Genomic DNA, 57671 nt, shown 5'->3' on the forward strand with positions numbered 1-57671 from the left:
AAGGCGACCATGGCCCAGCCCGTCATTGTCGACCTCCGCAATATCTACCGTCCCGAAGAAATGGCCGCCGCCGGCTTCGTCTATGAGAGCGTCGGGCGGCCGCGGGCGTAAGGCTGATAGCGGCACATTGTTATCGACGCTATTGACCGATCACCGTCATGGCCGGCTTGCCCCGGCCATCTTGTTCACTCTCAAGTGAAAGAACCTCGATGCCGGGCACAAGGCCGGGCCTGAAGAACGGACGGTCCGGCCTTGAGCAGTCTCTTTGAACCAGGGTCTCTCTGAGCCAACCAGCAGACGAATCGTCACCGATGCGGAGTAAAATCCGCTACGACGTCGGGGGTGGCCTGACCATTGAGGAGCACAGCATAAGGCGGCGCCACCGGACAGCCGGGCCGTCACCGGCTGGTACCTCGGCATCATCGCCGCGGCGACGCGATCGTACGGGGCGCCCTGACCGTTGCTGAATGGTTGATCGGTTAGGCGCGCCTAGAGCAGCGCTTGGCTGCACTTGATCGCAGCGCAGATAATCATGACCCAAAGCGCAACGGTAATCTGCAGTGTCGTGGCCAATGTCCCACCGGTGACTGTGCAGCCCGCGCTCATCCTTACGCGATTCTCTGCCGGGTTCCGAGCCCCGGAACTCTACGAACTGATTCCTTTACTTCGCTTTAATCTCGACGGTTCGCCTCGGTAGTGATGATGCGGTTCTGGAGGCGCTGCGGCGGTGCGACCCCAAAACAGGATGGACGGAAGCTCGGCCGAACTCCCGGCCTTGGCGCCTAGAGATAGGTGCGGTTCCGAGTGCGCGCTTTGAGGGGATAAACGTTAGCGCTGCTTGGTGCTGCATTGTCGTTGTCTGGCACGAGGCGGGCCTTCTCTTCGGCGGCCGCCACGGCTGATCGCAGAGCCTGAAGCTCGGCCATCGCGGTACGGATTTCTTGATCTGACAACCTGCTTAGTTTCGCACGAAATGGAAGTTTCATAGTGCACCGTTGGAAGTGTTGGGCAGGAATGACTTTCGCGCAAAGTCATCGGACGGCGCAACTGAACTTCGAAATTAAGCTTGAGTGGTATCGTTAAGGTGTCGGAAGCGATGCCGGCTCCAAATGGGCGGACATTTGGTGTTTTTTTCGCCGGCTGAGGGGCGCTCAGAAGTTCTAGTCGATCAATTCGTAGAGCAAACCGGCGATTGAACCCATCGTGCAGTGATCTGGCGTACTCTCTGCAACGGGGCCGAGAAGACCGCTTTCCCTTTTCTTCGCTGCACACATCAGCCTCTTGCGGAAGCTCTCATGCATAGTCACGGTGCGGCCTCGGAGAACCGCTCAATTCTATATCGAACCCACGGCTAAGATCGAATGCTCGGAGAAACCTCATCTCCGATTACCAAAACTTCATGGTTCCCTAGTGGAACACTTTGTTGGGTCTTCACAAAGTGTTGCTGAAACATAATAATGCATAAGTTCGACCTACTGATCGAGAGATAAATGCTCTCGTTGGCTCTCTCCGACCAACTTGTTCTTGCCCATTAGGAGGCTCGTGGCTGAATTGAGTGCACACGAAGTTTCAATGAATAAGCTCACTGCAGGGCGCAGGCGCAGCCTCATATACCTGTTGGCAGCGTCAATCGCTACCTTGGGTTGGGTATCTGCCATAGCTTATGGGTTTATCGAGCTCTTGCGCTTTTTCCTCGCACTAGAATAGCTGACTGAACAGATCGCTGAACTTGACAGCGGCACAGAATATCACGCCCCAAAGCGCCAAGCTTATTTGCACCACGGTTGCGATTGCATCGCTCGCTGGTTGTTCTGCTACATTTACTGTCAAATAACGACGCGCGATGACCCAGCCCGGGGGTACACCGCAATCTGGGCGCCCGGGTCTGAACCCATTAATTTCCAACCGCGTAGGTCGATCGACCTGGGCGCGCCCGCGACGCCCGGCGTCGACTTGTTTGCGCAGCGAGATCCGATCGCCGCCAATGCCGAGCACGCGCCAGCGAAAGTGGTTTCAGAGATCGCCCCGCGATCGCTCGAGATTGTGCGACTTGCGCTCAGTTGCTTCTATCCTGGCGCGGGCGATGCCAGTGACGACCATCGCCAACAAGCAGATGTAGGCGAGCGCAGTGAAAAGAATGGAGAATGATTTTCGCATTCAATGGGCCCTGTGCTTTCCGAAGCGGAAGCCGGCGGCCGAGTATGATGACGCGCCGACTTCGCCATGTGGTCCCGGACGGAGCAATGTCTGGTACGTGCAACCTAGCCTTCGCTAGGCTGTCGGCAACAAAGCTCGCGAATTAAGATTGATACCGCGGGCAAGCGTCACTCGCGAAGCCAGATCACGATTGGCATTCCAATTGCTCGCGTACTCGATAGACGGTCTCCAATGTGGGACTTTGTTTTGAATCGAGGCAAACGATGCAAGAAGTGTCCCGTTCCGGGATCTCCGGAGAGCTTCAGCTCAGTGCGCTCATCGCGGATCTATGGTGGCGCGTTGATCTCATGAACTCTGACATCCTCGAAGAAGAGGCCAAAGCTGAGGCATTCGACATTCGACAGCCGGCATACCCGATGCTCGCGCTGAATCTCCGAGCGCGGCGCGATAACCTCATTTCGACGATCAGCGTTCTGGAAGAGCGTGCGAGGTCGGCGCTAGAAACAGCTTGAGATGAACTCCGCTTCTTTTGTGAGCCTGCCGACTATTTTTTGCTGTCGTCAAGCAGACGCACGCACAATGCCCGTGGGGAAGTAATCCGCGAGAGATCTGGCCTTAGGCTCGTTCAGGTTAATGAACTGGCCCGCGGCCAAATTTCCGGGCTCGTTTCGCCTCGGCCTTCACGTCGAGATTGCCGTAGACCGGAGCGTGGTCGCAAGGCCGATAGGCGGCTCAGCGACAACCATGATGCGCCGGGTGTCCCGTTCATCGTCAAGGAGCGCTCATGGTAGCTGAGTGCAGTCTTGCCATGCTGGCTACGATAGCGGAGTTTTCCTTTGCCTTGCCTTCCATCGTATGAGTGCTGCTTCAGGGTATAAGGTGCCCGTTCAATCTTGAGGATCATTCCTCTTTGGGTGTTGTAAGAACTTCGGCATGTGAACACGCCGCTGGCGGTCGCGCGGTACGGGGCGTTCGGACGGGGCGCGCCCGAGCTTGGATTGCAGCTCGACGAGGTCGGTGAAGACGTCGGCCTGGCGGCGCAGCTCATCGGCGATCATCGGCGGCTGGCTGGCGATCGTGGAGATCACCGTGACGCGCACGCCGCGGCGCTGCACGGCCTCGACCAGGGAGCGGAAGTCGCCGTCGCCCGAGAACAGCACCATCTGGTCGATGTGCTCGGCAAGCTCCATGGCGTCGACCGCAAGTTCGATGTCCATGTTGCCCTTGACCTTGCGACGGCCGGAGGCATCGATGAACTCCTTGGGCGCCTTGGTGACGACGGTGTAGCCGTTGTAGTCCAGCCAGTCGATCAGCGGGCGGATCGAGGAGGATTCCTGATCCCCGACGATCGCGGTGTAGTAGAACGCCCGCAGCAGTGTCCCGCCGCTCTGAAACTCTTCCAAAAGGCGCTTGTAATCGATATCAAGGCCCAGAACTTTTGCACTCGCATAGAGATTGGCCCCATCGATGAAGAGCGCGATCTTGATGGTAGGAGAAGCGGACATCTAATTCGGGCCTTCGGAAGTCAGGCTTGGGGCGGGTCAAACGAATGGTTGCAAATTTGGCGGCTCCGAAACCCTGGTGCATTTTTGGGCTAACGGCCTGAGGTGATCGCCAAGTGCACTTTGCGTTCCAAAAATGTGGATCCTTTAGTGACCGCCGGCGATTTCGCCTTTTGATAGCGAAATGTCCGGGCGCGGCCGCCCGGCGGAGGTCTGTTTTCCGACGAACCAAGAATGCTTCTTCCGGTCGGTACAGAGCGCAGCAAGCGTGGCTGTATGCTTGAGGCGATGGCTTGCAAGATGCCTTGGCTGCCGATGATCAGGAGAGCCCAGTCATAAACCTCGACGGTCTCGGTGATCGATCGGATTCATGCCAGCTTCGATCTTTTGGGCCGCGGTGGCGGCCGCCATATTGCCGAGCTCGGACGGAATCGAGAGCAGTGCCCCGTTTTCGGGTTGATGAAGGGCGACTAGGAATGCCAGTCGATCGGTTTCCAAAACAGCCCACGACGGTCGAGCTCAACTCGCAGAGTCTCAGCGCGTTCTTTTGCAGCAGCACCAGGAAGACCGCTGTGGCTCTTTGCATCCACCCTAACCTCTTTGCGAATGCTCTCGTACATCGTCATTATGTAGTGATCAGAAAGCTGCTCTAGCTCCATATGAATGCCTCGAAATAGATCAACAATATCCAACCGCGAGCCGCCAGATCTGGGCACATCGCCGGCGGCCCTTACCCGACGATCGAAATCGTCATCTTGTCGTGTGGAGGTGGGATAAGACCAGCTCCGTTTGGGAGTAAATCGATATCGCCGCGCTTTAGGTGGCTCAATTCAATCTTCGGATTAACCTGACTTCTCAAGGTTAAGCGCTTCCGTAGGCCGGGAATTATGAGCATCGGAGGCATTGGTATCGCGAGCCGCCTCGGTACCGCCAGCCGCAGGCGCTGCATCAGCGTTGGCGCCGGCGGCCTACGCCGTTGGGCCGGTCGAATTGGCGAGTGGTCGCGACCAAACTTGCCTCGTTGATAATTCCAGAGACTATCTCAGCTAGGGTCATTCCCTGATGCCAGTCTTGGCGAGCGCATATGCGTCATTGATCTCGGTAACGAACGCCGTTGCGAGTGCCTTGAAGCACACGCCAACTGCCCTTGATTATGTGCTGTCGCTCGTCGAGGTGCCAGCCTGGTTCACTCAGGTCCTGTCGTCCTCGCATCATCTCGCCGCAACCCTCGCAAATCCGAAGTTTCATGGTGATGTTCCAGCTCGGAAAGACGGCTCAACTCACAGGGAGTCGGGGGACCGCCGGGCCGGCCCGTCAGCGGGGCCGGCAAGCCGGTGTTGCTTTAACTCTCTGGAAAATAATCGGTTCCTGTTCAGGCGCCCTGAAGACATAGTCCCCTCTGTTATGACGACATCTTTTCAATGGGAGCATTGCTATGTCGAAGGCCGTTGAAGATCTGCAGATGTTGCGGTTGATCAAGGCATTTCAGCGCGTCAGAGACGGCGACGCGCGTCGGAAGATTGTGCTCTATGTCGAGGAGGAGGCGCAGCGGGAAGCGCAGCTGAAAACGAGGGAGCCGGCACCGGCCCGCTCCTGAAAACAGTCAGAGCGCGAGCATCAGCGGAAATTTGCGAACTAGCTCAATGTCGACATAGCCGACGCTATTGATCCACTCGTGTGGGCAAAAGGCGAGTGAGGCGGTGTCGATCTCAAACCCGTCGCGTCTTATCGCCTCGCGCGTGCCCAAGCGACCGGTCCATTCCTGCCGCCCGTTGTTCGGATCAAGGCATACGGCGTCGAACACGGCTATGTCGTTTGTCATCGGAAAACCCTAGGTACTGCAATCAATCGGAGCAATGGACGAAGAGTAGCCGGCAAAACGATGCGCGCAAGCGGGATCGATGCTGCGGCTGCTCAGTCGGCTGACGAGGCTGCGCGACGTGAGAAGCCGCTCACGTCAGCGGCAACAGATGCTCCGGAATCGGCACCGGTGCAGCTGGAACGAGCGAGGCGACGGAGACGTGTGGCCAGGTCAGGCCGGCGAAATCCAGCATGACCTTCTGCGAATACTGGATCTGCGTCGTCGCCACCCTGACGCGACCGCCGGCAAATCCCTTGTTGGGCACGAACGGAAGCGCTGCGACGAAGCTCGGAACCAGCGGCACCGTGCCCCTCTGCAACGGCTGGAGGATGATCGGCGGCTCCCCGGACGGGATGTGTGGCACGTCGATGTCGTAGATCACCGTCTCGATCCAGAACACGGCATCCATCTGGAACGCGTTGGCGTTGGCGCCATTGCCGCCCGGCGGCGGAGCGGGCACGCCCTGGAGGAACGCGACGTTCGAGGTGCCGCCGGCGAAGTTCGGCGCCTGCGGATGCGGCCCCGCCGAAGGGACGGCCGGCAAAGGGCCGCCGGACAGCGGCGTGCCGGGCTTGGTCGACGTCTCGATGATGATGGTCTGGCTGATGGTCTGATGCGCGATCTGGTTGCGCAGCACGGTGTTGGGGTCGGTGATCATGGCCTGGCTCAGCCTGCCGGAGGCGATCAGCGCCGTCAGGTCCTGCGGCAGCCTGCGCGTCGTCTTGTTGGCGGCGGTCTGATTCTGGAATGTGTGCTTGTTGTTCGGATTGCCGCCGAAGAACGGGGTGATGTCGACGGCCGCGATGGTCGGCTTGCCGGCGACGGCCGGCAGCGCAGTGCCTTGCGCGGTGATCGTCGTGCCGTGTGGGATCGAGGCCATGCGCGCGACGGTGAACGGTTCGTGCGGATTGGTGCTGGCCGGCACCGCCAGCCAGATGCCGGGCTCGAAGTGAATGCCGACCGGCGTTCCTGTAGTCACGTCGTTGATGGTCTGGAGATACGGCACGCCGTTCAGGAAGGTATCCGCCTGCGGCCCTGAGCCGCGATTGGGGATCGAGCCGAGATTGTTCGAGAACGACATCGTCTCGTCGGTGAGATTCAGCTCCAGCACGTTGTCGGGCGGATCGGTGGTGTTGATCGGACCCGGCATCTGCGTCGGCGTCGTCGCGCTGTCGGGCCGGAAGATCGTATTGAATCCCCGTCCCGTGAATGTGCCCGTGAAGGCGGTCAGCGGCCCGAGCGTGGGCGGGAGGGTGACGGGCGCCGCAGCGGGGACGGTGGCGGCATGCGCGGCAGCCCTGAATACAGTATCGACCTGGTGGATGGAGAAGTTCGCAGTCCTGGAGAATGCGCTGGTCAGCGGCTTGGGTTCGTCCATGGGGCGGTCCTTTCGATGCTGCAAGCGGCCGATGTCAGCGCTCTCCCGGGGCCGGCGCTCCAGGCTGTCACGTCGTTGAGTTCATCGCGGCGTCAGGCGGAATTTTTCGAAGCCGATTGCGATCTCCGCCGTCGTCCGTCTCGCCCGCGCCGGGGGACGCTTTCAAGGGGCAGTGGATGGGATGCGGAGCAAATTTGCGACCGAGCCGCGCCGGCAATTGATTGAGCGAAGCATTGCCTACTCCAACTCCGTGTTCGAGAATGACATGATCGAAAAATGGATAAGGGGGCATACGCCCGTGCGCCTTGGTTACATCTTAATAATGATACAACCTTAGCGATGCTTCAAGTGTGTTCCATTTCACAGGTGGCGCGCTGAAATCGAAGCATCCGAAGACGAGAAAGCTGCCCATGAGCATATCCGTCATCGAACAGGCCAGGATCCAGGCACAAGTCCTGGTGCCCCTGGTCAAGGCGCTCCAGGCCGAGCTCGGCGAGGCGCGCGCGAATGCGCTGGTGCGCAAGACGCTCGGCGATCTCTATCGCGGCTTCGGCGAGGAATTCTGGAAGGCGAAGAACGAGGCCAATCTCGGCCTGGCTGTCGCCTCCGCCTTCAAGGCCTATGCCCGCGACGACGCGCTCGCCTACGATGTGATCGAGCAGACGCAGGATGCGTTCGCCTTCGACGTGACGCGCTGCGCCTATGCCGAGTTCTACAAGGCGCTGGGCGAGCCGGAGCTCGGCTTTCTCCTGGTCTGTACCGCCGACTTTTCGACAGCGGACGGGTTCGGCCCCGACATCAAGCTCGCGCGCACGCAGACCATCATGCAAGGTGCCGATCGTTGCGATTTTCGCTACCGACGCGATGCGGGGGGATCACAGTGAAGGGAATGAGGAAGATGCGAGCGAGCACTCTTACCGTAGCGATGCTGTTGCTGGTCGCGTCGCGCGCTGACGCCGCGATGATCGACTGGCAGGCCGAGCTCCAACGCTGCCGCGCGTTGCGCGAGAACATGGCGCCGCTGCTCCAGGCCGGCGAAGGCATCTCCGCCGTCGGCCGCTCCAATGCGGCCGTCCGTCGTTGCATCTGGATCCAGCGCATGGCGGTGCGCAAGAAGATCCCCGGCGCTGAGGCGCGGTAGAGGCATCTGTATAACCGTCACCCTGAGGTGGCCGCTTCTTCAGCGGCCCTCGAAGGGCGACGGCCCCGCCGCATCCGGGCCGCCCATCCTTCGAGGCTCCCAGCGCAGTGCAGATGCACTGCGCTGCTCGCACCTCAGGATGACGGGGCTAAGACTGCGGTCGTCTCCCGCCAGAACGCCGTTTGCAGCGGAAGCTGGTGGCGGATCATCGCGACGCCGTCGACGACCTTCAGGCCGCGCGCGGCGCAGGCCTCCATGAATCCGGTGCGACGGGCGGCGATGATGTCAAACACCGCGCAATCCTTCGGCAGTTTTGTCGGGTCCATCGGCAGCGCGTCGGTCGCGTGCAAGCCGAGAGAAGTCGCATTCACACATAATCCGGCATCGTCGAAGCGCACCTCGAGGCAGATGTCGAGCTCCGGAAATTGCCCGCGCAGTTTTGCCCCGAGCGCCTCGACCGGGCCGGGCACCTCGTTGAGGATACGCAGCTGCTTCAACCCCGCCGCTGCCAGCGCATGGCAAATCGCGCGGCCGGCGCCGCCTGCGCCGATCACGACGCAACGCCGCTCGGGATTGAATACGCCGGCTTCACGCGCGGCATTCAAAAATCCGCCGCCGTCAAAGGATTCGCCGACGAGCTTTCCGCCGGCCTCGATCCGGATGGTGTTGACCACGCCTTCGAACTTTGCGGCAGGTCCGACCTCGTCGCAAAGCTCGAACGCGGCCGGCTTGTGCGGCATGGTCAGGTTGAAGCCGGCCGTGCTTGACGATTTTGCCAGCGCGCGGATCGTCCCGGCGAGATCGTCTGGGTGCACATCCATCGGCACCATGTGCCAGTCGAGGCCCTGCGCTTCGAAATAGGGTGTGTAGTATCTGGGCGCACCGACATGGCCGGCGGGATGGGCGAAGATGAAGACAATGCGCGAGGCGCCGGTCGGAAGCTTCATGACCTCACCCCTTGACCGCGCCGGCGGTAAGCCCGGAGACCAGATAGCGGCGCACTGCGAGCGAGAAGATCAGCACCGGCGCCATCACCAGTGAACCGCCGGCGGCGATCTTGCCCCATTCCCAGCCTTCGTAGTTCATGAAGTTGACGACAGCGACCGGTGCTGTGCGCGCATTGGTGCGGGTCAGGATCAGTGCGAAGAAGAAATCGTTCCAGGCGTAGAGGAAGCACAGGATCGCGGTCGCCGCGATGCCGGGCGTCACCATCGGCAGCACGATTTTTGTGAACACCGTGCGCGTGCGCGCGCCGTCGACCAGCGCGGCCTCTTCCAGCGAGACCGGTATGGTGTCGAAGAACGGCTGCATCATCCAGATCACCAGCGGCAGGTTGAAGCTGGTGTAGACCAGCACGAGGCCGGTGATGGTGTCGAGCAGCCCGATCCAGCGGTAGAACAGGAAGAAGGGGATCGTGAACGCGATCGGCGGCGCCATGCGCGTCACCAGGATCGCGAACGAGAGCGCATGCTTGCCGCGCCCGGCCCAGCGCGACAGCGCATAGGCCGCAGGCACGCCGAGCAGTAACGCGAGCGCGGTCGAGAACGACGCGCTCAAGAGGCTGTTGACGAAGGATGCCGAGAACGCGCTGTGCCAGAGCGAGATGTAGTTTTCCAGTGTCGGCGTGAAGATCAGCGGCGGCGGGAATTGCAGGATCTGGTCGTTGGACTTGAAGCTCATCTGCAACAGCCACAGGAACGGCGAGAGCAGGACGAGCAGCGTCATCGAGATCGCGGCCAGCCGGCGCGGCGTGGCCTTTCGTACGGACGATTCGCTCATGCCAACGCCTCCCGGCGCCAGCCCATCCAGACCAGGCCAAGGCTGATGCCGCAGACCAGCAGCAGCATCACCACCGTCACCGCGCTGGAATAGCCGATCTCGTTGGTGTCGAAGGCAAGCAGATACGCATAATAGTTGGTGACTTCAGTGATCGTGCCCGGCCCGCCGCTGGTCAGCAGGAAGATCAGCGGAAACGCCTTCACGCTGTCGATCAGGCGGAACATGCCGGAGATGACGAGGATCGGCATGATGAAGGGCAGGGTGACGTACCAGAAGATCTGCAATTTGGTGGCGCCGTCGACGAGGGCTGCTTCCGAATATTCATCTGGAATCGTCTGGAGCGCCGCCAGCACCATCAGGAAGGTGAAGGGCAGCCACTCCCAGGTGTCGGCGATGACGATCGCGGTCAACGCGAAATCGACGCTCGAGGTCAGCGCCGGCATGGTGAAGTGCAAGGCTTGCGCGGCGTAATAGAGCGGGCTGATGTCGGGCGTATAGATCAGCTTCCAGATCACCGCGACCACGATCGGCGGCAGCACCATCGGGATCAGGAAGAAGGTGCGGGCGAACTCGACGAAGTGCGACGGCACGTTCAGGAGCAGCGCCAGCCCCATGCCGATCAGCACCTGGAACAGCACGCCCCAGAACGACAGTTTCGCCTGCACGACGAGCGAATTGACGAAGCGGGGATCACCGGGCAACAGGCCATAATTGCGCAACGGCGCGCTGAAATCGGTGGCCGAGCCGGGCGTTGTCAGCTGGAACGGCGTGAGACTGGTCACGACGAGATAGACCGCCGGCAACACGGCGATCGCAAACAGCACGATCAGGCTCGGCGTGAGCGCCCAGGCAATGAAGCTGCGGCGCTCTTCTTCGATTCCACCCTGGCTCAAAGCTGGGTTCCGGACCTGCGAAGTGCGGCGATGGCCTGGTCCTGGGCCGCGTTCATCGCGTCCTTGGCAGGGAGCTGGCCGGTTGCGACCTGCTCGAACGCCTTGTTGAGGACGTCGCCGACGATCGGGAATTCCTTCACGGTGCGATAGGCCATGTAGTTCTCGCCCTTGGCCGGCAGCTCCAGCACTTCGAGATAGAGCGCGCCGAGGTCCTGGCCGTTCACCGTGTTGAGCTTGCGATAGGCCTCGCTGGTGATGATCGAGCGCCGGCAGATCGACGAATGACCATGCTCCTTGACGAGCCGCATCGAGATGTCGGGCGAGAGCGCCCATTTGATGAATTCCCACGCCGCCTTCTTGTTCTTGGCGTTCTTGGGAATGCCGAGCCCCTGGCTGTTCGACGCCGGATAGTCGTGCACGGGACCGGCGGGCGAGCGCACCACGCGCGAGGTCTCCTTCACCTTGCTCTCGTCGGAGAGCAGGATCGGCGTCACCCAGGAACTGGAGTGGATGAAGATGTTGGAGCGTCCCGTGAGCAGCGACTGCCGCGCCTGGTCCTCGGTGTAGGTCAAGACACCCTTCGGCGCGCTCTTCAGGAGCTTGGCATAGAATTCAATGCCCTGAATCGTCTCAGGCGTGTTCAGCGCCGGCATGATGTCGCCCGGCGGCTTGCGGAAGATGTTGCCGCCAAAGCCCTGGATGTAGGGCGGCAGGTTCCAGTGGTGGAGCTGGAACGAGGTGATACCGCTGACGCCATCAGTGCCGTTGATCTCGGCGCAGACCTGCTGGAGCTCGGCGAAGGTTCTGGGGATCTTCAACCCCTTCTTCTCCATCAGGTCCATGCGCGACAGCCCCATCAGCATCGCGCCGCCTTCCCAGGAATAGCCGTAGGTCGCCCCCTTGGCATCGCGATAGGGCACCTGCGCGCCTTCGACGAAGTCCTTTGGATTCCATTCGGCCGGCGTCAGGTTCGCATCGCCGGTGTACTCGTCCAGGTTGGCGAGCAGGCCGGCCGCGACCCAGCGCGCGGCGAGGATGAAGGTGACGTTGACGAAATCATAGGCCGAGCCGCCCGAGGACAGTTCGAGATTGGCCTGCTGGTTGTAGACCGGGAAGGCCGAGAGCTGGAGGTCGACCTTGATGCCGGTCTGCTCCTCGAACTCGGGGATGTATTTTTGCAGCAGCGTGAAGAAGCGGTGCTGGAACGAGGCGCCGTGCAGCGTCACGCCCGCGAACGGTTTTGTCTGCGCGATCAGCGGCGCAGGAAATGCCGCAAGCGCCGCGCCCGCGGCGCTGGCTTTCAGCAATTTGCGGCGCGTGATCGATGTGCGCGACGCGCGCGCGGTGTGGTCCGCCTGATTCTTCATGTTGTCCTCCCTCAAAACTGCTTGCCGGCTTCAACGCGCCCGTCTGGTGCGGGCGTTCTCGTCCTCGGCGTCCTTCTTCCGCTGGCGCGACATGGCCGAGACGATGTTCTGTTCGGTGAGATCCATCAGCTTGTGCATGGCCTGGCGCGCGCCGTCGGGGTTGCGCGCCCAGATTTCGTCGAGCACCGCGCGATGGTAGGGCAGGCTCTTGCGCGGCGCGCCCGGATTGGTGCTCGACAGGTTGAACGACATCCGCAGCGCCGCGGCGACCGTCGCGCCAAAGGCGATCAGAAAGTCGTTGCCCGTGGCGATGAGAATGCCGCGGTGAAACTGCAGGTCCGGCTCGGCATAGGCGACGCGGTCCATGCCGGCCGCGTCCATGCCGCGATAGGCGCGTTCGATCCTGGCAAAGTCCTCGTCCGTGCCGCGCACGGCACAGATCGCGCAGGCCTCCGGCTCGACGATCCTGCGGACCTCCATGATCTGCTTGGCGAACTCCTGGGTCGGCAGCGCAAGCAGTGTCCAGTTCAACAGCTCCTCGTCGAGCATGTTCCAGTCGAAGCGCGCCCGCACATGCGTGCCGGCCTTCTGCTTCGAGGCGATCAGCCCTTTGGCCTTCAGGAGCGAGAGCGATTCACGGATCGACGCGCGGCTGACGCTGAAGCGCGAGGCAAGCTCGATCTCGCGCGGCAGGGTCGTGCCTTCGCGCCACACGCCGGTCAGGATCAGCCGCGCCACCTCGCGGGCGACGTGACCGCTCGACTGCTGGCTGTCTTTGCTGTCGGCCTTTGCCAATTTGATCCTGTTCCGCGAAGTTAAATGTCTGATTTATTGCGCGTGCGAAGAAATGACTGCGCAAATTCGGCCATATGGAAAGGATAATCCGATCGAGCGCGGTTTGACAAGAATTATTATGTCAGACATATTTTCTCCTTCGCCAATGCCGCGCAGGACAAAACAACCGTGACAGAGCCCCACATCGTCCTGGTCATGACCGACCAGCAACGCTTCGACACGATCGCGGCGACGGGCCACCCCTATATGAAGACGCCGAATCTCGATCGGCTGGTGCGCGAGGGCGTCTATTTCGACAATTGCTTCATCAATGCGCCGAGCTGCGTGCCCTCGCGCGCGGCGCTATTCTCCGGCCTCTATCCGCACGCCTCGGGCGTGCTGAAGAACGGGCAACACTGGCAGAAGACGTGGGTCAGCAATCTGGCCGAGGCCGGCTATCACTGCGTCAATGTCGGCAAGATGCACACGATCCCCTATGACGCGAAGGCCGGCTTCCACGAACGCTTTGTTGTGGAGAACAAGGATCGTTTCTTCGAGGGACGTTGGTTCGCCGACGAGCTGGACAAGGCCTTTGCCACGCACAAGCTGACTAAGCCGTCGCGCGCCGGCTATCGCAGCCTGCCGGATTATGGCGACCGCATGGGCGCCTTCACCTGGGAGATGCCGAAGTCGCTGCATCCCGACGTCTTCGTCGCTGAAACGGCGATGTGGTGGCTGGAGACGCGGCCCAAGCCGGACGCGCTGTTCATGCAGATCGGCTTGCCCGGGCCGCATCCGCCCTATGATCCCTTGCCCGAATATCTCGAGCATTACCTCGCCCGCAACGACCTTCCGGTGCCGCAGCCGACCGAAGCCGAGATCGAGGGGCTGCCGGCGTACCTCAAGGAGAAGCGCCGCCACGACGCCGAGGTCGACCACGATGCGGTGTCCTGGAAGCTTAAGCCGACGCATGAGGAGATGCGGCGCCTGCGCGCGCATTATTGTGCCAACGTCACCATGATCGACGAGCAGATCGGCCGCCTGCTGCAAACGCTGGACGACAAGGGCTATCTCGACAATTGCGTCGTCATCTTCATGTCGGATCACGGCGACAATCTCGGCGAACACGGTCTCAGCCAGAAATGGTCGATGTACGAGCCCGTCACCCGCATCCCGCTGCTGTTCTGGTCACCCGGACGTTTTTCCGGCGGCCGCCGGATCCGCGAAAAGTGCCAGCTGTTCGATCTCGGCCCGACCATCCTGGATCTCGCCGGCGCGCAGCATCCAAAGCCGTTTCAGGCCCGCAGCCTGCTTCCGGCGCTGGAGGGCGAGAGCTGGGCCGGCCGCGACTTCGTGTTCAGCGAGCAGGCCGGCGACGTCGCCATGACCGGCGCCAGGCTGATCACCATGGTGCGTGATAACAGGTGGAAGGTCGTGTTCATTCACGGCGCCGAGGATGGGCAATTGTTCGATCTCGCGAGCGACCCGCTCGAGCAGCACAATCTCTGGGGCGTGCCCGAGCACGCCGGAATCATCAGCCGTCTCAAGGACGCCTTCATCGACTGGCGCCAGAACAGCCTGCTGGAGACGATGGATCTGAACGCCGCCGCGCGCTAAGTGCGCTTGCCGCGCACGTGAACATTCACAAGAGGTCGTCATGCCCGGGCCTGTCCCGGGCATCCACGTTCTTTGTACCTCGGCGCAAGGCGTGGATGGCCAGGACAAGCCCGGCCATGACGGCGTGGAATCCTCGGCGCTCGAGGGAGCGCACCTACCCGACCAGATACTTCCTCACCGCCGCCTCGTCCCACGCAATGCCGTTGCCGGGCTCCTCGCTCGGCAGCGCAAAGCCATCCTTGATCGTCAACCGCGTCGCCAGCACCGCATCGGCCCAATCGACATATTCCAGCCAATGCGCGGTCGGCGTCACGCACAGCAGATGCGCGCTGACCTCCGAGAACAGATGCGTCGACATTTCGATGCCGGCGGCGTGCGCCAGTGATGCCGCGCGCAGCCAGCCGGTGACGCCGCCGATGCGCTGCACATCAGGCATCACGTAATCGCAGGCCTCCGCCGCGAGGGCGGATTGCATCGCAAAGGCGCTGTCAAAATTTTCGCCGATCTGGACCGGCGTGCGCAGCGCGTCCGCGATACGGGCGCAGCCGGCATAGTCGTCGTGGCGGATCGGCTCCTCGATCCAGGTCAGCCCCTCGTCGTCGAGCATCTCGCCGCGGCGGATGGCTTCGGTCACTGTCAGCGCCTGGTTGTAGTCGCACATCAGCGTCACCTGGTCGCCGACGGCTCTTCTCACCGCGCGCACGACCGCCAGATCCTCCCGCGCATCGGGCCGGCCGACGCGGATCTTTGCAGCCTGAAAGCCCTCGGCCAGCAGCCTGTGGGCTTCGTCGACCGCGGCGCCCGCCGGCATGATGCCGAGCCCCTTCGAATTGTAGGCCTTGACCGGCTTCGGTGCGCCGCCGAGCAGGCGTGCCAGCGGCAGGCCGCGAGCCCGCGCCAGTGCGTCCCACGCCGCCATGTCGATGCCGGATTGCGCCAGCCGTTGCAGGCCGGCGAGCCCGAGCAGCGTGAAGCGCTGGGTCAGCTTGCGCTCGATCTCGAACGGCAGCAGCTCGTCGCCGGCAAGCAGTTCTGACATTTCCGCGACCATTGCGGTCAGCGGCTTCAAGGCCGAGGGGGTGATCGAGAACAGATAGGCATGGCCCCGCACGCCCTGGTCGGTCTCGCAGTCGATCAGCACCAGGGGCGCCTTGGCGACCTCGCCGGTGGAGGTTTTGAGCGGCAGATTCATCGGTACGATCACGGGGCGGGCAACGAAGCGCTTGATGCGGATGGTCTCGGTCATTCCAAGGTCTCCCGGCGGAGTGAATGCAGGTTAATGTCGATCTTAAACAGTCGTCATGAAACCAAAAGCCGGTTGCTGCGACCACCATAGAATGGGGTTGCGCTGGCCCGCGTTTATTGGCTCTGTACCGCAGCAGGTTTTGCCGCAAATCCCCAATTTTTCCCCAAAATCGTAAACAACGGAGCCACAGAGTGAAACAAGAGATCTCCGAGGAGCAGCGCAAGAGCGGCATCCTGATCGGTGCCGTGGTCGCCTTCCTGCTACTCGCTCTGCCGCTCGCGGTGTGGCTGGACCTGACCGAGCTGAGCAAGACGGCGCTGCGACGGCAGGCCACCGATCTCAATTCGGTGATATCAAGCGTGCGCGGCTATTACGCATCCAATGTGGTCGGGCGGGTGCTGGCCAATCCGAACGGCACGACCAAGGTCGTTCACAACTACGAATCCGTGCCCGGCGCGATCCCGATCCCGGCGACGCTGTCGCTGGAGCTCGGCCGGGTGATCGGCGCACAGCAGGAGAACATCACCTACCGCTTCGTCTCGGACTTCCCGTTCCAGAATCGCGCGCCGCACCAGCTCGACTCCTTCGAGAAGGACGCGCTCGCCGCACTGCGTGCCGATCCCGAGCAGAAGATCGTCGACACCGAGACCTCGCTGTTCTCTGACAAGGTCCGCCTGGTCGCGCCGGTCATCATGGGCCCGGCTTGCGTGAGCTGTCACAACAGCCACCCCGAAAGCCCGAAGAAGGACTGGAAGGTGGGAGACGTCCGCGGCATCCAGGAGGTGATCATCGCCCAGCCGATCGCGGCCAACATTTTCTCGTTCAAGTTCCTGCTGGCCTATTTCCTGATCGCGGCCGGCAGCGGCCTGTCGTTCCTCTCGCTCCAGCGCCGTCAGGCGAGCCGCATCAAGGGCATGAACAAGGAGCTCGAATCCGCCAACGACTTCCTCGCCTCGCTCTCGATGAAGATCTCGCGCTACATCCCGCCCCAAGTCTACAAGAGCATCTTCTCCGGCCAGAAGGACGTTACCATCCACACCGAGCGCAAGAAGCTCACCATCTTCTTCTCCGACATCCAGAATTTCACCGCGACCGCCGAGCGGCTTCAACCCGAATTGTTGACCCAGCTCCTCAACGAATATTTCACCGAAATGTCGGCGATCGCCCATGAATATGGCGGCACCATCGACAAGTTCATCGGCGACGCCATGCTGATCTTCTTCGGCGACCCCGAGACCAGGGGCGACCGCGCCGACGCGCAGGCCTGTCTTCAGATGGCCTGGCGCATGCAGCATCGCCTCACCGAGCTCAATGCGAAATGGCGCGCCTCCGGCATCGAGCTGCCGTTCAAGGCCCGCATCGGCATCAACTCCGGCTATTGCAATGTCGGCAATTTCGGCAGCAGCGACCGCATGGACTACACCATCATCGGAGCGGAAGCGAACCTCGCCGCGCGCCTGCAATCGATCGCCGAGCCCGGCGGCATCGTGCTGAGCTACGAAACCTTCGCGCTCGTCAGCGACGTCGTCCGCGCCCACGCACTGCCCGCAATCACGATGAAGGGCATCAGCCGCGAGGTCATTCCCTATACGGTCGATGCGCTGAACGATGGCTCGACTGAGAAGAGCGGAATCATCACCGAGCGCGCGCCCGGCCTCGAGCTCTATCTCGACCCGGCCGTGGTGAAATCCGGCGATGCGGCGCGGGTGCGTTCGCTGCTGGAAAGCGCGCTGGCATCGCTCAAGCCGGCGTGAGGCGCGCGCAAACTGTCGTTTCGATTGAGGCAAACTGTCGTTTCGATTGAGAGAGTGTGCCGTGTGGCTCCCCCTCCCTAACCCTCCCCTGCAAGGGGGAGGGAACGCACCTTTGTTGTGGCGGCGCCCTTTCGAAGGCTTTGGCGACGTTGATGTGAACGCAAGCGTCGCGGCGCGCTCCGTTCTGCTCCCTCCCCCCTTGCGGGGGAGGGCAGGGGAGGGGGTAGCTCAGCAAAAGGTCCGCGTGAGTCAGCTTACCTCGCCGCGCCTTCCATGAATGCGGTTTCGATCACCTCTCCGAATGGTTGCCACGAGCGGCCGTCAAACTGGACAAGCCGCATCTGCTTGATCGGCAGATAGCTGTCCGGCGAGGTATTCATCCTGATGCTGGGCAGCGCAACGGTGGGGTGATAATCCCGGAGCGCAGCGGCCTGACGCATGACGTTCTCCCGCGACAGGTCGTCGCCGCATTGCTTCAGCACCTGCGTCAGCGCCTCGGCCGCGGCATAGCCGTAGAGCGCGGCACTGTTGTTCGTGCTTTCGACGTGATGATACTTGTCCATGAAGGCGAACCAGTCCTTCATGGCAGGATCGTCTTTCCAGGCGGGATCGCTCGGATCCTTCAGAAAAGCCGTCGAGATCACGCCGGCCGAATTCTGCAGGCCGGCAGGCGCCATCGCATTGGCGATCGAGGCGGAGGCATCGTTCACGATGAAGACCGGGTGCCAGTTGAGCGATGCCGCCAGCTTGATCACCTTGGACGCCGTCGACGGCACGCCGAGAAAGACGAAAATATCGGCGCCCGCGCGCTTGAGGATCGAGACGTGCCCTTCGAGATGCTCATCGGCAATGTCGAAGGCGATGTCGACGAGGACAAGACGGTTCAGGTTGCCAAGACCTTCCTCGATGCCCTTGAGGAGCGCGCGTCCGAACTGGTCATTCTGCCACAGCACCACGATCTTGCGATGCGGATAATAGGCCTGGATGTAGTTGGCGTAGATGCGCCCCTCGGACCGGAACGCCGGCTGCCAGCCCATGGTCCAGGGAAACGCCTTGGCCTGGCTCAGCTCCTCGTCGCCGGAGGCGACGAAAAGCTGCGGCACTTTCCTCTCATTCAGATACCAGCGTGCGGCGAGATTGCCGGGCGTGCCGAACGATCCGAACATCAGCTGCACGTCGTCCTTCTCGACCAGATTGCGAGTCAGCTCCAGCGCAGTCGTCGGGTCGGAATTGTCGTCGCGCGTGATGAAGCGGACCTTGCGGCCGTTGATGCCGCCACGATCGTTGATCATGTCGAAATAGGCGGCCTCCGCCTGGCCGATCGCGCCGAATTCGGAAAGCGGTCCCGAATACGGCATGACATTGCCGATGCGGATTTCGTTGTCGGTGGTGGATTGTTCGGCGCGCTCCTGGGACATCGCCCCCAGCGATGCGAGGGCGACCATCAAAACGAACAGCATCCTGCCGGAGACGTGCATGTTCGACCCCTTGATGTTGGCCCCTCATGGAGGTCGGCTCAGTCCGCACCAAGGCGCTTGATCTAGGTCAAGCGTTTGTCATTCCTGTGGCTTGGTTGTCCGTTTTGAGGTTTCGTTCTCTTGGGGCGAAACGGCAGGCGTGTTGACGCGGCGCGAGTGAACTCGCTGCTCAGAAGCGGGTTAGCCTCGCCAAGGCTGGCATGAAGACGCATGGCGGATATTCTGATCGAGAGAGTCCCCGTGTGGCACCCCCCTCCCTAACCCTCCCCCGCAAGGGGGGAGGGAACGCACCTTTGGTGTTGCGCTGCCGTCTACCTATCACGCAGCGTCGATAGGCCCACAGCGTCGCCGCGCGCTCCGCTCTGCTCCCTCCCCCTTGCGGGGGAGGGCTGGGGAGGGGGTAGCCCAGCAAATGGTGTGTGTAATCGAGACGCTGCCCGCAACAATCCGCTACGGTAGTCCGCGCGCCTCGAGCTGATGCACGAGCAGCAGCGTCGGCTCGGCGAGGCTGTTGCCGGAGCCGTCGAGGCCGAACGCGGCGGCGATGCCGTCGCGGCTGCGCAGGAGCGCGGTGCGCGGGCAGTGGCCGGCGCCGCAGAGCGTCTTCCTCAGGGTCTCGCCCTGTGACACGAGGCTCGCGGGATCGTCCGCAGCCCAGGCCAGCACAATCGGCTCCTCGACGTTGAGAATGCCGGGGAAGACCGACCGCTTGTCATACTGGCTGGCATCGCTGCCGAGATAGGCCTTCACGCTGTCGCTGGCGTCCTTGCCGGCGCGATAGATGCCGGACACCAGCACGACGGCAGCGACATCGGCGCGGTCGGTCTGAAGCTCGGGATGCGCCAGCAGGCTCGCGACATGGAAGGCGCCGGCGCCGTAGCCGACGGCGACGATCTCGCGGGCATCGCCGTTGAACAGGTCGATATTCCCGTGGATCCAGGACAACGCCGCCGCGACGTCGGTCGCACCGGTGGGCCAGGCCGCCGCAGGTGCCAGGCGGTAGCTCACGCGCACCCCGATCATGCCGTTGCGCGCGGCGAAGCACATCGCCTGGTCCTGGACCTCGCGCGACAGGTCCGGCGCCACACGGTCGCCGGTGAAGGTGTCGCCGCCCACGAACAGCAGCACCGGCCGCGGCGTGTCCGCCTTGGTCTCGCCGCTGGTGGCGACATCGAGCACATTGGCCTCGCTCTCGCCATAGCGCAGGCCCCGCGAGAACGTGACCTGCTCGCACAGCCGCGCGGTGCCCCCGGCGGTCGTGTCGGAATCGGTGAGGCCGACCGGCACGAGATCGGACAGCCCCGTCAGCCGCGCCGGCAGCGGGCCGTGCGCGGAGGCCGTCGTCACGCTCAGAAGCAGTAAAAATGCGAGATAATTCTTCATCTTGGTGCCGGCCTTGCGCGCCTGATATGGGCTCGCTCGTTTTGGCCTGTCTTTTCAATTCGCCTTATTAGTTCGCCTTGAGGCGATTTCACGGCACCTTTGGCTCATCGTCCAGGTTCGGTTCAATTTCCCGGCTGGAACGTGCAATCCGCCCCGCTGCCGTCCTTTTGCCGGATGGCGTTGGGGTCGATCGTGCAGCTCAGCCTGGTCAGGCTCTCAAAATTCGATCCCGCCGCGCCATCGGGCGGAATGCCGGCCAGCGCCTCGGTCGCGAAGATCTCGTTGGCCGTGGAGCCGTTCACGGTCCTGACCTTCTTGCCGAAGGTCACCTCGCAGCTGCGCAAGGTGATGTCGACATTGCTGGTGCGGCAGACAATTCGATCAGCGGTCACCACGATCGGCTTCTTGTAGGGAATGTCGCTGTTGGCGGCGAACAGCATCGCCACCGCCTTCTTCTCGGCGCCGGACAGCTCCGGCGACAGCGGCGCGATCACGCCCGCGAGCGCCAGCGCCGTCGAGCCTGAGACCTTTGCAGGTGTGCCGCCGGAGGCACCGGCAGCATGGGATGCGCCGGCGACAAGGATTCCACAGGCGAGGCAAGCCGACATCGTGAGTTTCATTCGTGTCTCTCCAGCCCGCTCAGGGCTTCGCCGCCACAAGGCCCGCTGAGCCTATGACAGATTTCCCATCTCGGGGAGGGCTCCATGTTTGCCGATGGCGCGGACGATCGCGCCCGCGGCCGCCCTGCCGGACTCGAGCGCGCCTTCCATGTAGCCGAAATAGGCAAAGCAGGTGTGCTCGCCTGCGAAGAACAAGCGATCCCCGAATCCCTTGTACAGCAGCGGCCCGGCACGGCAGACCTCGCCCGGTGCGGGGCAGGAATAGCCCGCGGCGGTCCACTCATCGCGCGGCCAGGCCATGAATTCCGGCTCACTGTCGAGATGCTCGGCATAGCCGTTGTAGAGCTCGCCGATACGTTTCGCGTAGAAGGCATCGACGTCCTTCTGGTCGCCGGGCTTGTAATGCGCGAGTGCCTCCTTCGCGACGTCGGCGCCGGCAAACACGCTGAGTTCGACCGGGCGATCGGCCGGCGCAATCTGGTTGTCCGTGCCTTCCCAGGTGACGCCGAACCGGGTCGACATCGACGTCGGCGCCAGGCCTTCACCGATCCAGAACCGCTTCTTCATCGGGCTGAGATATTTCACCGCCGTTCCCATCGTGATGTAGTAGTCCTGCGGCAGCTCCGGCGTGATCGCGATCTTGGCGAAGCGCGAGGCCGGCCACAGGCTCGGCGGGATGGCGAGGACGACGTAGTCCGCCGCGAAGGACGGGCGCGGTGGTGCGTCCCCGACGGCCGCAAAGTCCAGCGTCACGCCTTCGTCCTCGATGCGAATGGCGCTGACCGGCGTCGACAGCAAGGCACTGCTGCCCTCCCTGCCGTTGACCTCCTCGGCGAGACGAATGGCGAGCTCCTGATTGCCTTGCGAGCAGCGCAATGTCTCGGTCTGGGTGAAGAAGGCGTCGACCTGGTCTTTCATGCGTCCGCCGGAAATGACGGCGAGGTTGGCGAGAAAACTCTGCTCATGGGTCGGCAAGCCCTGATCGTTGGAAAGTTGCTCGTCGATGGCGAGCCTGGTCAGCTTCGAGCAGTCGAGGCCGTGGATCCAGTCCGCAACTGTCCTGGCGTCGAGCTCCTTGGCGCCCTCGGCATGCCAGGGCTTGCGGGGATCGACCTTGGCTGCCTGCTGGCTGATCCTGCGGAAAGCATCGTCCATCTCATGGTAAATACGTTCCATCTCGCTGTCGGACGGCCTGTGGCCGTCGAGAAACAGCGGCATAACGAGATCGAGCGCGTCGAAATTCGTGTCCGAGGTGATGACGGACAGGCCGAGCTCGAAGCGCTTGGCGAGGCTCAGCCAGATCGGATGGTTGTAGCCGATCAGTTCGCCGCCGGCCTCGACGATCCCGCTTGCCTTCCGCTTGCTCCAGACCCGGCCGCCGAAACGGTCGCGTGCTTCGAACAGCGTGACGTCGCAATGTCCGACGAGCTCGGAGGCCGCCATCAGGCCGGCGAAGCCGCCGCCGATGATGGCCACTTTCGGACGCCGTTGTGCCAGCGCAATGTGCGCGGCCAGCAGGCGAAGCGAGGGCAGGGTGGGCTGACTGTCGAGCTTGTCCTTGACCCGGCGTTGACGCTCCGCACCCGAAATCTTGGGCCCGTAACGCCGGTGCAATTGCGCAAACAGCGAGCGCATTGAAAATGCCTTTCGAGAAATGTCGTTTGGCGGGCAGCGCTGCGGCCGCCCTCAATCCAGCAACGCCCACCGGAACTGGCAGATTAATAGAACCGAGACTAGCTTACAATCTTAGGAAGAGTCGAGCGGCGGCGTTCCTTAACCGCCGGCCGTCAATCGGTGCGCCAGGCGTGGCCGCCGCGTCATCCTGCTTGTCTCAGGCCGCCGTCTTGCGCCTGGCCGATTTCTTCACGGTTTTCTTGACGGTCTTCTTGGCCGCCTTCCTCTTTGCCGCCTTCTGGGCGCTCAGATACGCCTCGACCTTTTTGGCGGAATGGCCGGCGGCGGCGACGGCGGCGTTCAGCCTGGCCGGCGTGATCTTGAATTTCTTCGACCAGTAGCGGACCTCATAGGCCTCGCTCAGCGCGATCCGGCTCTTGTCGGCGGCGCGGTGTTTCTGGAGCTTGATGTATTCCTCGACCTTCCGTGCGGAATGGCCGACCTTCTTGACGGCGTATTTCAGCTTGGCCGGGGTCACCTTGAACTTCTTCGACCAGTAGGCGACTTCGTATTTCTCCGTGAGCGCAATCAGGGCGCGATCGGCGCCGCCCCGCTTTGCCTTGTCGTCGGCCATGCTTCCCTCCTGCCGCAGATGCGTGCATCCAGTCTAGCATGCAATCGGATTTGGAAGGCAAGCCTGCACCCCGCGCGGCGATTGCGCGGTGCGGCTGTTTTGTCACGGCGTGTCAAACGGTTGTCACGCGCGACCGGGCCTCATGCCGGAAACGGCTTTCTACTGTGCATGGGGTTGTTTTCGCATTTTTTGTGTCGCTCGCATTTCCGTGATGGAACCTTATGGCGGCTGATGCGACTTACCTATAACGCGGGAAAAACGCGCGCGAGGCTGTCATGTCAGAGCAGTGGAAGCATACCGCCGATCCGGCCGAGATCATGCGGGCGACTGGTCACCCTGAACTGGAATATGCCGCAGGCTGGACCATCGCGGGCCTGGTCACCATCGGCACCATCGTCGCCGCCTGGGTGTTTGCGATCTAGGCCGTCGGAAACTGGAGCTCGAAGGCGGCGCCGTCGTCGGTCGGCATCGCCCATGACGGTGCGCAGTTCTATCGCATCTTTGCCTGCGCGCTGGAGGGATCACGGCAAGGCAGGCTCGTTGCGGCAATGCTGCGCGCGAGCGAGGCGCGGCTGGAACGAAGCTTTCCGACCGAGCAGGCGCGAGCGACCTCACGCGCCATCAGCGTCGCCGGTCAAAATTAGCCTTTCGCGAATTGGCGATAGTCCGGCTCGCGGTGAAACCAGAACTCGTAGCCGGTGACGCCCTTCTGCATGGCGACGTCGTGAATCGGCTGGTTGAGCGGAATAACGGGTACGTCGCGCATGCAGAGCGCGATGAAATCCTTTACGGCCTTGTCGTACTCTGTCGCGTCCGTGGTGAACCGCGCCTTGTCGATCAGGGCATCCATCTCCTTGTTCTGGTACGACGAGATGTTGAAGATCGAGTTGTTGCTGTGGAAATTCCAGTAGAAATAATATTCGGGATAATCGAGCCAGCCGCTGAAGCGGTTGAGTGCCAGCGGCAGCTCCTTCTTGTTCAGCGTCGTGCGCCAGTTCGCGCCGGGAATCTTCTCGATCGACGCCTTGATCCCGATCTTGGCGAGGCTCTCCTGGATCAAGATCGCGGTCGGTTCGCCGACCGTGGCCGTGCCCGTGTCGAGCGACAGTGTCGTCTCCAGTCCGGACTCGAAGCCTGCCTTCTTCATCAGGGCCTTGGCTTTGTCGAGATCGGTGACATAGGGAGATGCTTGCGGCCACACCGGCTTTGAAACGTCCGAGGCTCCGCCGTACATGGGAACGGCACGCCCGAAGAAGGCGCTGCTCTGGATCTGCTCGTAGGGCATCGCCCAGGCGATGGCCTGGCGAAGCTTGATGTTATCGAACGGCGGTTTGGCTGTGTTCAGCGCGACGTACCAGAGCGCGTTGGGGATCGGCACGCCCGACACCTTGACCTTGCCCTCTTTGATGATCTGCTCGAAATCGCGCGGCGCAAAGCCGCTCGAGAGGTCGGCATCGCCCCGCTCGAGCATCGCGCGGCGGGTGCCGGCGGAAGGAACATCGCGCGCGATCACGCGCCGGATCTTCGGCAGCGGCCCGCTCTTCCAGTCGTCAAACCGCGCCAGCACGGTCTCGCTGCCCGGCTTCCAGCTCTCGATCCTGTAGGCGCCGCCCCCGGCCTCGTTGTTCTTCAGCCACGCCAGCGCCCAGGGGTCTTCAGCCGTCGCGTTCTTTCTGGCGAGTTCGGAATTGATGATGAAGGGAACGACAACCGCAACGTTGAACAGCAGCATCTTGTCCTTGCGAACATAGTCGATGCGGAAGGTGTGGTCGTCGACGACCACGAACTGTTCGGGCTTTTCGAGCGATCCCGCCGACATCTGAAAGGTCGGAAAGCCGCCAACCTTTACGGCGCGGTCAAATGACCATTTGACGTCCTTGGCGGTGACCGGGGTGCCGTCGTGGAATTTTGCGTCCTGTCGCAGCTTGAAGGTGCAGGACATACCGTCGGCGGCCACCTCCCAGCTCCCCGCAAGTTCAGGCGCGAGTGTCGCGCGATCATAGGACAGCGTGCCGTCCGGAAGTGTCTTCGACGCATACGTCAGCAGCCGATCATAGCAGTTCCAGGACAGGCCGTTTACGGTCTGGTTCGAGCCGACGCCCTGCATGTCGAGCGAGTTCGGCCCCAGCTCCTGCACCACCAGCAGCGTCTCCGCCCGCCCCTGCGCCAAGGCGAAGCGGGGCGCGATGGCCGTCATTCCGGTGACACCGAGGCCGCCGAGCACCACTTGGCGGCGGCTCATATAGAAAGATGAAGCTCTCATCGCTGCCCCCGAACGAGAATCGTCCGGGATCGAGAGGCAAGGCGTATGCCATCAGCAAGCTTCAAGGTGTCGCATCCCTTGCGCACGGCCTATCTCAGCTCCTCAGCCAGAAAGTCGACGAGGGCTCGGACCTTGGTCGAGGGACGCCGGCCACCCGGGAAGACGGCATGCACGTCGACGGGAGAGAGCTTGTAGCTCTTCAACAACGGCAACAGCGCACCGGTCTTGATCTCGGGCCCGGCCATGATAGGCGACGTAACTGCGATGCCGAGCCCCGCCAGCACACATGCAAACACGCCGGGGCCGGAGTCGGCACAGATGCGCCCGCGGACGTCGACGGACGTCTCAGCGCCATTGCGGCTGAAGGACCAGGTGTTGCGGCCGAACAGGCCGGGGCCGAAGATGCAATCATGCGACGCGAGATCGGCCGGCGTCTTCGGCATCCCGCGCGTGGCAAGATAGGACGGCGCGGCCACCAGCAGCCGCGGGAGCGTCGCCAGTTTCCGCGCGCCAAAGCTGGAGTCGTTGAGCGGGCCGAGGCGAATGGCAACATCGGTGCCCTCGGCAACGAGATCCTGCCGCTCGTCGACCACGGACAGCTCGACGCGCAGCAGGGGATGTGTCGCAAGGAATCTTGGCAGGCGCGGGATGATGTTGCGGGCGCCGTACATGATGGGCATCGTGACGCGGAGAGTCCCGCGCAAGGAGTCGACGCCGCGCGCGGCATCTTCGGCGTCCTCGATGTCGGCGAGAACTTCGCGCGCGCGGGTGAGGAACAGAGCGCCCGCGTCTGTCACGGTGATGCGGCGCGTAGTCCGCAGCAGCAGCTTGATACCGAGCCGCGCCTCCAATTCGCCGATGATGCGCGACACCGAGGGCTGCGACAGGCCGAGCTCGCGCGCGGCCTTCGAAAAGCTGCCGCTCTCCGCTGCCCGGACGAACACGGCCAATTCCTGAAGTCGGTCACTCATCTGAAGTACGAATAAATGTTCTCCATCTTCGCCATATACCCCTTCATTTCCAAATGATCCAGATAAAGCGGGCCAACAGCAACCGATGGAGCTTCACATGGCCCTGCAAGACAAACTCGATGCCTTCAAAGCCGATTTCGAAGGCGGCCGCTTTCCGCTCAAGCCCAGCAAGGAGGCGCTCGACACCATGCACCGCGCCACCACTGAGCTGATCGCAAGCGGTCAGGCCCAGCGCGCGAAAAAGGCCGGCGACGTCGCGCCGGGATTTTCGCTGAAAGACCCCGACGGCAGGCCAGTGTCCTCGCGCGATCTGCTCGCGAAGGGGCCGCTGGTCGTGTCGTTCTATCGCGGCGTCTGGTGTCCGTACTGTAACCTCGAGCTCCAGGCGCTCCAGGAGGTTCTGCCGGAGATCGCTGCGCGCGGCGCTAGCCTCATTGCGATCTCGCCGCAGACCGCGCCGAACAGCCGCAAGTCGCAGCGCGACAACAAACTCGCCTTCCCGATCCTGAGCGACGTCAGGAGCGAGGTCGCCGACGCCTTCGGCATCCGCTTCGCCCTGCCGGACGATCTCGTTGGGCTCTACAAGTCGTTCAAGAACGATCTGCCGACATTCAATGACGATCCGTCCTGGGTGCTGCCGATGCCCGCGCGCTACGTCATCGGCCGCGACGGCATCATCGCCTATGCGGAAGTGAATCCGGACTACACGCATCGCCCCGACCCGTCCGAACTGCTGCCGGTGCTGGACCGGTTGCAGGCGGGCAAGGCGGCCTGATCCTTACGGCGTCACCGCTCCGCGGCTTACGGCTCGCGGGGCGGTCAGCTCTTTCCAGGTGGAATTGGCGACATGCACCGGCGAAAACGCGGGCCGTTCGATGTAGCGGCCGTCGCCGGCTTCGGCGCGCAAGCTCCCGTCCTTCCAGACGATGCGGCCGCGCGCGAGCGTCGCGGCGGGGCCGCCGGTGCAGGAAAAGCCCTCGAACACGTTGTAATCGATCCGGCTCATCTGCCGTTTCGCGCTTATGGTCTTGGTCGCCCTGGGATCCCACACCACGATGTCGGCATCCGAGCCGACGGCGACCGCGCCCTTGCGCGGATAGATGTTGAGGATGCGGGCGATGTTCGCCGAGGTCACCGCGACGAACTCTTCCTTCGTCAGCCGTCCCGTGGCGACGCCCGCGGTCCACAACAGCGCCAGGCGATCTTCGAGGCCGCCGGTGCCGTTCGGGATCTTCCTGAAATCGCCGAGCCCGAACCGCTTCTGCTCCGTGGTGAAGGCGCAATGGTCCGTCGCGACCACCTGGAGCGAACCGGACTGCAAGCCGGCCCATAGGCTGTCCTGATGTGACTTGTCACGGAACGGCGGCGACATCACGCGCTGCGCGGAATGATTCCAGTCCTTGTTCTGATATTCACTCTCATCGAGCAGCAAGTGCTGGATCAGCGGCTCGCCATAGACGCGTTTTCCCGCGGCGCGCGCCCGCGCGATCGCCTCATGCGCCTCGCGGCAGCTTGTATGCACGATGTAGACCGGTGTACCCGTCATGTCCGCGATCATGATGGCGCGGTTGGTGGCTTCGCCCTCGACTTCCGGCGGCCGTGAATAAGCGTGGCCCTCGGGGCCGGTGACGCCGCGCGCGACCAACGCTTCCTGCATCAGGGCGACCACGTCGCCATTCTCCGCATGGACCACCGGCATTGCGCCAAGATGAGCGCAGCGCGCGAACGAATTGTAGAGCTCGTCATCATTCACCATCAGCGCGCCCTTGTAGGCCATGAAGTGCTTGAAGGTGTTGATGCCGTAGGTTTTGACCACGGTCTCCATCTCGTCATGGATCTGTTTCGACCATGACGTCACCGCCATGTGGAAACCGTAGTCGGCCGCCGCCTTCTCGGATTTGTGCCGCCACTCCTGATAGGCCGCGAGCATCGACTGGCCGGGATCGGGCAGGCAGAAATCCACCACCATGGTGGTGCCGCCGGTCAGCGCCGCCTTGGTTCCCGACTCGAAATCGTCGGCGGTGACGGTGCCCATGAACGGCATTTCGAGATGGGTGTGTGGATCGATGCCGCCCGGGATGACGTAGGCGCCGCCGGCATCGATGATCTCGCTACCGGTGGGCGCCTCGATCGATGCGCTGACCGCGACGATAGTGTCATCCTCGATCAGCACGTCCGCACGGCGCGAATGATCATGATTGACGACGGTGCCGCCGCGGATGAGGAGGGGCATGGGAACTCCGGGGGAGAGTGCTGAGGACAGAACGCCGCAAAGGCTAAGCGCGCCGGCCGTGATACGACAGGCGAAATTTTAGTCAGTCGCTGTGCTCTTGAGCGTAACGTTCCGAGGAGTCAGTGCTGCATGTGCGAAGACGCATCCGAGGCATGACTTTCGGGCGTACGTCGTGGCCTTGCGCTTCATGTCTCAGCGGAGCACTCTGCGCCTGCGGTGCGCAAAGAACGCCGCCAATAAGGACGGCGCGAGGAAGCATCCATGGCGGTGACGCGGATCGACTGCGACATCCACCCGGCGGTTGGTGGCACGCGCACCACGCTGCTTCCTTATCTCAGCGATCACTGGAAAGAACAGGTCGTCAGCCGCGCGATCGACGGGCTCGATCTCACTTCCTATCCGCCGAGCATGCCGCTTGCGGGCCGCGCCGACTGGCGGCCGGCCAATGGCGCCAAGCCGGGCTCGGATCTGGCGATGGTGCAGAAGGGCGCCTTCGACCGGTTGGGCGCGAGCCACGCGATCCTCAACGTGCTTTATGGCGCGCAGGCCGTGTTCGACGCCTATATGGCGGCCGATTTCTGCAAGGCTATCAACGACTGGATCGCCGCCGAGTGGCTGTCGCGCGATCCCCGCCTGCGGGCCTCCATCGTGGTGCCGATGCAGGACCCCGATCTTGCCATCGAGGAGATCGAGCGTCGCGCCGGCGACAATCGCTTCGTTTCCATTTTGGTGCTGGCGCAGGGCGAGACCCTGCTGGGCCGACGGCATTTCTGGCCGGTCTATCAGCGCGCGGAGAAATACAAGCTGCCACTCGCGATCCATGCCGGCACGCAATATCGCCAGGCGCCGAGTTCGGCCGGCTGGCCGTCTCATCGCTATGAATATTACTTCGTCGAGGCACAGGCGTTTCAGGCGCAGATTTTGAGCCTGATCTATGAAGGTGTGTTCGGCAAGTATCCGGACCTCAAGGTCGTGCTGATGGAATCCGGCGTGAGCTGGCTGCCGGCCTTCATGTGGCGCGCCAACAAGACCTGGCGCGGTGTCCGCGTCGAGGTGCCCTGGGTTGAGCGCGAGCCGGCCGCGATCATCCGCGACAATTTTCGCGTCACCATGCAGCCGTTCGATGCACCGGGCGATGCCAAGAGCGTCGAGGAGATCATCGACCAGATCGGCTCCGACAAGATGTTTCTGTTCGCGTCCGACTACCCGCATTGGCAGTTCGACGGCGACGATCCGATCCCGCCGAACCTGCCGAAGAGCATCATCTCGAAGATGTGCGTCGATAATCCGCTGGAGACGTTTCCGCGGTTGTCGCTGAATTAAATTTTGGAGGATCGCATGAGTGACGTCATCGACCGCCCGCTGCTTGACGAGGAAAAGCCTGCTGCTAGCCGGCTCCGCATCGTCGATTGCGACGTGCATCCGAGCCTGCATTCGCTCGATGATCTCAACGAGTTTGTGCCAAAACGCTGGCAGCAGCATCTGAAGGAATATGGCAGTCATCTGCGCACGCCCTATCTCTTCACCACGCCCTATCCGCGCTCTTCGCCGCTGATCGCACGGCGCGACGCTTGGCCGCCGACCGGCGGGCCGCCCGGCTCCGATCTCGGCTTCATGCAGAAGCAGCATCTCGATCCGCTCGACGTCGAGTTTGGCATTTTGCAGGTGCTCGACCTCTTCATCTTCTCGCAGCAGAATCTTGAATTCGGCGCCGCGATCCAGCGCGCCATCAACGACTGGCAGTTGGCGTTCTGGTCGTACAGGGATCCGCGCCTGAAGGCCTCGATCCTGGTTGGCCAGGACGGCACCGATCTCGCCATTGCCGAGATCGAGCGCTGCGCCAAAATCGGCGAGTACATCCAGATCAACGTCTCGCCACGCGCCAACGAGCCGCTCGGCCGCCGCCGCTACTGGCCGATCTACGAGCGCGCGCAGGCACTGGACCTGCCGCTCGGCATCCATGTTGGGGGTTATGGCGGCCATGCGCCGACCGGTGGCGGCTGGCCGTCCTACTATGTCGAGGAGCACCAATCCAACGCTCACACCATCGCGGCGCAGCTTGCGAGCCTGGTGATCGAAGGCGTGCTGGAGCGCTTTCCCAAATTGAAGATCGTCTTCATCGAGGGCGGCTTCGGCTGGATCCCGTCGGCGGTGTGGCGGATGGACCAGCACTTTGAACGCTTCCGTAGCGAGGTGCCGCATCTCAAGCGCAAGCCGTCGGAATATGTCCGCGAGCATTTCTGGTTCACGACACAGCCGATCGACGAGCCGGATGAGGCGCGGCATCTGCGCTCGCTGATCGAATGGGTCGGCATCGACCGGTTGCTGTTCTCGTCGGACTATCCGCACTGGGACTTCGACGATCCACGCTTCGCCTTCAAGACGCCGCTGAGCGAAGCCGAGCGGAAGAAGATCTTCAGCACCAACGCCCGCGCGGTCTACAAGTTCTGAAACCAACATGGCCCGTCACATCGTCGCCCGCACATCCGACATCCCGCCCGGCGGCAACAAGGTCGTCGATATCGAGGGCCGCGATATCGTCGTGTTTCATGTCAACGGCGAGTTCTTTGCGCTGTTGAATCGCTGCCCGCACGAAGGCGCCCCGCTCGAAAAGGCGGCCTGCGTGGCCCGGCTGACCTCGCCCGAGCCTGGGATCTATGAGCGCTCACGTGTCGGAGAAATGCTGCGCTGTCCCTGGCATGGCTGGGAATTCGACATGCGCAACGGCCAGTCCTGGTTCGACCCGAAACGGGTCAAGATTCGGTCATATCCGGTTGCCGTCGAGCGCGGCGAGGAACTCCAGAAAGGCCCGTATGTCGCCGAGACCTTCCCAGTGCATGTCGAGGACAGCTACGTGATTGTCGAGGTCTGAGCAGCCGTTTCGGATTGTGATTTCATCGCAGGTGCGATAAGCCTCGCCCGCATTCATGGCGGAGATGAGCTTTGTCGAAACAATCCCTGCGAGAGGAGGCCGAACGCCTGATCCGCGAATCGATGGAAAAGAAGACCATCGTCGTGAAGCAGGGCTCGACCCGCATCGAGGCAGTCTGCGGCAAGTGCGGCGCGCCGAACCGGGTGCAGGCGGAAAAGGGCCAGAGCCGCGTCAAGTTCGCCTGCAAGCAGTGCGGGCACCAGCAAGAAACGCTGTAGCTCCGTTGCCTGATTCTCTTGCGTCGTAGGCGTTCCAACCCCTCATCCTGAGGAGCCCGCAAGAAGCGGGCGTCTCGAAGGATCGAAGCCCAACCGGGCCTTCATGGTTCGAAACGCGCGTTCCGCGCTCCTCACCACGAGGGTCTGATCCTTAGCCCCCCTTCACGAATTTCGCGAACGCATCCGCATAGTCCGGGTGCCAGCGCGAGAGGGGCGGGCGGTTCTCGACGATATCGCCGGCCGCCCAGACCATGCGCTTCTCGTCGAGCGCGCGCGGCACGTCGTTGTCCGGGCACAGGATGTAGAAGTCGCCAGCCTCCAGTCGCACGATCATGAAGTCGACGGTCTGCTCCGGCGTCCAGGCCCCGGCCGGTTTCTCGGTGCGGCCCTTCGCCGTCAACCCGGTGAAGACGAAGCCGGGGATCAGCAGATGCGCCGTGATGTGGCAGTCTTTCGTATTGCGCAGCTCGTGCTGGAGCGCCTCGGTGAACGCCTTCACACCGGCCTTCGACACGTTGTAGGCGGGATCGCCCGGCGGCGTGGTGATGCCCTGCTTCGAGCCGGTGTTGATGATCAGGCCGGCCTTGCCGCGCGCGATCATGTTCGGTGCGAAGATGCGCGAACCGTTGATGATGCCCCACATGTTGACGCCGATGACGCGCTGCCAATTGTCGGGCTCGCCGAACAGCGTGCTGCCCGGCTGGATGCCGGCATTGTTCATGAGCAGGTCGGTGCCGCCGAAATGCGCGCCCACGGCGCGTTCCAGTTCCGTCACGCTTTCGGCGCGGCTGACATCGACCACGGACGTCATCACATTTGTGGAAGTCGTAACAGATGACAATTTTGTTGCAGCCTCCGCCAGTCGGCCCTGGTCTACGTCAGCAATGCACACCTTCATCCCGGCGCGCGCAAACGCCATGGCGGCGGCAAGGCCGATGCCAGACGCACCCCCGGTGATCACGGCGACATTGTCTTTGACGATGGCGGGGTGTGACATGGCAATTCTCCGGGAGGGCGCGCTTGATCGAGCTATAACATGGCGCGCGCGCGACCCTGCACAAGTCGGCATGGGAGGTCTTCGTTCCATGCCGACTTTACGCCCTTCCGCCGTCGCTGTATTCTATTCGACGTAACGATCCCGCCCAGATCGAACCAAACAATCACCTCACCAGGGAGTGCAGCCATGGCTGTGTCGCAGGCTATTCCGATCACGCGCCATCCGTTCGCCAACGGGTCCTACAAGCAGATGCTGATCGACGGGAAGTGGGTCGACGCGGCGTCCGGAAAGCGCTTCGAGACCCATAATCCCGCGACCGGCGAGCTGCTCGCAACCGTTGCCGAGGGCGACAAGGAAGACATCGATCGGGCGGTCGCCGCCGCCCGCCGCGCCTTCGAAGGGCCCTGGAGCAAGGTCAAACCGTTCGAGCGGCAGAACCTGCTGCTCAAGCTCGCCGACCTCGTCGAGAAGAATTTCGACGAATTGTCGCAGCTCGACACACTCGACATGGGCGCACCGGTCAGCCGTACCCGTGCCTATCGTCTCCGTGCCGTCGGCATGCTGCGCTACTATGCCGGCCAGACCACCGCGATCCATGGCGAGACCGTCGAGAACTCGCTGCCCGGCGAGATATTTTCCTACACGCTGAAGGAGCCGGTCGGCGTTGTCGGTGCCATCATCCCGTGGAACGGCCCGCTGACCGCAACGATCTGGAAGATCGGCCCAGCGATCGCGACCGGCTGCACCGTGGTGCTGAAGCCTGCCGAAGAAGCACCGCTCACTTCGCTGCGCATCGCCGAGCTTGCGATGGAAGCAGGCGTGCCGCCCGGCGTCATCAATGTCGTGCCGGGCTATGGCGAGACCGCGGGCGCGGCGCTCGCCTCTCATCATGACGTCGACAAAGTCGCCTTCACCGGCTCGCATGTCACGGGCCAGTCGATCATCCGTGCGTCGGCAGGCAATCTCAAGCGCGTCTCGCTCGAGCTCGGCGGCAAGTCGCCGGACATCGTGTTTGCGGATGCCGATCTCGATGCCGCCGTGCCGGGTGCGGCAATGGCCGTGTTCGCCAATTCGGGCCAGATCTGTAGCGCTGGCACCCGGCTGTTCGTCGAACAATCGATCTACGAGGAGTTCGTCGGCCGCGTCGCCGAGTTCGGCAAGAAGCTGCAAGTCGGCAACGGTCTCGATCCCAACACCCAGATCGGTCCGCTGGTGTCCGAGCAGCAACTCGAGCGTGTCACCAGCTATCTCGATATCGGCCAGAAGGAAGGCGCCAAGGCGCTTGCCGGTGGCGGCCGCGTCACCGAAGGCGCGCTATCGAAGGGTTTCTTCGTCTCGCCGACGGTGTTCGCGGGCGTCCAGGACAACATGCGGATCGCGCAGGAGGAGATCTTTGGTCCCGTCATCTCCGCGATCGCCTTCAAGGACATGGATGAACTGATCAAGCGCGCCAATGCCACCACCTTCGGTCTCGGCTCAGGCCTGTGGACGCGCGACGTCAGCAAGGCGCATGCGGTTGCGAAGTCGCTGCGCGCCGGCTCGGTGTGGGTGAACTGCTACCAGGCCATGGATCCGGCCATGCCCTTCGGCGGCTACAAGATGAGCGGCTACGGCCGCGAGTCCGGCAAGCAGCATGTCGAGGAGTATCTCAACGTGAAGGCCGTCTGGATCAAGACGGCGTAATGTTCATTCTCTCCCGCGTCCCGCGGGAAGGAATATTTGCTTTTGCAGGGGCGGCGCCTTTTCCGGTGGCCGCCCCTCGCTATATGATCCGCATCCTTTCATAGACATCCGGGGCTCACATGAAATTCGAGGCGTTGTTCAAACCGTTGCAGGTCGGTCCGTACAAGCTCGCACATCGCGTCGCGATGGCGCCGCTCACCCGGATGCGGGCCGAGCGCGACAGCTTTGCGCCGCGTCCGCTCAACGCCGAATATTACGGACAGCGCGCGACGCCGGGCGGCCTGCTCATCGCCGAGGCTTCGCCCGTGCTCTCGCACGGCCGCGGTAACCCGGCGACGCCCGGTATCTATTCTGAGGCGCAGATTGCCGGCTGGCGCGAGGTGGTCGATGCGGTGCATGCGAAGGGCGGCATCATCTTTCTCCAGCTCTGGCATGTCGGCCGGGTCTCGCATTCGTCGTACCATGGCGGCACGCTGCCGGTCTCGGCCTCGGCGATCCCGATCAAGGCCGAGGGTATGAAGGCGATGATGGCCGACGGCAAGATCGGCGACTACGAAACGCCGCGCGCGCTGGAGACCGAGGAGGTCAAGGGCATCGTCGAGGCATTCCGGCAGGGCGCCAAGAACGCGCTCGCCGCCGGCTTCGACGGCGTCGAGATCCACGGCGCCAATGGCTATCTGCTCGAGCAGTTCCTGCAGTCGCGCAGCAACCAGCGCACCGATCAATATGGCGGTTCGATCGAGAACCGCGCGCGCCTGCTGCTGGAGGTCACGCAGGCCGCGATCGATGTCTGGGGCGCCAACCGTGTCGCCGTGCGGCTGTCACCCCACGGCATCGCCAATGATTCCGGTGAGCCGGATCCGATGCCGCTCTATACCCATGTGGTGAAGGCGCTCGACAAGCTCGGCCTTGCCTATCTGCATTTCATCGAACCGCGCTCCAGCGGCGCCGGCCGCGCCGACGTCAATTGGCAGAACGTGCCGTCGGCGATGGTGCTGTTCCGCCCGCTCTACAGCGGCGTGCTGATGACCGCCGGCGGCTTTACCGGCGAGACCGCGAATGCCGCGATCGCTGATGGCTATGCCGACATCATTGCCTTCGGCCGCATCTTCATCTCCAACCCGGATCTGCCGCGGCGGCTGGAGCAGGATTACCCAGTCACGCCCTATAACCGCGCGACGTTCTACGGTGGCGAGGAGAAGGGGTACACGGACTATCCAGGGTATGACGAGCTGACGCCGGCGTAAGTGTCTTCCGTCATTCCGGGGCGATGCGAAGCATCGAGCCCGGAATCCATTTCACTTCTGAATATGTGGCTAGATGGATTCCGGGCTCGCGACTTCGTCGCGCCCCGGAATGACAATCATGTAGTGTCGTCCCTCGTAATGAGGACGGAGAAGCGCACATGGCCAAAGCCGCAGCTGCTGCAGGAATCGCCACCGGCCAATGCCTGTGCGGCAAGGTCACCTTCGAGATCGACGTTCCCGCGCGCTGGGCCTGGCATGATCATTCCGCGGCCAGCCGCCGCGCTCACGGTGCGGCCTACGCGACCTATGTCGGAAGCTGGAAGAAGCGGTTTCGCATCATTTCGGGCAAGACCGCGCTCACCCGCTACGAGGACAAGGCGACCAGGACCGCACGCAGCTTCTGTGCGCATTGCGGTACGCCGATCGCCTATGAGCGCCCGCGCGGGCCGCACATGGTCAACATTCCCCGCGCGCTGTTCAACGAGCGTACCGGCCGCCAGCCGCTCTATCACATCGCGATCGAAGAGCTTCAGGAATGGACCTATACCGGCGAACCCCTGGTGCCGCTGAAGGGCTTTCCCGGCGTGGTCTGGCAGCGCTCGAAAAGGAAGAAGCGCACTAGCGGCGAGGACCCATTCGAGCTTGGCCGCGAGGAGGCGCTTTAGCCTTCGCGTTGGCCGACGCCGCCGTGCGCGGCGCAGCCTTCTTCGCTGGCGGCTTGGCCGGCACCGTCGCCACGAAATCGAGCGCGCGCTTCACCCAGAGCTTGAGTCCGGCATCGGCTCGCGTGCCCTCATCAGAGACCCGCACGAACCCGGTCATGATGCGCCCGCGCATTTCCATCGGACTCGTGTGTGGCTCCTTCAGCATCCGCGCGTGCGCCTCGGGGCCGACGCGAAACAGCATGCCGCCGCGGCCGCTGATGGTGCAGCACATGACGTTGTCCACCATGAAGCAAAGCCCGCCCATCATCTTCTTTTCCGCGACGTGGCGTTGGCCCGCCAGCAACCTGCGAACCCGTGCGGCGGTGCCTTCGTCGTAGGCCATGACTGTTCCTCCGGCTTCAGCCTATCTTTCCAGCTTCTCCTCGCGCGCGCAAGGCAGCCATGACTGCGCTTCCTTGCGCGCATCCTCCGACTTCGGCCATCATGCGGCTCCCCTCGCGGCAACGCCTGCGAGGCCTGGAGGAAACATGAAGAACAAGATCACCGGCCGCTCCGCCTTTCTCGCGCTGCTCAAGGACGAGGGCATCACCCATCTGTTCGGCAATCCCGGCACCACCGAGCTGCCGATCATGCATGCACTGAAGGATCATCCCGATCTCACCTATGTGATGGCGATGCAGGAGAGCCTGGTGGTGGCGATCGCCGATGGCTATAGCCGCGCCTCCGGAAAACTCGTCGCATGCAATGTCCATGTCGCTCCCGGCCTCGGCAACGCGATGGGCTCGCTCTACAACGCCCAGTTCACGGGCACCCCGATGATTTTGACCGCGGGCCAGCAGGAGCAGGGCCACGGCTTGATGGAGCCGGTGCTGTATGGCCCGCTGGTGCGGATGGCCGAGCCGCTGGTGAAATGGGCGGTCGAGGTGACGCGGCTGGAGGACCTGCCGCGCATCGTGCGCCGCGCCGCCAAGGTCGCGATGACGCCGCCGACCGGGCCGGTGTTCATCTCGCTGCCCGGCGACATCCTGAACAGCGAGGCCGGCATCGATCTCGGCCGTTCCACCCGCATCGACGCGCGGACAAAACCGTCGGACGAGGCGCTGAAGGCTTTTGCCGCGCGGCTGCTGAAGGCCGAACGTCCCGTGATCGTCACCATGGACGAGGTCGTCAAGAGCGACGCGCTGAAGGAGGCCGCTGAACTCGCCGAGCTGCTCGGCGCGGCTGCCTATCAGTCCTCGACGCCTTATGGCTCGCACTTCCTCTCCGAGAGCCCGAGCTTTGTCGGCACGCTGGCGCGGGTGCAGAAGGTCGCGCGCGATACGCTCGCGCCCTACGACCTCCTGATCGCGCTCGGCGGCGATCCCTTGCGGATGTCGGTTTATAGCGAGGTCGACCCGCTGCCGGATGGATTGCCGATCGTGCAGGTCGGCCTGGTCGATTGGGAGATCGCCAAGAATTTTGGCTCCGAGATCGCGCTGAAGGCGGACGTGAGGGAAACCCTGCGCGCGCTGATCCCGGTGCTGAGGGAAATGGGCGGCGCGGCACTGGCCCAACGTGCCAAGCAGCGTCTCGCCGAGCTCGCGCCGAAGAACTGGAGCGCGCGGCGTGCCGCGTTGATCGAGCAGATCGGCAAGAGCGGCGGCCGCACGCCGATCGATCCGGACTGGATGGTGCTGCAAATGGTCGAGGCCATGCCTGATAACGCCATTCTCGTCGACGAAGGCCTCACCTCCAGTCGCCAGATCACGGCGTTGCGCGCGCATCGTGATCGCTTCGGCTATCACGGGCTTGCCTCCGGCGGCATCGGCTGGGGCCTGCCGGCTTCCGTTGGCGTCAGCATCGCCAATCCGGATCGTCCGGTGGTGTGCTTCTCCGGCGACGGTAGCGCGATGTATTCGATCCAGTCGCTATGGACGGCGGCGCATCACAAGTTGCCGCTCAACGTCGTCATCGCCAACAATGGCGGCTACCGCATCATCAAGCAGCGCCTGCTCGCGTTCCACGGCGACGACAATTATGTCGGCATGGATTTTGTGGATCCGCCGGTGGATTTCACCGGGATCGCGAAGGCGCTGGGCTGCGAGGCGATCAAGGTGAGTGATCCCCGGGAGCTGAAGGCGACGCTGTCGTCGGCGTTCAACCGGCCGGGCACGAAGCTGATCGAGGTGATGGTGGACGGGAAGGTGTAGGGGCGCCCGTCATTGCGAGCGCAGCGAAGCAATCCAGACTGTCTCAGCGGAAAGACTCTGGATTGCTTCGCTGCGCTCGCAATGACGATGTGGCGGCAGTGTGCGCAATGTCTCCCTGAGGATGAGTAGCGAGTCTACCCCGTCTTCTCCACCCGATATCCCGCCGCCGGATGCGGCGCGTCGAGCCTGGCGCGCCCTCCGCCGAACAGCTTCTCCCGCAGCGTGCCCTTCGCATATTCCGGCTTGTACCGTCCGCGCCGCGTCAGCTCGGGCACCAGCATGTCGGCGATGTCCTCGAAATCGCCGGGCGAGATCGCAAACGCGACGTTGAGGCCGTCGACGTCAGTCGCCTCGAACCAGTCCTCGATCTTGTCGGCGACCATCTCCGGCGTGCCGACCACGACGGGACCGGCGCCACCGATGCCGACGTGCTCGATGACGTCGCGGACGGTCCAGACGCGATCGGGATCGGCGCGGGTGACGTTGTCCATCGCGCTGCGGCCGGCGTCGTTCTGGACGTGACGCACCTGCTGGTCGAGGTCGTAGCCGGAGAAATCGACGCCGGTCCAACCGGACATCAGCGCCAGCGCGCCTTCGGGGCTGATGTGGCGCCGGTAGTCGGCATACTTTTCCTTTGCCTCGGCCTCCGTCCGTCCCAGGATGATCGTCATCATCGAGAACATCAGAATTTCCGCCGGATTGCGGCCGAACGCGGCAGCTTCCTGGCGGATTGCGGAGACGCGCGGGGCGATCACCTTGGCTGACGGCCCGGACATGAACACGCATTCGGCATGCTTGGCCGCGAACTGCCGGCCGCGCGGCGAGGTGCCGGCCTGGTACAGCACGGGCGTGCGCTGCGGTGACGGCTCGCTGAGGTGAATGGTGTTGTTGATGCGGTAGTTCGCGCCCTCATGATTGACGCGATGAACTCTGGTGGGATCGGTGAAGATGCCGCGCTTGCGGTCGCGCAGCACCGCGTCGTCTTCCCAGCTTCCCTCCCAGAGCTTGTAGACGACCTCCATATATTCGTCGGCGATGTCGTAGCGGTCGTCATGCCCGGTCTGCTTCGCCTTGCCGGCGCCGCGCGCGGCGCTGTCGAGATAGCCGGTGACGACGTTCCAGCCGATTCGACCCTCGGTGAGATGGTCGAGTGTCGACATCCGCCGCGCGAACGGGTAGGGCGGTTCGTAGGATAAATTGCTGGTGACGCCGAAACCGAGATTCTGCGTCACTGCGGCCATCGCCGAGAGCAGCAGCAGCGGCTCGTTTGATGGCGTCTGTGCTGCATTGCGCAAGGCTGCGTCAGGGCCGTTGCCATAGACGTCGTAGACGCCGAGCACGTCGGCCAGGAACAGGCCGTCGAAGCGGCCGCGCTCCAGCGTCTTGGCAAGATCGATCCAGTAGGGCAGGCGGTTATATTCGGCGGTGCGGTCGCGCGGATGGGTCCACAGCCCCGGTGATTGGTGCGCGACGCAATTCATCGCAAATGCGTTGAGCCTGATCTGCTTGGCCATGCTGGTCCCCCGGCGCCCTGTACTGAGCGCTCTTCGAATGATAGATGTGCGCCCCAACTTGGCGAAGTTCTTGCATATAACTGGCCCTTGGCAAGGGCCAAAAACAGAAAGGCTTTGGTATTGGCAAGGCCAAAATCAGGTAGCGCTTCTGCCCTTGGCAAGCCAATCTCAAGAGAGCAAGAACGAAATCCCAAGAACTATCTAAATCCCAAGAACTATCTAAAGAACTATCCAAGTCCCTGCCACTTTCGACGGCCAGTATGGACCGCCTCGAAACTCGAAACCTAGAAAAAGCAAGTCATGACCAGAGCCGACGCCATCGCCCGCGCCCGGGACGACTTCAAATCCGGTGCGTTCCTCGCTGAGCTCGACCGCCGCGTCGCCTATCGGACCGAGAGCCAGAACCCGTCGCGTGGTGCCGAGCTGCGCGGCTATCTGGAACAGGAGATGGTGCCCGCCTTCGCCGCGCTCGATTTTACCAGCCGTCTGGTCGAATCCCCGAGCGGCAAGGCGCCGTTCCTGTTCGCCGAGCATCAGGAGAATGCGTCACTGCCGACTGTGCTGATCTACGGCCATGGCGACGTCGTCGATGGCATGGAGGGGGAGTGGCGCGAGGGCCGCGATCCCTGGCGCACGACGACAGCAGGCATTCGCCTCTATGGCCGCGGCACCGCGGACAACAAGGGCCAGCACAGCATCAACATGGCTGCACTCCGCGCGGTGCGCGAGGCCCGCGGCGGCAAGCTCGGCTTCAACGCCAAATTCATCGTCGAGATGGGCGAGGAGATCGGTTCGCCCGATCTCGGCAAGGTCTGCGATCTCAATCGCGATGCGCTCAAGGCCGATCTGTTCATGGCCTCCGACGGGCCGCGTCTGTCCGCGGATCGTCCGACGCTGTTCCTCGGCTGCCGTGGTGGCATCCGCATCCATCTCGACGTGAACTTGCGCGACGGCGGCCACCACTCCGGCAATTGGGGCGGCGTGCTCGCCAACCCCGCGACCATTCTGGTCAATGCGATTTCGACGCTGGTCGACGGCCACGGTCGGATTCAACTCGAGGCCTTGAAGCCGCCGCGGCTCACCAACCAGATCCGCAGCTATCTTGCGGATGTGCAGGTGGTGCCGACCGAGGACGAGCCCGCGCTCGCGGAGAACTGGGGCGAGGATGGATTGTCGGCGGCCGAGCGGCTTTATGCCTGGAACACGCTGGAAGTGCTGGCGATGTCATCCGGCAATATCGAGAAGCCGGCCAACGCCATTCCCGGCCACGCCAATGCCGTGCTGCAACTGCGCTTCGTGGTCGGTACCAAGGTCGACGGCCTGATCGAAGCCCTCCGTGCGCATCTGGTCGAGAGGGGCTTTCCGATGGTCGAGGTGCGGGCGGCGCAGAGCTTTGCCGCTTCGCGGACCGATTTCGACAGCCCCTGGATCAAATGGGCGGCGGATTCGGTGCGAGAGACCACCGGCAAGGTGCCGGCCGTGCTCCCGAACTTCGGCGGCTCGCTGCCGAACGACGTGTTTTCCGAGATTTTGGGCCTGCCGACGATCTGGGTCCCGCACTCCTATCCCGGCTGCTCCCAGCATGCGCCCAATGAGCACATCCTGCTGCCCTTGACCGAAGAGGCCTTGACGGTGATGGCCGGCCTGTTCTGGGATCTCGGGGAATTGCCCAGGCCACTGACCTGAGCCGTTAACCTGAGCCGCGATCCAGCCGAAAGTCACATTCTATTCCGGCCTGATTTGTGCTTGCATCCGGCCGCATCATCCTGAAAGGGGAAGAAAAAAGTGAAACATTTCCGTCACATCGGCCTCGCGCTCGTCGCGACCTTTGCCATGAGCCAGGCTGGGGCCGAAGAGCTCACCGGCACGCTGAAGAACATCAAGGACACCGGCGCCATCACGCTCGGCTTTCGTGATTCCTCGATCCCGTTCTCCTATCTCGACGACAACCAGAAGCCCGTCGGGTTCGCGATGGACATCTGCTACAAGATCGTCGACGCCGTGAAGAAGGAGCTCAAGCTCGACAAGCTCGAGGTGAAGCTCAACCCGGTGACCTCGGCGACCCGCATCCCGCTGATGGCGAACGGCACCATCGACCTCGAATGCGGCTCGACCACCAACAATGCCGAGCGCCAGAAGCAGGTCGCCTTCACCAACACCCACTACCTGACCGCGAGCCGCTACGTGTTCAAGAAGTCGAGCGGCCTGAAGTCGATCGACGACCTCAAGGGCAAGACGGTGGTCTCCACCGCCGGCACCACCAACATCAAGCAGCTCACCGAGGCCAACGTTGCGAAAAGCCTCGGCGCCAACATCATTCCGGCCAAGGACCACGCCGAAGCCTTCCTGATGGTCGAAACCGACCGTGCAGTGGCCTTCGTGATGGATGACGTTCTGCTCGCGAGCCTGGTTGCCGGCTCGAAGTCGCCGGATGACTACGTCATCTCCAAGGATGCGTTCTCCAAGCCAGAGCCCTACGGCATCATGCTGCGCAAGGACGACGCGCCGTTCAAGAAGGTGGTCGATGCGGCGACCGCTGCGGTCTACACCTCCGGCGAAGGCCAGAAGATCTACGACAAGTGGTTCACGGCCAAGATTCCGCCGAAGGGGCTCAAGCTCAACACACCGATCTCGGCTGAGCTGAAGAACGAGTTCGCAAAGCCTTCGGACTCGCCGAACCCGGACGACTACAAGTAAGCTAGACTCTGATCCTTCGGGATCAGGATCATGTCCGGCCACTCTTGACACCAGAGTGGCCGGACATTTGCATAGGCGCCCGGGACATCTGTGATTGGCGCGTTCGCGCGGGGGACACGTGAACTACCACTGGAACTGGGGAATCTTCTTCGAACCGAACCCGATGGGGACCGGCACCTATCTCGACATGCTGCTGTCGGGACTGGCGTTGACCCTCAAGACGGCGGTACTCGCCTGGATCATTGCGCTGGTCTTCGGCTCGCTGATCGGTGTCATGCGGACGCTGCCGTCCAAGGGCGCCTACTGGTTCGGTTTCTGCTGGGTCGAGTTCTTCCGCAACATGCCGCTTCTGGTGCAGCTATTCCTGTGGTTCTTCGTGCTGCCGGAATTGCTGCCGAGGTCCGCCGGGCTGTGGCTGAAGCAATTGCCGAACGCGCCGTTCTGGACGGCGGCGATCGGCATCGGCTTCTTCATGTCGGCGCGCGTCGCGGTACAATTGCAGGCCGGCATCGGCTCGCTGCCGCGCGGCCAGAAGATGGCGGCAACTGCGCTCGGTCTGACCACCGTGCAGGCCTATCGTTACATTTTGCTGCCGATGGCGTTTCGCATCATCCTGCCGCCGCTGACCTCCGAGTTTCTCAACACCATCAAGAACACGGCGGTCGCCATCACCATCGGCCTGCTCGAGCTCACCGGACAGGCGCGCTCGATGCAGGAATTCTCGTTCCAGGTGTTCGAGGCCTTTACCGCAGCAACGCTCCTCTACCTCCTCGTCAACGCCGTCGTTGTGACCGCGATGCGCTTCCTCGAGCGCTACGTCGCGATCCCCGGCTACATCACGGGGAAATAGCGCCATGTTCAGCAATTTCGATTTCGGGGTCATCATCCGTGCGTTGCCCTATCTGTTCTACGAGGGCATGAGCTTTACGGTGATGTTGACGGCGCTCGCAGCGCTCGGCGGCCTGATCTTCGGCACGGCGATCGCGCTGATGCGGCTGTCCGGCTACAAGACGCTCGGACGTATTGCCGGCTTCTATGTCGACTTCATGCGTTCGTTGCCGCTGGTGCTGGTGATCTTCTGGTTCTACTTCCTGGTGCCCTATATCGGGCAGTGGGTGACCGGCGCATCGCGGCCGATCAGCGTCGGCGCGTTCGCGTCCTCGCTCATCACCTTCATCATGTTCGAGGCCGCGTACTTCTCCGAAATCATGCGCGCCGGCATCCAGTCGATCTCGCGGGGCCAGCCGGCCGCCGCCAACGCACTCGGCCTGACCTACGCCCAGACGATGCGTTACGTTGTTCTGCCGCAGGCCTTCCGCAACATGCTGCCGGTGCTGATCACGCAGACCATCGTCCTGTTCCAGGACACCTCGCTGGTCTACGTGCTGTCGATCACGGATTTCCTCGGCGCGGCCAGCAAGATCGCGCAGCGCGACGGCCGCCTGGTCGAGATGTATCTGTTCGCTGCCGTCGTCTACTTCACCATTTCCTGTATCGCGTCCTTCGGCGTCCGCCGCCTCCAGGCGCGCATCGCCATCATCCGCTAGGGCAAGTCGGTCATGATCGAAATCAGCCACGTCAACAAATGGTACAGCCCGACCTTCCAGGTGCTGACCGACTGCACCACCAGCGTCACCAAGGGCGAGGTGGTGGTGGTCTGCGGGCCCTCGGGCTCGGGCAAGTCGACGCTGATCAAATGCGTCAACGCGCTGGAGCCGTTCCAGGAGGGCGATATCAGCGTTGACGGTACCAAGGTCAACGATCCCAAGACCAATTTGCCGAAACTCCGCTCGCGCGTCGGCATGGTTTTCCAGCATTTCGAGCTGTTCCCGCATCTGAAGATCATCGACAATCTCTGCCTCGCCCAGCAGAAGGTGCTGGGCCGGTCGTCTGACAAGGCGGTGGCGAAGGGCATGCAACTCCTGGATCGCGTCGGCCTGAAGGAACAGGCGCAGAAGTTCCCGGCGCAGCTTTCCGGTGGCCAGCAGCAGCGCGTGGCGATTGCGCGCGCGCTCGCCATGGACCCGATCGTGATGCTGTTCGACGAGCCGACCTCGGCGCTCGACCCCGAGATGGTCAGCGAGGTGCTGGACGTCATGGTCGATCTCGCCCATGAGGGCATGACGATGATGGTGGTCACGCACGAGATGGGCTTTGCCCGCAAGGTCGCCAACCGCGTGATCTTCATGGACCGCGGCGAGATAGTCGAGGACGCTCCGAAAGAGGACTTTTTCGGCAAGCCGCGCAGCGACCGCGCGCAGAAGTTCTTGTCGAAAATTCTGTCGCATTAACCGGGTTGTCATTCCGGGATGGCCCAAAGGGCCAGGCCCGGAATCTATAACCCTGGCTGGTGATTATGGATTCCGGGCTCATTCGCTTTGCGAATGCCCCGGAATGACGGGTTGAGGGTTTCATGGCATCAACAAATCCCGTATACGGACAGCCAAATCCCCCTTCCCCCGCCAGGAGACCTGCCTTGGACTCGATCGCCTACGTCAACGGCTCATTCGTCCCGCTCTCGGACGCCAAAGTCTCGGTCCTCGACCGCGGCTTCCTGTTCGCCGACGGCATCTACGAGGTCTCGGCCGTGCTCGACGGCAAGCTGATCGACAACGCCTCGCACCTGGCGCGGCTGGAGCGTTCGGTCGGCGAGATCAAGCTGAAGCTGCCGGCGACGGTCGAGCGCATCACCGAGATCCAGAAGGAGCTGATCACGCGCAACAAGGTCGAGAACGGCCTCGTCTACCTCCAGGTGACGCGCGGCGCCGACAAGGGGCGCGACTTCGCGTTCCCCAAGGGCGACGTCAAGTCGAGCCTGGTGATGTTCACCTCCGAGAAGGACATCATCAACGCGGCATCGGCCAAGGCCGGCATCAACGTCATCACCGTGCCCGACATCCGCTGGGAGCGGCGCGACATCAAGAGCGTCGCGCTGCTGGCCCAGGTGCTGGCGAAGCAGGCCGCGGCTGAAGCCGGTGCGGGCGAAGCCTGGATGCTGGAGGACGGCTATGTCACCGAGGGCGGCTCGTCGTCGGCGTTCATCCTCACCAAGGACGACGTCATCGTGACGCGGAAAAACTCCAACGCGATCCTGTCGGGCTGTACCCGCAAGGCCGTGGTGGCACTGGCCGAAGAGCGCCAGCTGCGCGTTGAAGAGCGTTCCTTCACCGTCGCCGAGGCGCTGGCCGCCAAGGAAGCCTTCGCCACCTCGGCCTCGCTGTTCGTGCAGCCGGTGGTCGCGATCGACGGCAAGAAGGTCGGCGACGGCAAGCCCGGCCCGATGGCAACGCGGCTGCGCGAGATCTATGTGGAGTTCGCCAAGGCGACTGCGGTTTAGGCCGTTTTGCGTGCCGGATGGACTTTTCGTCTGGCCGCGTATTGCCTTGCCCCTCACCCGGATCGCTGCGCGATCCGACCTCTCGCCGCGGAAGGGCGGGGAGAGGTTAAACGCACCTCGATAGACCTTCCAAGTGGTTTCCACCGTAAGGGACGCGCCACCCTCGCACTCCCTCGCCCCGTTCTTACGGGGAGAGGGTGGGGTGAGGGGCTGCCGCCGTGGAGACGCGCGCGTCGGGTTAGATCACCTCACGCCACCGACGCCTTGACCTTCACCGGGTGCACCGCGCGGAACGCGATCGCGATTCTGTTCCAGGTGTTGATGGCTCCGATCAGTGTGGTCAGGTTCACCGTCTCCTCCTCGGAGAACTGCGCGCGGACCTCGGCGTAGACGTCGTCGGGAGCGTGCGTTTCCGCGATCAGCGTCACTGATTCGGTCCAGGCCAGCGCGGCGCGCTCGCGGTCGGTATAGAGCGGGGATTCGCGCCAGGCATTCAGCAGATAGATGCGCTGCTCGGTCTCCCCGCGTTTGCGCGCGTCTTCGGTGTGCATGTTGATGCAGAAGGCGCAGCCGTTGATTTGCGAAGCCCGGATCTTGACGAGCTCGATCAGCGATTTCTCCAGCCCCGTCGACTGGATGTGGGTCTCCAGCGCAGTCAGCGCTTTCATCGTGTCGGGTGCGGCCTGGTAGAAGTTCATGCGGGGTTTCATAGTCGTTCTCCTTGCTTGGGGTTGAGGTCAGTGGGCTCCGCCGGCCGAGACATGGCCGGGCTTCTTGAGGAAGAGGGAGGCGACGAAGGCGACGATCAGCGCCACGCCGAGCAGATAGAAGGTGTCGCTGAAGGCGAAGATGTAAGCCTGCTTCTGCACGACATGGCCGATCGCGACATAAGCGCGATGCGCGGCATCGGCGCGGTCGAGGACACCGTGATTGATGAAATACTGCGTGAGCTGCTCCAGCCGCGTGCGGGTGGCCTGCTCGAACACCGAGACCGACTGCATCAGCACGTTGGAGTGATACTGCTCGCGCTTGGTCAGCACGGTCTGGAGCAGCGCGATACCGACGGCGCCGCCGAGGTTGCGCATCATGTTGAACAGACCCGAGGCCGAGCCGGCATTCTCCGCCTCGATGCCGGCGGTCGCGACCGCCGACAGCGGCGCCATCACCAGAGCCTGGCCGATCGCACGGACCACGTTGGGCCACAGCAGCTGGTCGGCGGCGTAGTCGGCGGTCATGTAGATGTTCATGAAGTTGGAACCCGCGAACAGGACGAAGCCGACACCGATGATGATCCGCGCGTCGAACTTCTGCATCAGGCGCGGCACCAGCGGGATCAGCAGAAGCTGCGGCAATCCGGTCCAGGCCAGCACCATGCCGATCTGCTCGGAATTGTAGCCCTGGATGCGCGACAGATATTGCGGCATGATGAACACCGAACCGTACAGCGCGACACCGAGCAGGAAGTTGGCGAGCATGCCGAAGCCGAAATTGCGGCGGACCAGCAGGCGCAGGTTCAACAGCGGCTTCTTCACCGTGAGCTCGATGATCAGGAAGGCGGTCAGCGCGACGGCCGCGATCACGGACAGCTTGACGATGAAGGGTGAGCCGAACCAGTCGTCCTTGTTGCCTTCCTCCAACACGGTCTGAAGCGCGGAGAGCCCGATCGCCATGGTGATGATGCCGGCCCAGTCACCCTCCGCGAGTTGCGACAGCTTCATCGGCTTGGCGTCGAGCGCGTACCAGAGCATGCCGACCATGATCGCGCCGGGCGCGAGGTTGACATAGAAGATGTACTGCCAGCCAAAATTCTCGGTGAGATAGCCGCCGATGGTCGGGCCGATTGCGGGCGCAAACGTCGCCGACAGTGCGAACAGCGCGAGGCCGACCGGCTGTTTTGCGCGCGGGAGCAGCGTGATGATCAGCGTGAAGGCCATCGGGATCAGCACGCCGCCGGTAAAACCTTGCACGGCGCGCAGCACGATCATCTGCGGCAGGTCCTGCGCCAGCGCGCAGGCCGCCGAGAGCACCAGGAACAGGATCGCGTTGGTGAGCAGATAGATCCGGATCGAGAACACCTGGGCGAGCCAGCCGGACAGCGGGATCACCACGATCTCGGCGATGAGATAGGAGGTCGAGATCCAGCCACCGTCGTCGATGCCGGCACCGATCGCGCCCTGGATATCGGCGAGCGAGGCGTTGACGATCTGGATGTTCAGCACCGCCATGAAGGCGCCGAGGGTGGCGCCGATCACCGCGATCCAGGTTTTGGCGGAAACGGCCGGCGTTGTGGGAGCCGCAGCCGGAGCGGGGAGATTGGCAGCGGAAGCGGCGTTGAGGGTCGGTTGAAGCGTGCTCATGGAAGCCTCGTCTCGGTTACGGAGACAGGATGCATTAGGCGGTTGGTTTCGATAATCGACGAAGTTCTGGAAGGATCATCAGGCAAGACTTGATAATCTTGCCGGGATCCTCTCGGAGTTAGCCGCCGTTCGGCTGCACAGCGTTGTCGGCCACGTGCCTGGCCGTCTCGCGCTCGGCCACCACGGTTGCCTTGGTGTCGACGGTCGGCACCGCCGACATACCGGGCCGCAGCAGGCCCGTGAGGCTGTGATCGTCGAGCACGATCTTCACCGGTACGCGCTGCACGATCTTGGTGAAATTGCCGGTGGCGTTGTCCGGCGGCAGCAGTGCGAATTCGAGCCCGCTTGCCGGCGACAGGCTGTCGACATGGCCGTGCAGGGTCTGATTGCGAAAACTGTCGACGATCAGCTCGACCGGCTGGCCGGCGCGCACATGCGTGAGCTGGGTCTCCTTGAAATTCGCGACCACATAGACGGCATCGAGCGGCACCACTGCCATCAATTGCGTGCCGGCCTGCACGTATTGGCCGACGCGCAAGCTGCGGGCGCCGACGGTGCCGTCGACCGGCGCGGTAATCTCGGTGTAGGACAGGTTCAGCTCAGCCTGGTCCGCGACCGCGCGAGCGTGATCGAGCTGCGCGGTGGCCTGCGCGCGCTGGGTGGTCAGCACGTCGACCTTGCGCTGCGCGGCGACCAGGCCCGACTTCGCGTGCTGCAATTGCGCGTTGCTGGCGCGCAGCGTCGCATCGGTCTGCTGCGCACGCTGGATCGTGCCGGAGCCCGACTTCATCAGATCGTCGTAGCGGGCGCGCTCTTCCTGCGCGAATTTCAGGTTGGCGTCGGCCGCCGCGACGTCGGACGTGCTTTGCTCGATGATCGGCTGTTGCAGCTCGAGCTGGGCATCGATGTTGCGCACCGAGGCTTCTGCGGCGGCAACGTCGGCGCGGACCTGGCCGAGCGCCGCCTTGAAGTCGCGGTCGTCGATCCTGGCCAGCATCTGGCCGGCCCGGACCTTCTCGTTGTCGCCGACCAGCACCTTTGCGATGTAGCCCGAAACCTTCGGCGCGATGATCGTGGAATCCGCCTTCACATAGGCATCATCGGTCGATTCCAGATAGCGGCCGGTGGTCAGGTAATTGTAGCCAAAGTCGCTGGCGGCAGCGACGCCAAGGGCGAGGGCCAGAGCGAGGGCTGCCCGCTTGATCGCCTGCCGGGACGGACGGAGGCTGATTTTATTATTAGTTTCAGTGACATAGGTTGCGTTCGACATGGCATCCTCCGGATTCGCAGACGTCCCGTTCCGAAGGGGCGCACTGTTGATACCCGGAAGATGCGCTGTCCCGGCGCTTGTGATAATCCGCCAAAAAGCAAAATGATTGTCCACCAATGCTGTATAATCCGAGGCGCTCATGGACCGCCTGACCAGTCTGACCGCCTTCGTCCGGGTCGTTGACACCGGAGGTTTCTCCGCCGCCGCCCGCAAGCTCAACATGTCCACCACCATGGTGAGCAATCACATCCAGGCACTGGAGGAGCGGCTGGGTGCAAGGCTGCTCAACCGCACCACCCGCAAGGTCAGCGTCACCGAAATCGGCAAGGCTTATTACGACCGCTGCATCCAGATCCTCTCCGACATCGAGCAGGCCGACGACATCGCGGGCGCTCTCCAGTCGGTGCCGCGGGGCACGCTGCGCATCCATTCCGCGACTCACATGGTACCGTTCATCGCCGGCATGGTCGCGAAACTGCTGTCGACGTATCCGGAGCTCAAGGTCGACCTACGCATGGGCGAAGCCAATGTCGACCTGATCGAGGAAGGATACGACATTGCCTTGCGCATGACAGCCCCGCCGGATTCGAGCCTGATCGTCCGTAACATTGCCACCTGGCGGCATGTGTTGTGCTGCTCGCACGACTATATCGAGGGACGAGGCCGTGTGCAGCAGCTCGCCGAGCTCACCGAGCACAATTGCGGCCGTCACCTGAACTATCCCTTTGGCGATGAGTGGCGCTTCCACGATCGCAAGGGCAAGCCGGCGTCGGTACGCATTTCCGGCAACCTCGTCACCAACAGCGGAGAGGCATTGCGGAACATGGTGCTGGAAGGCGGCGGCATCGGCCTGCTCGCCGGATTTCTGGTGCAGGACGACCTCGACGCCGGTCGGCTGGTGCGTCTCCTGCCTGAATACCGGCCGGTCGAAATGTCAATGAACGCGGTCTATCCGCATCGCCATCATCTGTCGGCAAAGGTCAGGACCTTCATCGACATGCTCGTGGAGCACAGCGCCGAGCAGCAGAAGCTGATCAACCCCTATTCATGAGTGGCGCGGCGGCGGCAGCCGGCCGAACAGCATTTCAAGCGCCATGCCGATCGCGAGCAAGCGGCGATCACTTCCTGCCGGGCCGTCCAGCTCAAGGCCAATCGGCAATTTGCTGGTGGCGCCGAGTGCGATGGGAATCTGGATGCCGGGAATGCCGGCATTGCTGCCGGGATCGGTGTTCTGGATGAACAGGCCGAAATTCTCCAGGCTGCTGGACTCCGGGTTGGAGGCAACGGCGACGCGCGGTGTTGTCGGGAAGGCGAGGGCGTCGAGCCTGTTGCCGGTAAACGTGTTGCTGTAATGCGCCCGAAGCGCGGGCCGCGCGGTTCTGATCGCGGCCTCATAGATCGGTTTGGCATCGACCAGCGTGTCGTCGGGGCCGGGCAGTTTTCGTGGGATCACCAATCCATCATAAGTGCCCTTCACGTCGGGGCTGGAGATTTCGTTTGCCATCGCCTCGATGGTGATGCCGGTGCCGGTGTGCTTGAGATAGGCGACCATGTCGTCATAGGCTTCGTACAGCGCGACGGGGAAACCGACCTGGCCGTTGAGCTCGGCCAGTTGCGGCATGTCGATCTCCACCACTGCAATACCCAGCGATGTCATCTGTGCGACCGCCACCTGGAAGGCAGCCTCGGTGTCGGCATCGAGATTGGCCAGCATCGTCTTGACGATGCCGATGCGAACTTGCTTCAGATCGGCCGGCTCGACGGCGTCGCCGCCAGCAATGACGCGATCGAGCAGTGCGACGTCCGCCATGGTCGCAGCCATCGGGCCTGCGGTGTCGCGGGTGTGCGAGATGGGGGCGATGCCCGCTTGCGGATAGCGGCCGACAGTCGGACGCAACGAGGCGCATCCGTTCAGCGCGGCGGGCACCCGGACCGATCCGCCCGTGTCGGTGCCGAGCCCGCCCGCGATGATCCGTGCGCCAATCGCGGCACCCGTTCCTGACGAGGAGCCGCCGGCGATCAGGGAGCGATCATAGGCGTTGCGCACGCCGTACTCGGGGCCGGTCTTGAACGCGGTATTGTAGCCGGAGATCCCGAAGGCAAGCTCGTGCATGCTGGTCTTGCCGATGATGATCGAACCCGCAGCCCGCAGTTTTGCAACAACCGGCGCATCGGTCTTTGGGACGTAATTCTTCAGCGCCGGCGTGCCGGCGCTACAGGGCAGCCCCGCGACCTCGATGTTGTCCTTGATCACGATGGGAACGCCGCCAAGCGGCTTGTCCCGCTCGTCCTTCGCGTCGAATGCCGCTGCGGCCTTCAAGGCGCCGGCTTCGTCGAGCGTGATGAAGGCATTCAGATCGGCATTGGCACCGGCGCTGGCGATGGCCGCTTCTGTCAACGATTGGCTGGTGACCTTGCCGGCGCGAATGTCGGCTGCGGCCTCGGTCAGGCTCGGCTGGTCGTGATCGGTCGACCCCACAATACACCTCCATCGCTACACCACGCGGCATGATCACATTTTCTGGCGTCGCACCGCAACAACGGAGAATGCCGCTATCAAGGCAACGATTTTGTTCCTACCTCGTTGGGAGAAGGGATCGTCGGCGCTTGCCGGCTGGAGCGCGGAGGACATGATGTGGATCCTGCTACTGCTGCCGTATATCGGCTTGCTGTGGGTTCCCTTCTACAATTTCGCCGAGCCGCCGCTGTTCGGTTTCCCCTTCTTCTACTGGTATCAGCTCGCCTGGGTCCCGATCTCCTCGCTGCTGATCTGGCTGGTCTATCGCAGCCGTACCCCTGACGAAACGCCGTGAGGGCGGCACCATGACCGATCAGATCGAATGGCTGCCGCTTTCGGTTTTCATCTTCTTCTTCGTCCTCGTCACTGTGATGGGCTTTTTCGCCGCCCGCTGGAAAACGGGCGAGGTCAGCGAGCATCTCGATGAATGGGGATTGGGCGGGCGGCAGTTCGGGACCTGGATCACCTGGTTCCTGGTCGGTGGCGATTTCTACACCGCCTATACCGTGATCGCGGTGCCGGCGCTGGTCTACGCGGTCGGCGCCTACGGCTTCTTCGCGCTGCCCTATACCATCATCGTCTACCCCTTCGTGTTCGCCGTCATGCCGGTGCTGTGGATGCGCGCGCATGCGGCAGGCCATGTCACGGCGGCCGACGTCGTTTATGCCGGCTATGACTCGCGGAGCCTCGAGCTCGTCGTCGCGCTGACCGGCATGGTGGCGACCATGCCCTACATTGCGTTGCAGCTGATCGGCATGGAGGTCGTGATCAAGGCGATGGGCCTGACCGGCGAACTGCCAATTGTAGCGGCCTTCGTGATCCTCGCGCTCTATACCTACAGCTCCGGTCTGCGCGCGCCGGCGCTGATCGCCTTCGTCAAGGACATCATGATCTACATCGTGGTGCTGGTTGCCGTCATCGTCGTGCCGGTCAAGCTTGGCGGCTATGGCGCGGTGTTCTCCGCGGCGAACGACGTCTTTACGGCGAAGGGTGGCAACACAGGGTTGCTGCTGAAGCCAGGACAGTTGCTGCCCTACGCGACGCTGGCGCTGGGGTCGGCGCTGGCGGCGTTCATGTATCCGCATACGCTCACCGGCATTTTCGCCGCGAAATCAGCCGATACGATCCGCAAGAATGCGATCCTGCTGCCGGCCTATACTCTGCTGCTCGGGTTGATTGCGCTGCTCGGCTACATGGCCCACGCCGCGAACATCAAGGTTGCTTCTCCCAATGATGTCGTGCCGATGCTGTTCAAGACGCTGTTTCCATCCTGGTTCGCGGGCTTTGCATTTTCCGCAATCGCGATCGGAGCGCTGGTGCCGGCGGCGGTGATGAGCATCGGCGCAGCCAATTTGTTCACGCGCAATGTCTGGAAGTCCTACGTCAACCCCGACATCACTCACGCGGGTGAAGCTGCGGTTGCGAAGATCACGTCGCTGGTCGTCAAGGTCGGCGCGCTCGCCTTCATCCTGTTCCTGCCGACGCAATATGCGCTCGATCTTCAGCTTCTTGGCGGCCTTTGGATCCTGCAAACCCTCCCGGCACTGGTGTTCGGGCTGTACACGCGCTGGTTCAGAGCCGAGGCTCTATTGCTCGGCTGGGCCGCGGGCATCGGCTGGGGTTCGTGGACGGCATGGAGCAATGGGTTGAAGCCGCTCGCCAGCGTCGCCGTGGGGGGTGCCAATTACACGTTCTATGTCGGCCTCGGCGCGCTGCTGTTGAACGTTGTCGTTGCGGCTATCGTCACGCTCGTCCTGAGCTGGATCTCACCGGGCGCCAAGCGCAGCGTGGCGGCGGGCTCCTGAATCGGTCGGCGACCGTGATGATCGGACGTGGGCGATCATACGATCGACGTCGGCGATGACCTTGCTAATAGCCTCGTCCTTCACCGGGCCATAGCCGCGAATGTCCATCGGAGCTTTCGCGATTGCGACGAGATCAAGCAGTTGCGTGGCGTCGAGTTCGCCCAGCATCCGATCGATCACGCCCTCATACCAGGTGATCAGCTCCCGCTCCGCACGCCGCTCGGCCGTGTACCCGAATGGATCGAGCGGCGTTCCGCGCAATCTCCTTAAGCGAGCCAGGATTGCGAGCGGCATCTGGATCCACTGGCCGAAAGCGCGCTTGCGCGGTCGGCCGCGCGCGTCGTGCCCGGATGGTAGGAAGGGTGGCGCGAGATGGTACTTGATGCTGAAGCCATCTTCGAATTCACGTTTCAGTTCGTCGCGGACGCCGCTCTGCATGTGCAGCCTCGCAACCTCGTACTCGTCCTTGTAGGCCATCAGCTTGAACAGGGAGCGCGCGACCGCCTCGGTCAGGGTCTCGCTGCTCAGCGCGGACTCGGCGCTGCGGACCTTTGCGACGAGCGCCCGATATCGCGCTGCATAGACTTTATCCTGATAGGCGGTGAGGAAATCGGCGCGGCGCTCGATGATCTGGTCGAGCGTCTCGGCCTCGGGCGCTTCATCCACCTTCGGCACAAAGTCCGGATTGGCGGCGGCGATCCGGCCCCACGCAAAGGCTTGCTTGTTGCGTTCGACCGCGACGCCATTGAGCTCGATCGCGCGCAACAGCGCTTGCAATGCAACCGGAATCAGGCCGCTTTGCCAGGCAAAGCCGAGCATGATGATATTGGCATAGACGGCGTCGCCGAGCAGGCGTTCGGCTAGCGCATTCGCGTTGATCGTGTCGAGATTATCGTTGCCGATGACCTGTCGGATCGCGCGTAAGCGGGCGGACGAGGCGAGGTTTGCGTCGCGAAAGCGAACGACGTCGCCGGTCGGCATTTCCGCGGTGTTGATGGCGGCGCGTGTGCTGCGGTGATAGGTGCCTGAGGCTTTTGGTGAGGAGCTGACGACGAGGTCGCAGCCGATCAACGCGTCGGCCGCGCCCTGGTCGATGCGCACCTGATGCAGCGCCTGGGGGGATGCGGCCAAGCGGATGTAGCTCAGCACGGGTCCGAACTTCTGCGCAAAGCCGGTAAAATCCAGCACCGAGGCGCCACGGCGTTCGAGATGTGCGGCCATGCCGATCAGCGCACCAACCGTGATTACGCCGGTGCCGCCGACGCCGGTCACGAGCAGGTCGTAGGGACGGTCGAGCGTGGCGGGTGCGGGCAGGGGAAGCGTGGCCGCGCGGCCGATCGCGTCGATCTGGCTTGCAGCCTTGGCGCGACGCGTGGCGCCTTCGACGGTGACAAAGCTGGGGCAAAAGCCGTTGAGGCAGGAAAAATCCTTGTTGCAAGCTGACTGGTTGATCTGGCGCTTGCGGCCGAACGGCGTCTCCTTCGGCTCGACGCTGAGGCAGTTGGACTCGACCGAGCAGTCGCCGCAGCCCTCGCAGACGAGGTCGTTGATGTAGGCAAAACGCTTGGGATCGGCCATCTGCCCGCGCTTGCGCCGGCGTCGCTTCTCGGTGGCGCAGGTCTGCTGATAGATCAGGACCGAGACGCCGGAAATTTCGCGCAGCTCTCGCTGCACGGCATCCATCTCCTCGCGCGGATGGATGGTGACGCCACTGGGCAGATCGGCGGGCGAGAACTGTGAGGGATCGTCCGACACCAGAGCGATCCGCGCCACGCCTTCGGCACGCACACTGTGCGCGATGGCGTGTACGCTGACGGGGCCGTCGACCGGTTGGCCGCCGGTCATCGCCACCGCATCGTTGAACAGGATCTTGTAGGTGATGTTGGCTCTCGCCGCGATCGCCTGGCGGATCGCCATCGAACCGGAATGGTAATAGGTGCCTTCGCCGAGATTCTGGAAGATGTGCTGGTGGCCGGTAAATCTTGACGAAGCTGCCCAGTTGACGCCTTCGCCGCCCATCTGGATCAGCGACGACGTTTCGCGGTCCATCCAGCTCGCCATGAAATGACAGCCGATGCCGGCCAGCGCCTTCGAGCCTTCCGGCACTTTCGTCGATGTGTTGTGCGGACACCCTGAGCAGAAATACGGCGTGCGCGTCGCGCCAGCGACGTTGATCGTGCGCTCGGCGTCCGGCGACAGCGCGGCCGCGCGGGCGGCGAGATTGAGGCCGGGAAACATCGGATCGAGCCGGCGCGCCAGCACGGCGGCCAGCGCGCGCGGCGACAATTCGCCGATCCAGGAGATCAGCCGCGCCCCTCGCTCGTCATGCTTGCCGACCATGCGCTCCGGCTTGGCGCCCGGATAATCGTAAAAATATTCCTTGAACTGGCTCTCGATGATGCCGCGCTTTTCCTCGACGACCAAAATTTCGCGCTTGCCCTTCACGAAGTCCATGGCGTCGTGCAGCGCCAGCGGCCAGACCATGCCGACCTTGTAGATGTCGATGCCGATGCTGCGGCATGCGGCTTCATCGAGGCCCATCAGCCGCAGCGCTTCCATCAGATCGAGATGCGCCTTGCCTGTGGTGACGATGCCGTAGGTCGCGTCGGGAATGTCGTAGAAGCGGCGATCGATCGGATTGGCTTTTGCGAAGGCGTAGACCGCGTGCTTCTTCGCCTCCAGCCGCTCCTCGATCTGCGGTCCCGGCAGATCCGGCCAGCGATAGTGCAGCCCGCCCGGCGGCGGTGTGAAGTCCGGTGTGAGGAAGGCGCGCGGTGGGCGCAGCGCGACGGAGGCGCCTGACTCCACGATCTCCGAGATCGCCTTGAAGCCGACCCACATGCCTGAGAAGCGGCTCAGCGCGTAGCCATATTCGCCGAACGCCAGATATTCGCCGACATCGGCCGGATGCAGCGTCGGCATGAACCAGCTCATGAAGGCGACGTCGGACTGGTGCGGCATCGAGGAGGAGACGCAGCCATGATCGTCGCCGGCGACCACCAGCACGCCGCCACGTGGCGAGGAGCCGTAGGCGTTGCCGTGCTTGAGCGCATCGCCCGAGCGGTCGACGCCCGGGCCCTTGCCGTACCAGAGCCCGAACACGCCATCGACCTCGCGGTCGGCTTGGGTCTCGACCTGCTGCGAACCGAGCACCGCGGTTGCGGCGAGGTCCTCGTTCACGGCCGGCAGGAATTCGATTGCGTCGCGCTTCAGCCGCTCCGCGATGCGCCAGAGCTCAAGATCGATACCGCCGAGCGGCGAGCCGCGATAGCCGGAGATAAAGCCGGCAGTGTTGAGCCCGCGCGCGCGGTCGCGCCGTGCCTGATCGAGCGCGATGCGGACGATCGCCTGCGTGCCCGTGAGGAAGACACGGCCCTCCTCGCGGTCGTAGCGGTCGGCGAGCTCATAGGTGTCGAGTGACGGAATGGCGTCCATGGCGGGCCTCGCACGGCTTTCTGCCGGATAGGCGAAGATTAAGCCTGCGAGGCTGGTAGGTCTTACCTATTCATCCCGTGTCGGGCGGGAATTCGGTAGAATTTTGCATTGGGTGGCCAGATTTGGTAGATTCAATCTAATT

At 63.0% G+C, this 57671-nt stretch carries 50 protein-coding genes and 1 pseudogene; 26 read left to right on the forward strand and 25 right to left on the reverse strand.

Annotation, left to right across the window (positions count from 1 at the left end; all coding sequences use genetic code 11):
- Positions 1–111 (forward strand): annotated as a pseudogene (locus ABIB73_RS29750) (UDP binding domain-containing protein); the annotation flags it as partial.
- Between the two features lie 2309 nt (positions 112–2420).
- Entirely contained in the window at positions 2421–2669 is a 249-nt protein-coding gene (locus tag ABIB73_RS29755; RefSeq protein ID WP_354229862.1) for a hypothetical protein, read from the forward strand.
- Positions 2670–3044: 375 nt separating this feature from the next.
- On the opposite strand, the gene ABIB73_RS29760 is transcribed toward ABIB73_RS29755, so the two are convergent.
- The gene (locus tag ABIB73_RS29760) at positions 3045–3662 is read right to left on the reverse strand and encodes a LabA-like NYN domain-containing protein (protein ID WP_354229864.1); all 618 of its coding nucleotides are present in this window, start codon (positions 3660–3662) and stop codon (positions 3045–3047) included.
- 1432 nt (positions 3663–5094) lie between these two features.
- Here ABIB73_RS29760 and ABIB73_RS29765 point away from each other — a divergent pair.
- On the forward strand, positions 5095–5256 hold the full coding sequence (locus tag ABIB73_RS29765) for a hypothetical protein (protein WP_354229866.1): 162 nt from the start codon (positions 5095–5097) through the stop codon (positions 5254–5256).
- A gap of 6 nt (positions 5257–5262) precedes the next feature.
- Here the strand turns inward: ABIB73_RS29765 and ABIB73_RS29770 are convergent, their stop codons facing one another.
- Both ABIB73_RS29770 and ABIB73_RS29775 read right to left on the reverse strand, forming a co-directional pair.
- On the reverse strand, positions 5263–5463 hold the full coding sequence (locus tag ABIB73_RS29770) for a hypothetical protein (protein WP_354229868.1): 201 nt from the start codon (positions 5461–5463) through the stop codon (positions 5263–5265).
- A gap of 148 nt (positions 5464–5611) precedes the next feature.
- Positions 5612–6898 carry a heme-binding protein gene (locus ABIB73_RS29775; RefSeq protein ID WP_354229870.1) on the reverse strand — a complete coding sequence of 429 codons (1287 nt, stop codon included), beginning with the start codon at positions 6896–6898 and terminating at the stop codon, positions 5612–5614.
- A 410-nt stretch (positions 6899–7308) separates the two neighbouring features.
- Here ABIB73_RS29775 and ABIB73_RS29780 point away from each other — a divergent pair, with 410 nt between their 5' ends.
- Together ABIB73_RS29780 and ABIB73_RS29785 are read left to right on the forward strand one after the other, a co-directional pair.
- Positions 7309–7782, forward strand: coding sequence for an L-2-amino-thiazoline-4-carboxylic acid hydrolase (locus tag ABIB73_RS29780; protein ID WP_354229872.1), 474 nt, complete (start codon positions 7309–7311; stop codon positions 7780–7782).
- Between the two features lie 14 nt (positions 7783–7796).
- Positions 7797–8039 (forward strand): hypothetical protein, encoded by a 243-nt coding sequence (locus ABIB73_RS29785; RefSeq protein ID WP_354229874.1) that lies wholly within the window; start codon positions 7797–7799, stop codon positions 8037–8039.
- A 134-nt stretch (positions 8040–8173) separates the two neighbouring features.
- On the opposite strand, the gene ABIB73_RS29790 is transcribed toward ABIB73_RS29785, so the two are convergent.
- From ABIB73_RS29790 to ABIB73_RS29810, 5 genes are read right to left on the reverse strand one after another with little or no spacing between them, the layout of a single operon-like run.
- Positions 8174–8986, reverse strand: a complete 813-nt coding sequence (locus ABIB73_RS29790) for a shikimate dehydrogenase family protein (protein ID WP_354229876.1) — start codon at positions 8984–8986, stop codon at positions 8174–8176.
- A gap of 4 nt (positions 8987–8990) precedes the next feature.
- Entirely contained in the window at positions 8991–9818 is an 828-nt protein-coding gene (locus tag ABIB73_RS29795; RefSeq protein WP_354229878.1) for a carbohydrate ABC transporter permease, read from the reverse strand.
- A complete protein-coding gene (locus ABIB73_RS29800; protein WP_354229880.1) occupies positions 9815–10711 on the reverse strand; it encodes a carbohydrate ABC transporter permease in 897 nt (298 codons plus the stop codon). The genes ABIB73_RS29795 and ABIB73_RS29800 overlap by 4 nt, the downstream gene beginning before the upstream one ends.
- Positions 10708–12078, reverse strand: a complete 1371-nt coding sequence (locus tag ABIB73_RS29805; RefSeq protein WP_354229882.1) for an ABC transporter substrate-binding protein — start codon at positions 12076–12078, stop codon at positions 10708–10710. Before ABIB73_RS29805 ends, ABIB73_RS29800 begins: the two co-directional genes overlap by 4 nt.
- 30 nt (positions 12079–12108) lie before the next feature.
- Positions 12109–12873 carry a FadR/GntR family transcriptional regulator gene (locus ABIB73_RS29810; RefSeq protein ID WP_354229884.1) on the reverse strand — a complete coding sequence of 255 codons (765 nt, stop codon included), beginning with the start codon at positions 12871–12873 and terminating at the stop codon, positions 12109–12111.
- 168 nt (positions 12874–13041) lie between these two features.
- Between ABIB73_RS29810 and ABIB73_RS29815 the strand changes: the two genes are divergently transcribed.
- The gene (locus ABIB73_RS29815) at positions 13042–14469 is read left to right on the forward strand and encodes a sulfatase family protein (RefSeq protein WP_354229886.1); all 1428 of its coding nucleotides are present in this window, start codon (positions 13042–13044) and stop codon (positions 14467–14469) included.
- 154 nt (positions 14470–14623) lie between these two features.
- Here ABIB73_RS29815 and ABIB73_RS29820 read toward each other — a convergent pair whose 3' ends face one another.
- Positions 14624–15715 carry an enolase C-terminal domain-like protein gene (locus tag ABIB73_RS29820; RefSeq protein ID WP_354229888.1) on the reverse strand — a complete coding sequence of 364 codons (1092 nt, stop codon included), beginning with the start codon at positions 15713–15715 and terminating at the stop codon, positions 14624–14626.
- Between the two features lie 191 nt (positions 15716–15906).
- On the opposite strand from ABIB73_RS29820, the gene ABIB73_RS29825 reads away from it, so the two are divergent.
- The gene (locus ABIB73_RS29825) at positions 15907–17469 is read left to right on the forward strand and encodes an adenylate/guanylate cyclase domain-containing protein (protein WP_354229890.1); all 1563 of its coding nucleotides are present in this window, start codon (positions 15907–15909) and stop codon (positions 17467–17469) included.
- Between the two features lie 254 nt (positions 17470–17723).
- On the opposite strand, the gene ABIB73_RS29830 is transcribed toward ABIB73_RS29825, so the two are convergent.
- The 5 genes from ABIB73_RS29830 to ABIB73_RS29850 form a co-directional block, all read right to left on the reverse strand.
- Positions 17724–18947: an ABC transporter substrate-binding protein gene (locus ABIB73_RS29830; protein ID WP_354229892.1), complete on the reverse strand. Its 1224-nt coding sequence runs from the start codon at positions 18945–18947 to the stop codon at positions 17724–17726.
- A gap of 450 nt (positions 18948–19397) precedes the next feature.
- Complete coding sequence (locus tag ABIB73_RS29835; RefSeq protein WP_354229894.1) at positions 19398–20330, reverse strand: alpha/beta hydrolase; 933 nt, start codon at positions 20328–20330, stop codon at positions 19398–19400.
- A 122-nt stretch (positions 20331–20452) separates the two neighbouring features.
- Complete coding sequence (locus tag ABIB73_RS29840) at positions 20453–20950, reverse strand: hypothetical protein (RefSeq protein WP_354229896.1); 498 nt, start codon at positions 20948–20950, stop codon at positions 20453–20455.
- A 51-nt stretch (positions 20951–21001) separates the two neighbouring features.
- Positions 21002–22585 (reverse strand): flavin monoamine oxidase family protein, encoded by a 1584-nt coding sequence (locus ABIB73_RS29845; protein ID WP_354229898.1) that lies wholly within the window; start codon positions 22583–22585, stop codon positions 21002–21004.
- A 196-nt stretch (positions 22586–22781) separates the two neighbouring features.
- Positions 22782–23198 (reverse strand): DUF3606 domain-containing protein, encoded by a 417-nt coding sequence (locus ABIB73_RS29850; protein WP_354229900.1) that lies wholly within the window; start codon positions 23196–23198, stop codon positions 22782–22784.
- A 275-nt stretch (positions 23199–23473) separates the two neighbouring features.
- On the opposite strand from ABIB73_RS29850, the gene ABIB73_RS29855 reads away from it, so the two are divergent.
- Complete coding sequence (locus tag ABIB73_RS29855; RefSeq protein ID WP_197087279.1) at positions 23474–23620, forward strand: hypothetical protein; 147 nt, start codon at positions 23474–23476, stop codon at positions 23618–23620.
- A gap of 218 nt (positions 23621–23838) precedes the next feature.
- On the opposite strand, the gene ABIB73_RS29860 is transcribed toward ABIB73_RS29855, so the two are convergent.
- Complete coding sequence (locus tag ABIB73_RS29860; protein WP_354229902.1) at positions 23839–25461, reverse strand: ABC transporter substrate-binding protein; 1623 nt, start codon at positions 25459–25461, stop codon at positions 23839–23841.
- An 89-nt stretch (positions 25462–25550) separates the two neighbouring features.
- Entirely contained in the window at positions 25551–26432 is an 882-nt protein-coding gene (locus ABIB73_RS29865; protein WP_354229904.1) for a LysR family transcriptional regulator, read from the reverse strand.
- Between the two features lie 97 nt (positions 26433–26529).
- Between ABIB73_RS29865 and ABIB73_RS29870 the strand changes: the two genes are divergently transcribed.
- Positions 26530–27207 (forward strand): peroxiredoxin-like family protein, encoded by a 678-nt coding sequence (locus tag ABIB73_RS29870; RefSeq protein WP_354229906.1) that lies wholly within the window; start codon positions 26530–26532, stop codon positions 27205–27207.
- Between the two features lie 3 nt (positions 27208–27210).
- On the opposite strand, the gene hydA is transcribed toward ABIB73_RS29870, so the two are convergent.
- Positions 27211–28665, reverse strand: coding sequence for a dihydropyrimidinase (hydA, locus tag ABIB73_RS29875; protein WP_354229908.1), 1455 nt, complete (start codon positions 28663–28665; stop codon positions 27211–27213).
- 261 nt (positions 28666–28926) lie between these two features.
- Here hydA and ABIB73_RS29880 point away from each other — a divergent pair, with 261 nt between their 5' ends.
- The 4 genes from ABIB73_RS29880 to ABIB73_RS29895 all read left to right on the forward strand — a co-directional run bounded on the left by ABIB73_RS29880 (position 28927) and on the right by ABIB73_RS29895 (position 31815).
- A complete protein-coding gene (locus ABIB73_RS29880) occupies positions 28927–29988 on the forward strand; it encodes an amidohydrolase family protein (RefSeq protein WP_354229910.1) in 1062 nt (353 codons plus the stop codon).
- A 15-nt stretch (positions 29989–30003) separates the two neighbouring features.
- A complete protein-coding gene (locus ABIB73_RS29885) occupies positions 30004–31116 on the forward strand; it encodes an amidohydrolase family protein (protein ID WP_354229912.1) in 1113 nt (370 codons plus the stop codon).
- Positions 31117–31123: 7 nt separating this feature from the next.
- Complete coding sequence (locus ABIB73_RS29890) at positions 31124–31537, forward strand: Rieske (2Fe-2S) protein (protein WP_354229914.1); 414 nt, start codon at positions 31124–31126, stop codon at positions 31535–31537.
- Between the two features lie 71 nt (positions 31538–31608).
- On the forward strand, positions 31609–31815 hold the full coding sequence (locus tag ABIB73_RS29895) for a hypothetical protein (RefSeq protein WP_354229916.1): 207 nt from the start codon (positions 31609–31611) through the stop codon (positions 31813–31815).
- Between the two features lie 151 nt (positions 31816–31966).
- Here ABIB73_RS29895 and ABIB73_RS29900 read toward each other — a convergent pair whose 3' ends face one another.
- On the reverse strand, positions 31967–32812 hold the full coding sequence (locus ABIB73_RS29900; RefSeq protein WP_354229918.1) for an SDR family NAD(P)-dependent oxidoreductase: 846 nt from the start codon (positions 32810–32812) through the stop codon (positions 31967–31969).
- A 186-nt stretch (positions 32813–32998) separates the two neighbouring features.
- Here ABIB73_RS29900 and ABIB73_RS29905 point away from each other — a divergent pair, with 186 nt between their 5' ends.
- The 3 genes from ABIB73_RS29905 to ABIB73_RS29915 all read left to right on the forward strand — a co-directional run bounded on the left by ABIB73_RS29905 (position 32999) and on the right by ABIB73_RS29915 (position 36407).
- Positions 32999–34495: an aldehyde dehydrogenase family protein gene (locus ABIB73_RS29905; protein WP_354229920.1), complete on the forward strand. Its 1497-nt coding sequence runs from the start codon at positions 32999–33001 to the stop codon at positions 34493–34495.
- Positions 34496–34614: 119 nt separating this feature from the next.
- Positions 34615–35742, forward strand: a complete 1128-nt coding sequence (locus ABIB73_RS29910; protein ID WP_354229922.1) for an alkene reductase — start codon at positions 34615–34617, stop codon at positions 35740–35742.
- 158 nt (positions 35743–35900) lie between these two features.
- A complete protein-coding gene (locus ABIB73_RS29915) occupies positions 35901–36407 on the forward strand; it encodes a GFA family protein (protein ID WP_354229924.1) in 507 nt (168 codons plus the stop codon).
- Here the strand turns inward: ABIB73_RS29915 and ABIB73_RS29920 are convergent.
- Positions 36361–36789, reverse strand: a complete 429-nt coding sequence (locus tag ABIB73_RS29920; protein WP_354229926.1) for a TfoX/Sxy family protein — start codon at positions 36787–36789, stop codon at positions 36361–36363. The genes ABIB73_RS29915 and ABIB73_RS29920 overlap by 47 nt on opposite strands.
- Positions 36790–36934: 145 nt before the next feature.
- Here ABIB73_RS29920 and ABIB73_RS29925 point away from each other — a divergent pair, with 145 nt between their 5' ends.
- Complete coding sequence (locus tag ABIB73_RS29925; RefSeq protein ID WP_354229928.1) at positions 36935–38596, forward strand: thiamine pyrophosphate-binding protein; 1662 nt, start codon at positions 36935–36937, stop codon at positions 38594–38596.
- Positions 38597–38730: 134 nt separating this feature from the next.
- Here the strand turns inward: ABIB73_RS29925 and ABIB73_RS29930 are convergent, their stop codons facing one another.
- A complete protein-coding gene (locus tag ABIB73_RS29930; RefSeq protein WP_354229930.1) occupies positions 38731–40110 on the reverse strand; it encodes an LLM class flavin-dependent oxidoreductase in 1380 nt (459 codons plus the stop codon).
- A 300-nt stretch (positions 40111–40410) separates the two neighbouring features.
- Between ABIB73_RS29930 and ABIB73_RS29935 the strand changes: the two genes are divergently transcribed.
- The 6 genes from ABIB73_RS29935 (at position 40411) to ABIB73_RS29960 (ending at position 46144) form a co-directional block, all read left to right on the forward strand.
- Positions 40411–41796, forward strand: coding sequence for a M20 family metallopeptidase (locus tag ABIB73_RS29935; RefSeq protein ID WP_354229932.1), 1386 nt, complete (start codon positions 40411–40413; stop codon positions 41794–41796).
- 99 nt (positions 41797–41895) lie between these two features.
- A complete protein-coding gene (locus ABIB73_RS29940) occupies positions 41896–42807 on the forward strand; it encodes an amino acid ABC transporter substrate-binding protein (protein ID WP_354229934.1) in 912 nt (303 codons plus the stop codon).
- A 118-nt stretch (positions 42808–42925) separates the two neighbouring features.
- Complete coding sequence (locus tag ABIB73_RS29945) at positions 42926–43657, forward strand: amino acid ABC transporter permease (RefSeq protein ID WP_354230103.1); 732 nt, start codon at positions 42926–42928, stop codon at positions 43655–43657.
- 4 nt (positions 43658–43661) lie between these two features.
- A complete protein-coding gene (locus tag ABIB73_RS29950; protein WP_354229935.1) occupies positions 43662–44354 on the forward strand; it encodes an amino acid ABC transporter permease in 693 nt (230 codons plus the stop codon).
- A 12-nt stretch (positions 44355–44366) separates the two neighbouring features.
- Positions 44367–45098 (forward strand): amino acid ABC transporter ATP-binding protein, encoded by a 732-nt coding sequence (locus tag ABIB73_RS29955; RefSeq protein ID WP_354229937.1) that lies wholly within the window; start codon positions 44367–44369, stop codon positions 45096–45098.
- A gap of 185 nt (positions 45099–45283) precedes the next feature.
- Positions 45284–46144 carry a D-amino-acid transaminase gene (locus ABIB73_RS29960; protein ID WP_354229939.1) on the forward strand — a complete coding sequence of 287 codons (861 nt, stop codon included), beginning with the start codon at positions 45284–45286 and terminating at the stop codon, positions 46142–46144.
- Positions 46145–46392: 248 nt separating this feature from the next.
- Here the strand turns inward: ABIB73_RS29960 and ABIB73_RS29965 are convergent, their stop codons facing one another.
- The 3 genes from ABIB73_RS29965 to ABIB73_RS29975 all read right to left on the reverse strand — a co-directional run bounded on the left by ABIB73_RS29965 (position 46393) and on the right by ABIB73_RS29975 (position 49771).
- The gene (locus tag ABIB73_RS29965; RefSeq protein WP_354229941.1) at positions 46393–46854 is read right to left on the reverse strand and encodes a carboxymuconolactone decarboxylase family protein; all 462 of its coding nucleotides are present in this window, start codon (positions 46852–46854) and stop codon (positions 46393–46395) included.
- Between the two features lie 27 nt (positions 46855–46881).
- On the reverse strand, positions 46882–48501 hold the full coding sequence (locus ABIB73_RS29970; RefSeq protein ID WP_354229943.1) for an MDR family MFS transporter: 1620 nt from the start codon (positions 48499–48501) through the stop codon (positions 46882–46884).
- 118 nt (positions 48502–48619) lie between these two features.
- Positions 48620–49771 carry an HlyD family secretion protein gene (locus ABIB73_RS29975; protein WP_354229945.1) on the reverse strand — a complete coding sequence of 384 codons (1152 nt, stop codon included), beginning with the start codon at positions 49769–49771 and terminating at the stop codon, positions 48620–48622.
- A gap of 139 nt (positions 49772–49910) precedes the next feature.
- Here ABIB73_RS29975 and ABIB73_RS29980 point away from each other — a divergent pair, with 139 nt between their 5' ends.
- Positions 49911–50822, forward strand: coding sequence for a LysR family transcriptional regulator (locus ABIB73_RS29980; RefSeq protein ID WP_354229947.1), 912 nt, complete (start codon positions 49911–49913; stop codon positions 50820–50822).
- On the opposite strand, the gene iaaH is transcribed toward ABIB73_RS29980, so the two are convergent.
- Complete coding sequence (iaaH, locus tag ABIB73_RS29985; protein WP_354229949.1) at positions 50817–52250, reverse strand: indoleacetamide hydrolase; 1434 nt, start codon at positions 52248–52250, stop codon at positions 50817–50819. The two genes, ABIB73_RS29980 and iaaH, sit on opposite strands and share 6 nt — an antisense overlap.
- A gap of 154 nt (positions 52251–52404) precedes the next feature.
- Here iaaH and ABIB73_RS29990 point away from each other — a divergent pair, with 154 nt between their 5' ends.
- Positions 52405–52584: a DUF3311 domain-containing protein gene (locus ABIB73_RS29990; protein ID WP_354230105.1), complete on the forward strand. Its 180-nt coding sequence runs from the start codon at positions 52405–52407 to the stop codon at positions 52582–52584.
- A gap of 10 nt (positions 52585–52594) precedes the next feature.
- The gene (gene mctP, locus ABIB73_RS29995; protein ID WP_354229950.1) at positions 52595–54094 is read left to right on the forward strand and encodes a monocarboxylate uptake permease MctP; all 1500 of its coding nucleotides are present in this window, start codon (positions 52595–52597) and stop codon (positions 54092–54094) included.
- Here mctP and ABIB73_RS30000 read toward each other — a convergent pair.
- Positions 54056–57529 carry an indolepyruvate ferredoxin oxidoreductase family protein gene (locus tag ABIB73_RS30000; RefSeq protein ID WP_354229951.1) on the reverse strand — a complete coding sequence of 1158 codons (3474 nt, stop codon included), beginning with the start codon at positions 57527–57529 and terminating at the stop codon, positions 54056–54058. The genes mctP and ABIB73_RS30000 overlap by 39 nt on opposite strands.
- Positions 57530–57671 lie beyond the last annotated feature (142 nt).

It is taken from the genome of Bradyrhizobium sp. F1.4.3 (assembly GCF_040548375.1).
In the GTDB taxonomy this organism is placed as follows: domain Bacteria; phylum Pseudomonadota; class Alphaproteobacteria; order Rhizobiales; family Xanthobacteraceae; genus Bradyrhizobium.

Bases quoted from the DNA above. Each gene is read 5' to 3' on its own strand.
- ABIB73_RS29755 (WP_354229862.1), top strand. From the start codon at position 2,421: ATGCAAGAAGTGTCCCGTTCCGGGATCTCCGGAGAGCTTCAGCTCAGT.
- ABIB73_RS29760 (WP_354229864.1), bottom strand. From the start codon at position 3,662: ATGTCCGCTTCTCCTACCATCAAGATCGCGCTCTTCATCGATGGGGCC.
- ABIB73_RS29765 (WP_354229866.1), top strand. From the start codon at position 5,095: ATGTCGAAGGCCGTTGAAGATCTGCAGATGTTGCGGTTGATCAAGGCA.
- ABIB73_RS29775 (WP_354229870.1), bottom strand. From the start codon at position 6,898: ATGGACGAACCCAAGCCGCTGACCAGCGCATTCTCCAGGACTGCGAAC.
- ABIB73_RS29780 (WP_354229872.1), top strand. From the start codon at position 7,309: ATGAGCATATCCGTCATCGAACAGGCCAGGATCCAGGCACAAGTCCTG.
- ABIB73_RS29785 (WP_354229874.1), top strand. From the start codon at position 7,797: ATGCGAGCGAGCACTCTTACCGTAGCGATGCTGTTGCTGGTCGCGTCG.
- ABIB73_RS29790 (WP_354229876.1), bottom strand. From the start codon at position 8,986: ATGAAGCTTCCGACCGGCGCCTCGCGCATTGTCTTCATCTTCGCCCAT.
- ABIB73_RS29795 (WP_354229878.1), bottom strand. From the start codon at position 9,818: ATGAGCGAATCGTCCGTACGAAAGGCCACGCCGCGCCGGCTGGCCGCG.
- ABIB73_RS29805 (WP_354229882.1), bottom strand. From the start codon at position 12,078: ATGAAGAATCAGGCGGACCACACCGCGCGCGCGTCGCGCACATCGATC.
- ABIB73_RS29820 (WP_354229888.1), bottom strand. From the start codon at position 15,715: ATGACCGAGACCATCCGCATCAAGCGCTTCGTTGCCCGCCCCGTGATC.
- ABIB73_RS29830 (WP_354229892.1), bottom strand. From the start codon at position 18,947: ATGCACGTCTCCGGCAGGATGCTGTTCGTTTTGATGGTCGCCCTCGCA.
- ABIB73_RS29835 (WP_354229894.1), bottom strand. From the start codon at position 20,330: ATGAAGAATTATCTCGCATTTTTACTGCTTCTGAGCGTGACGACGGCC.
- ABIB73_RS29840 (WP_354229896.1), bottom strand. From the start codon at position 20,950: ATGAAACTCACGATGTCGGCTTGCCTCGCCTGTGGAATCCTTGTCGCC.
- ABIB73_RS29845 (WP_354229898.1), bottom strand. From the start codon at position 22,585: ATGCGCTCGCTGTTTGCGCAATTGCACCGGCGTTACGGGCCCAAGATT.
- ABIB73_RS29850 (WP_354229900.1), bottom strand. From the start codon at position 23,198: ATGGCCGACGACAAGGCAAAGCGGGGCGGCGCCGATCGCGCCCTGATT.
- ABIB73_RS29855 (WP_197087279.1), top strand. From the start codon at position 23,474: ATGTCAGAGCAGTGGAAGCATACCGCCGATCCGGCCGAGATCATGCGG.
- ABIB73_RS29860 (WP_354229902.1), bottom strand. From the start codon at position 25,461: ATGAGAGCTTCATCTTTCTATATGAGCCGCCGCCAAGTGGTGCTCGGC.
- ABIB73_RS29865 (WP_354229904.1), bottom strand. From the start codon at position 26,432: ATGAGTGACCGACTTCAGGAATTGGCCGTGTTCGTCCGGGCAGCGGAG.
- ABIB73_RS29870 (WP_354229906.1), top strand. From the start codon at position 26,530: ATGGCCCTGCAAGACAAACTCGATGCCTTCAAAGCCGATTTCGAAGGC.
- hydA (WP_354229908.1), bottom strand. From the start codon at position 28,665: ATGCCCCTCCTCATCCGCGGCGGCACCGTCGTCAATCATGATCATTCG.
- ABIB73_RS29880 (WP_354229910.1), top strand. From the start codon at position 28,927: ATGGCGGTGACGCGGATCGACTGCGACATCCACCCGGCGGTTGGTGGC.
- ABIB73_RS29885 (WP_354229912.1), top strand. From the start codon at position 30,004: ATGAGTGACGTCATCGACCGCCCGCTGCTTGACGAGGAAAAGCCTGCT.
- ABIB73_RS29890 (WP_354229914.1), top strand. From the start codon at position 31,124: ATGGCCCGTCACATCGTCGCCCGCACATCCGACATCCCGCCCGGCGGC.
- ABIB73_RS29900 (WP_354229918.1), bottom strand. From the start codon at position 32,812: ATGTCACACCCCGCCATCGTCAAAGACAATGTCGCCGTGATCACCGGG.
- ABIB73_RS29905 (WP_354229920.1), top strand. From the start codon at position 32,999: ATGGCTGTGTCGCAGGCTATTCCGATCACGCGCCATCCGTTCGCCAAC.
- ABIB73_RS29910 (WP_354229922.1), top strand. From the start codon at position 34,615: ATGAAATTCGAGGCGTTGTTCAAACCGTTGCAGGTCGGTCCGTACAAG.
- ABIB73_RS29915 (WP_354229924.1), top strand. From the start codon at position 35,901: ATGGCCAAAGCCGCAGCTGCTGCAGGAATCGCCACCGGCCAATGCCTG.
- ABIB73_RS29920 (WP_354229926.1), bottom strand. From the start codon at position 36,789: ATGGCCTACGACGAAGGCACCGCCGCACGGGTTCGCAGGTTGCTGGCG.
- ABIB73_RS29925 (WP_354229928.1), top strand. From the start codon at position 36,935: ATGAAGAACAAGATCACCGGCCGCTCCGCCTTTCTCGCGCTGCTCAAG.
- ABIB73_RS29930 (WP_354229930.1), bottom strand. From the start codon at position 40,110: ATGGCCAAGCAGATCAGGCTCAACGCATTTGCGATGAATTGCGTCGCG.
- ABIB73_RS29935 (WP_354229932.1), top strand. From the start codon at position 40,411: ATGACCAGAGCCGACGCCATCGCCCGCGCCCGGGACGACTTCAAATCC.
- ABIB73_RS29950 (WP_354229935.1), top strand. From the start codon at position 43,662: ATGTTCAGCAATTTCGATTTCGGGGTCATCATCCGTGCGTTGCCCTAT.
- ABIB73_RS29955 (WP_354229937.1), top strand. From the start codon at position 44,367: ATGATCGAAATCAGCCACGTCAACAAATGGTACAGCCCGACCTTCCAG.
- ABIB73_RS29965 (WP_354229941.1), bottom strand. From the start codon at position 46,854: ATGAAACCCCGCATGAACTTCTACCAGGCCGCACCCGACACGATGAAA.
- ABIB73_RS29970 (WP_354229943.1), bottom strand. From the start codon at position 48,501: ATGAGCACGCTTCAACCGACCCTCAACGCCGCTTCCGCTGCCAATCTC.
- ABIB73_RS29975 (WP_354229945.1), bottom strand. From the start codon at position 49,771: ATGTCGAACGCAACCTATGTCACTGAAACTAATAATAAAATCAGCCTC.
- ABIB73_RS29980 (WP_354229947.1), top strand. From the start codon at position 49,911: ATGGACCGCCTGACCAGTCTGACCGCCTTCGTCCGGGTCGTTGACACC.
- ABIB73_RS29990 (WP_354230105.1), top strand. From the start codon at position 52,405: ATGTGGATCCTGCTACTGCTGCCGTATATCGGCTTGCTGTGGGTTCCC.
- mctP (WP_354229950.1), top strand. From the start codon at position 52,595: ATGACCGATCAGATCGAATGGCTGCCGCTTTCGGTTTTCATCTTCTTC.
- ABIB73_RS30000 (WP_354229951.1), bottom strand. From the start codon at position 57,529: ATGGACGCCATTCCGTCACTCGACACCTATGAGCTCGCCGACCGCTAC.